The 57,671-nt window shown below is 73.8% G+C and carries 45 protein-coding genes and 4 pseudogenes (1 of these 49 running past the window's edge); 33 read left to right on the top strand and 16 right to left on the bottom strand.

Annotated elements, in window-relative coordinates; translation table 11 throughout:
• A protein-coding gene (locus PV682_RS30955; RefSeq protein ID WP_319735075.1) for an aminotransferase-like domain-containing protein crosses the window boundary here: on the top strand, positions 1-1,180 show its 3' portion. The gene continues 158 nt to the left of window position 1, outside the view; the window shows 1,180 of its 1,338 coding nt (coding positions 159-1,338); its start codon lies off the left edge, out of view; the stop codon is at positions 1,178-1,180.
• A gap of 75 nt (positions 1,181-1,255) precedes the next feature.
• Here PV682_RS30955 and PV682_RS30950 read toward each other — a convergent pair whose 3' ends face one another.
• Positions 1,256-2,320 (bottom strand): hypothetical protein, encoded by a 1,065-nt coding sequence (locus tag PV682_RS30950; RefSeq protein ID WP_319735074.1) that lies wholly within the window; start codon positions 2,318-2,320, stop codon positions 1,256-1,258.
• Positions 2,321-2,513: 193 nt separating this feature from the next.
• On the opposite strand from PV682_RS30950, the gene PV682_RS30945 reads away from it, so the two are divergent.
• Positions 2,514-2,903 (top strand): hypothetical protein, encoded by a 390-nt coding sequence (locus PV682_RS30945; RefSeq protein WP_319735072.1) that lies wholly within the window; start codon positions 2,514-2,516, stop codon positions 2,901-2,903.
• A 224-nt stretch (positions 2,904-3,127) separates the two neighbouring features.
• Here PV682_RS30945 and PV682_RS30940 read toward each other — a convergent pair whose 3' ends face one another.
• Both PV682_RS30940 and PV682_RS30935 read right to left on the bottom strand, forming a co-directional pair.
• Positions 3,128-3,460, bottom strand: a complete 333-nt coding sequence (locus tag PV682_RS30940; protein WP_407705770.1) for an MDR/zinc-dependent alcohol dehydrogenase-like family protein — start codon at positions 3,458-3,460, stop codon at positions 3,128-3,130.
• A 101-nt stretch (positions 3,461-3,561) separates the two neighbouring features.
• The gene (locus PV682_RS30935; protein ID WP_319735070.1) at positions 3,562-4,233 is read right to left on the bottom strand and encodes a response regulator transcription factor; all 672 of its coding nucleotides are present in this window, start codon (positions 4,231-4,233) and stop codon (positions 3,562-3,564) included.
• 262 nt (positions 4,234-4,495) lie between these two features.
• On the opposite strand from PV682_RS30935, the gene PV682_RS30930 reads away from it, so the two are divergent.
• From PV682_RS30930 to PV682_RS30885, 11 genes and pseudogenes are all read left to right on the top strand, one after another.
• Positions 4,496-5,521: an endonuclease/exonuclease/phosphatase family protein gene (locus PV682_RS30930; protein ID WP_407705769.1), complete on the top strand. Its 1,026-nt coding sequence runs from the start codon at positions 4,496-4,498 to the stop codon at positions 5,519-5,521.
• Between the two features lie 294 nt (positions 5,522-5,815).
• A pseudogene (locus tag PV682_RS44400) lies at positions 5,816-6,046 on the top strand (DUF4232 domain-containing protein); the annotation flags it as partial.
• A complete protein-coding gene (locus tag PV682_RS44395; protein WP_407705765.1) occupies positions 6,047-6,190 on the top strand; it encodes a hypothetical protein in 144 nt (47 codons plus the stop codon).
• 113 nt (positions 6,191-6,303) lie between these two features.
• A complete protein-coding gene (locus tag PV682_RS30920; RefSeq protein ID WP_319735069.1) occupies positions 6,304-6,918 on the top strand; it encodes a TIGR03086 family metal-binding protein in 615 nt (204 codons plus the stop codon).
• 407 nt (positions 6,919-7,325) lie between these two features.
• Positions 7,326-7,991, top strand: a complete 666-nt coding sequence (locus PV682_RS30915) for a GTP cyclohydrolase II (protein WP_319735068.1) — start codon at positions 7,326-7,328, stop codon at positions 7,989-7,991.
• The gene (locus PV682_RS30910; protein WP_319735067.1) at positions 7,988-9,673 is read left to right on the top strand and encodes a WD40 repeat domain-containing protein; all 1,686 of its coding nucleotides are present in this window, start codon (positions 7,988-7,990) and stop codon (positions 9,671-9,673) included. Before PV682_RS30915 ends, PV682_RS30910 begins: the two co-directional genes overlap by 4 nt.
• 197 nt (positions 9,674-9,870) lie before the next feature.
• Entirely contained in the window at positions 9,871-10,569 is a 699-nt protein-coding gene (locus PV682_RS30905; protein ID WP_112476180.1) for an SAM-dependent methyltransferase, read from the top strand.
• Positions 10,566-11,810, top strand: a complete 1,245-nt coding sequence (locus PV682_RS30900) for an SGNH/GDSL hydrolase family protein (RefSeq protein ID WP_319735066.1) — start codon at positions 10,566-10,568, stop codon at positions 11,808-11,810. Before PV682_RS30905 ends, PV682_RS30900 begins: the two co-directional genes overlap by 4 nt.
• On the top strand, positions 11,807-12,790 hold the full coding sequence (locus PV682_RS30895) for a formylglycine-generating enzyme family protein (RefSeq protein WP_319735065.1): 984 nt from the start codon (positions 11,807-11,809) through the stop codon (positions 12,788-12,790). The genes PV682_RS30900 and PV682_RS30895 overlap by 4 nt, the downstream gene beginning before the upstream one ends.
• Positions 12,791-12,845: 55 nt before the next feature.
• Positions 12,846-14,198 carry a flavodoxin family protein gene (locus tag PV682_RS30890; RefSeq protein WP_319735064.1) on the top strand — a complete coding sequence of 451 codons (1,353 nt, stop codon included), beginning with the start codon at positions 12,846-12,848 and terminating at the stop codon, positions 14,196-14,198.
• Positions 14,195-14,941 (top strand): class I SAM-dependent methyltransferase, encoded by a 747-nt coding sequence (locus PV682_RS30885; protein ID WP_319735063.1) that lies wholly within the window; start codon positions 14,195-14,197, stop codon positions 14,939-14,941. Before PV682_RS30890 ends, PV682_RS30885 begins: the two co-directional genes overlap by 4 nt.
• Positions 14,942-15,116: 175 nt before the next feature.
• Here PV682_RS30885 and PV682_RS30880 read toward each other — a convergent pair whose 3' ends face one another.
• Positions 15,117-16,568, bottom strand: coding sequence for an MFS transporter (locus PV682_RS30880; RefSeq protein WP_319735062.1), 1,452 nt, complete (start codon positions 16,566-16,568; stop codon positions 15,117-15,119).
• 67 nt (positions 16,569-16,635) lie between these two features.
• Here PV682_RS30880 and PV682_RS30875 point away from each other — a divergent pair, with 67 nt between their 5' ends.
• Both PV682_RS30875 and PV682_RS30870 read left to right on the top strand, forming a co-directional pair.
• Complete coding sequence (locus PV682_RS30875) at positions 16,636-17,292, top strand: TetR/AcrR family transcriptional regulator (RefSeq protein WP_319735061.1); 657 nt, start codon at positions 16,636-16,638, stop codon at positions 17,290-17,292.
• Between the two features lie 103 nt (positions 17,293-17,395).
• On the top strand, positions 17,396-20,443 hold the full coding sequence (locus PV682_RS30870; protein WP_319735060.1) for an AAA family ATPase: 3,048 nt from the start codon (positions 17,396-17,398) through the stop codon (positions 20,441-20,443).
• A gap of 57 nt (positions 20,444-20,500) precedes the next feature.
• Here PV682_RS30870 and PV682_RS30865 read toward each other — a convergent pair whose 3' ends face one another.
• Positions 20,501-21,124: a TetR/AcrR family transcriptional regulator gene (locus PV682_RS30865; RefSeq protein WP_319735059.1), complete on the bottom strand. Its 624-nt coding sequence runs from the start codon at positions 21,122-21,124 to the stop codon at positions 20,501-20,503.
• Positions 21,125-21,245: 121 nt separating this feature from the next.
• Here PV682_RS30865 and PV682_RS30860 point away from each other — a divergent pair, with 121 nt between their 5' ends.
• Both PV682_RS30860 and PV682_RS30855 read left to right on the top strand, forming a co-directional pair.
• Positions 21,246-22,487, top strand: coding sequence for a CynX/NimT family MFS transporter (locus tag PV682_RS30860; RefSeq protein WP_319735058.1), 1,242 nt, complete (start codon positions 21,246-21,248; stop codon positions 22,485-22,487).
• 311 nt (positions 22,488-22,798) lie between these two features.
• On the top strand, positions 22,799-23,173 hold the full coding sequence (locus PV682_RS30855) for a hypothetical protein (protein WP_319735057.1): 375 nt from the start codon (positions 22,799-22,801) through the stop codon (positions 23,171-23,173).
• A gap of 245 nt (positions 23,174-23,418) precedes the next feature.
• Here the strand turns inward: PV682_RS30855 and PV682_RS30850 are convergent, their stop codons facing one another.
• Positions 23,419-24,546, bottom strand: a complete 1,128-nt coding sequence (locus PV682_RS30850) for a PQQ-dependent sugar dehydrogenase (RefSeq protein WP_319735056.1) — start codon at positions 24,544-24,546, stop codon at positions 23,419-23,421.
• 418 nt (positions 24,547-24,964) lie between these two features.
• On the opposite strand from PV682_RS30850, the gene PV682_RS30845 reads away from it, so the two are divergent.
• Both PV682_RS30845 and PV682_RS30840 read left to right on the top strand, forming a co-directional pair.
• Positions 24,965-25,534, top strand: coding sequence for a DUF4232 domain-containing protein (locus PV682_RS30845; protein WP_319735055.1), 570 nt, complete (start codon positions 24,965-24,967; stop codon positions 25,532-25,534).
• Between the two features lie 220 nt (positions 25,535-25,754).
• Positions 25,755-26,887, top strand: a pseudogene (locus tag PV682_RS30840) (DUF418 domain-containing protein).
• 194 nt (positions 26,888-27,081) lie between these two features.
• Here the strand turns inward: PV682_RS30840 and PV682_RS30835 are convergent.
• The gene (locus tag PV682_RS30835) at positions 27,082-28,419 is read right to left on the bottom strand and encodes a DEAD/DEAH box helicase (protein WP_407705764.1); all 1,338 of its coding nucleotides are present in this window, start codon (positions 28,417-28,419) and stop codon (positions 27,082-27,084) included.
• Positions 28,420-28,626: 207 nt separating this feature from the next.
• Positions 28,627-30,474 carry a CASTOR/POLLUX-related putative ion channel gene (locus PV682_RS30830; protein WP_319735054.1) on the bottom strand — a complete coding sequence of 616 codons (1,848 nt, stop codon included), beginning with the start codon at positions 30,472-30,474 and terminating at the stop codon, positions 28,627-28,629.
• Positions 30,475-30,813: 339 nt separating this feature from the next.
• On the opposite strand from PV682_RS30830, the gene PV682_RS30825 reads away from it, so the two are divergent.
• Positions 30,814-32,283: an FAD-binding oxidoreductase gene (locus tag PV682_RS30825; RefSeq protein ID WP_319735053.1), complete on the top strand. Its 1,470-nt coding sequence runs from the start codon at positions 30,814-30,816 to the stop codon at positions 32,281-32,283.
• Positions 32,284-32,301: 18 nt separating this feature from the next.
• Here the strand turns inward: PV682_RS30825 and PV682_RS30820 are convergent, their stop codons facing one another.
• The 3 genes from PV682_RS30820 to PV682_RS30810 all read right to left on the bottom strand — a co-directional run bounded on the left by PV682_RS30820 (position 32,302) and on the right by PV682_RS30810 (position 39,022).
• Complete coding sequence (locus tag PV682_RS30820) at positions 32,302-36,009, bottom strand: nSTAND1 domain-containing NTPase (protein ID WP_319735052.1); 3,708 nt, start codon at positions 36,007-36,009, stop codon at positions 32,302-32,304.
• Positions 36,010-36,246: 237 nt separating this feature from the next.
• The gene (locus tag PV682_RS30815; protein ID WP_319735051.1) at positions 36,247-37,515 is read right to left on the bottom strand and encodes a glycoside hydrolase; all 1,269 of its coding nucleotides are present in this window, start codon (positions 37,513-37,515) and stop codon (positions 36,247-36,249) included.
• A 259-nt stretch (positions 37,516-37,774) separates the two neighbouring features.
• Complete coding sequence (locus PV682_RS30810; protein WP_319735050.1) at positions 37,775-39,022, bottom strand: DUF418 domain-containing protein; 1,248 nt, start codon at positions 39,020-39,022, stop codon at positions 37,775-37,777.
• A gap of 205 nt (positions 39,023-39,227) precedes the next feature.
• On the opposite strand from PV682_RS30810, the gene PV682_RS30805 reads away from it, so the two are divergent.
• Together PV682_RS30805 and PV682_RS30800 are read left to right on the top strand one after the other, a co-directional pair.
• Positions 39,228-41,459, top strand: a complete 2,232-nt coding sequence (locus PV682_RS30805) for a helix-turn-helix transcriptional regulator (RefSeq protein ID WP_319735049.1) — start codon at positions 39,228-39,230, stop codon at positions 41,457-41,459.
• Positions 41,460-41,586: 127 nt separating this feature from the next.
• Positions 41,587-43,941, top strand: coding sequence for a SpoIIE family protein phosphatase (locus PV682_RS30800; RefSeq protein ID WP_319735132.1), 2,355 nt, complete (start codon positions 41,587-41,589; stop codon positions 43,939-43,941).
• Here the strand turns inward: PV682_RS30800 and PV682_RS30795 are convergent, their stop codons facing one another.
• Positions 43,942-44,217 (bottom strand): hypothetical protein, encoded by a 276-nt coding sequence (locus PV682_RS30795; RefSeq protein WP_055722065.1) that lies wholly within the window; start codon positions 44,215-44,217, stop codon positions 43,942-43,944.
• The gene (locus PV682_RS30790; RefSeq protein WP_319735048.1) at positions 44,214-45,032 is read right to left on the bottom strand and encodes a phytanoyl-CoA dioxygenase family protein; all 819 of its coding nucleotides are present in this window, start codon (positions 45,030-45,032) and stop codon (positions 44,214-44,216) included. Before PV682_RS30790 ends, PV682_RS30795 begins: the two co-directional genes overlap by 4 nt.
• Positions 45,033-45,114: 82 nt before the next feature.
• On the opposite strand from PV682_RS30790, the gene PV682_RS30785 reads away from it, so the two are divergent.
• From PV682_RS30785 to PV682_RS30775, 3 genes are read left to right on the top strand one after another with little or no spacing between them, the layout of a single operon-like run.
• A complete protein-coding gene (locus PV682_RS30785; protein WP_407705768.1) occupies positions 45,115-45,888 on the top strand; it encodes an AraC family transcriptional regulator in 774 nt (257 codons plus the stop codon).
• A 14-nt stretch (positions 45,889-45,902) separates the two neighbouring features.
• Entirely contained in the window at positions 45,903-46,142 is a 240-nt protein-coding gene (locus PV682_RS30780; RefSeq protein ID WP_010359597.1) for a hypothetical protein, read from the top strand.
• Complete coding sequence (locus tag PV682_RS30775; RefSeq protein WP_319735046.1) at positions 46,142-46,525, top strand: toxin Doc; 384 nt, start codon at positions 46,142-46,144, stop codon at positions 46,523-46,525. Before PV682_RS30780 ends, PV682_RS30775 begins: the two co-directional genes overlap by 1 nt.
• A gap of 52 nt (positions 46,526-46,577) precedes the next feature.
• Here PV682_RS30775 and PV682_RS30770 read toward each other — a convergent pair.
• Positions 46,578-47,609: pseudogene (locus tag PV682_RS30770) on the bottom strand (endo-1,4-beta-xylanase); the annotation flags it as partial.
• Between the two features lie 381 nt (positions 47,610-47,990).
• On the opposite strand from PV682_RS30770, the gene PV682_RS30765 reads away from it, so the two are divergent.
• Both PV682_RS30765 and PV682_RS30760 read left to right on the top strand, forming a co-directional pair.
• Positions 47,991-49,619, top strand: a complete 1,629-nt coding sequence (locus PV682_RS30765) for a glycoside hydrolase family 27 protein (protein ID WP_319735044.1) — start codon at positions 47,991-47,993, stop codon at positions 49,617-49,619.
• Between the two features lie 52 nt (positions 49,620-49,671).
• Positions 49,672-50,574 (top strand): alpha/beta hydrolase family esterase, encoded by a 903-nt coding sequence (locus tag PV682_RS30760; RefSeq protein ID WP_319735043.1) that lies wholly within the window; start codon positions 49,672-49,674, stop codon positions 50,572-50,574.
• A gap of 108 nt (positions 50,575-50,682) precedes the next feature.
• Here PV682_RS30760 and PV682_RS30755 read toward each other — a convergent pair whose 3' ends face one another.
• On the bottom strand, positions 50,683-51,606 hold the full coding sequence (locus PV682_RS30755) for a helix-turn-helix domain-containing protein (RefSeq protein WP_319735042.1): 924 nt from the start codon (positions 51,604-51,606) through the stop codon (positions 50,683-50,685).
• Positions 51,607-51,772: 166 nt separating this feature from the next.
• On the opposite strand from PV682_RS30755, the gene PV682_RS30750 reads away from it, so the two are divergent.
• The 4 genes and pseudogenes from PV682_RS30750 (at position 51,773) to PV682_RS30735 (ending at position 55,402) form a co-directional block, all read left to right on the top strand.
• On the top strand, positions 51,773-52,534 hold the full coding sequence (locus PV682_RS30750; protein WP_319735041.1) for a nuclear transport factor 2 family protein: 762 nt from the start codon (positions 51,773-51,775) through the stop codon (positions 52,532-52,534).
• 188 nt (positions 52,535-52,722) lie between these two features.
• Positions 52,723-53,294 (top strand): annotated as a pseudogene (locus PV682_RS30745) (discoidin domain-containing protein); the annotation flags it as partial.
• A gap of 209 nt (positions 53,295-53,503) precedes the next feature.
• Positions 53,504-54,886: a flavin monoamine oxidase family protein gene (locus PV682_RS30740; protein ID WP_319735040.1), complete on the top strand. Its 1,383-nt coding sequence runs from the start codon at positions 53,504-53,506 to the stop codon at positions 54,884-54,886.
• A gap of 33 nt (positions 54,887-54,919) precedes the next feature.
• Positions 54,920-55,402, top strand: a complete 483-nt coding sequence (locus PV682_RS30735; protein ID WP_319735039.1) for an SRPBCC family protein — start codon at positions 54,920-54,922, stop codon at positions 55,400-55,402.
• Between the two features lie 24 nt (positions 55,403-55,426).
• Here the strand turns inward: PV682_RS30735 and PV682_RS30730 are convergent, their stop codons facing one another.
• Positions 55,427-55,849 (bottom strand): VOC family protein, encoded by a 423-nt coding sequence (locus PV682_RS30730; protein WP_319735038.1) that lies wholly within the window; start codon positions 55,847-55,849, stop codon positions 55,427-55,429.
• Between the two features lie 96 nt (positions 55,850-55,945).
• Between PV682_RS30730 and PV682_RS30725 the strand changes: the two genes are divergently transcribed.
• Together PV682_RS30725 and PV682_RS30720 are read left to right on the top strand one after the other, a co-directional pair.
• Positions 55,946-56,908 (top strand): helix-turn-helix transcriptional regulator, encoded by a 963-nt coding sequence (locus PV682_RS30725; RefSeq protein WP_319735037.1) that lies wholly within the window; start codon positions 55,946-55,948, stop codon positions 56,906-56,908.
• An 82-nt stretch (positions 56,909-56,990) separates the two neighbouring features.
• Complete coding sequence (locus PV682_RS30720) at positions 56,991-57,578, top strand: TetR/AcrR family transcriptional regulator (RefSeq protein ID WP_319735036.1); 588 nt, start codon at positions 56,991-56,993, stop codon at positions 57,576-57,578.
• Positions 57,579-57,671 lie beyond the last annotated feature (93 nt).

Raw genomic sequence — 57,671 nt, 5'->3', positions numbered from 1 at the left:
GGCGATGGGCCTGGTCAGCCGGGAGCAGGGCCGGGGGACGTTCGTACGGGACATCGCGGTGCCCGAGGGCCACGGGATCGACCAGCAGGTCATCGCGACGGACGCGGTCGACCTGAACTTCAACTACCCGTCCCTGCCCGAGCAGGCCGGACTCCTGCGGCAGGCCCTGCGGGAGACGGCCACTTCCGGGGAGCTGGACGCGCTGCTGCGCTACCAGCCGCACCGGGGGCGCGCCCAGGACCGGGCGTCGATCGCCCGGCACCTCGGGCACCGGGGGCTCGCCGTCGGCCCGGACCGGGTCCTCGTCGTCAGCGGGGCCCAGCACGGCCTGGCCGTCACCGTCATGGCGGCGCTCGCGCCGGGGGACGTCGTCGCGGTCGACGCGCTGACCTACCCGGGGTTCAAGGTCCTCGCGCAGGCGTTCCGCCTCGACCTGGAGCCCCTCCCCGCCACCGCCCACGGCCCCGACCTGGACGCCTTCGAGAAGCTGTGCGCGACCCGCCCCGTACGGGCGCTCTACACGATGCCGACCCTGCACAACCCGCTGGGCTGGGTCGTGCCGGCGCCCGCCCGCGCCCGGCTGATCGAGATCGCCCGCCGGTACGGGACGCTGATCGTCGAGGACGCCACGTACGCCTACCTCGTCGAGGACCCGCCGCCCCCGCTGGCCGCGAGCGCGCCCGACCTCGCCGTGTACGTCTCCGGGTTGTCCAAGAGCGTGGCCACCGGCCTGCGGGTCGGGTTCGTCGCCGCCCCGCCCCACCTGGTGGCGGCGCTGGAACGCGCGATCCGGGCGACCACCTGGAACACCCCTGCGCTGTCGACGGCGATCGCGTGCCGGTGGCTGGACGACGGGACGGTGGGCCGTCTGGAGGCGCGCAAGCGGCAGGACGCCCGGGCCCGGCAGGTCATCGCCGCACAGGAGTTGGCGGGGCTGCCGCTGACCGGCCACCCCTCCTCGTACTTCACGTGGCTGAGGCTCCCCGACGACGCCCGCGCCGACCGCCTCACGGCCACCCTCGCGCGCCTGCACATCTCGGTCAGCACGGCGGAGCCCTTCACCACCACGACGCACACACCGCAGGCGCTGCGTCTCGCACTCGGCTCGACCGACCCGGACAGTCTCCGCTCGACCCTGCGGACAGTACGGCGGGTCATCGCCGAGGACGCGGCCGTCTGACGACCGGACAACCGGTCGACGCCGCCCGCGCCCTGGTCGAGTCCGACGCCGCACACGGGCACACCGAGCCGATGATCACCCTCGCGTGAACGCCGGATACCCCGGCAACGCCTCCACCTCCCACCGTCCGGCGACCTCCCGCGACAACGCCCGCATCACCTGCGTGAACGCCGGAAACTCCGCCGGCTCGCCGGCCGACTCCCAGCGGTGCCGCAGCACTTGACGCCGGGTGGGCACCGGAACCCGCGTCCGGTGCAGCGGCCCGTCCACCGCCGTGCGCGGCAGCAGCCTCACCGTCGCGTCGACCGTCCACACCACCACGGCCCGCCGCATCCCGGCCTCCCACACCGCGTCGTCGGCCAACTCCGGGTACACACCGACGACTTCGTCCCGGAACGCCCCCTCGACCGCCTCCGCCGTACCCGGCGGCAGCCTGAACACGCACCAGCAACTGGAGAACGGCATACGGCAGTACGCAGCCGTGAGAAAGACGGACTGGAAACAAGCCGCCTCGAAATCGATCAGCCGCAGCCCGTCCGGCGTGAGCAACGCGTTGTCGGGACAGGTGTCCCCGGGCGTGAACGCCGGATACCCCACCGCCCCTGCCCGCGCCACCTCCTCCACGAGCCCCGGCGGAACACCGATCCCGGCGCCCTCGAGCACCCCCGGCAGAGCCTGCGCATTACGGGCAACCCACGGCTCGTCCTCCCACGACGCCACCCCCGCCCCGTACCGCGCCCACAGCCGGGCGAGCTCACCACGCCGCCCCACCGACGCGGCAGCCAGCCGCCCGAGCCCGCGCGCCCAGTCCACCAACCCGTCCCGCGCGACGCCGGGTTCACTCCCGAGCAGCACATCCGCCAGCGTGGGCGCACCCCCGAAATCCTCCGTCACCAACAACGGAACCCCGGCGTCCACCCCCAACACCCGAGGCCCGCCGATCCCCAACGACAACCCGGCAACCTCGGCAACAAACCCCCGCCGCCCCTCCACCCCCTCACCGAACGCCTTGACGACCACACTCCCGCCGTCCCCCGTCACACACCGCAGCACGGTACTGCGCGAACTCCCACCCAGATCCACCGCCCCACCCAGCCGGCTCCCGACCGCCTCAGCGGCGGCCCGCACAATCGAATCCATCGCGGCATTCTGCCACCGGCAGGACTGCGCCGCCCGGGTGTATGGTCGTCGCCGCCACAGCAGGACCGACGTACCGAAGCGAAGGGGGTGTTGTCGATGGCCGCCGTTCTCACGCCCATCGCCCTCAGCACCCTGCTCACCGTCTGAGACGCCGCATCGGCGCACCGGTGGGCACTTCTCCCAGGAGACCGTCGTGCCCTGTCACGCGAACACCCGTTCCACCGTGCGGTCGTTGATGCGGCTGCGCCCCTATGTACGGCCGTACCGTCGGCGCCTGCGCGCGGGGACGGCGCTCGCCTCGCTCGCCGCACTGCTCGCGCTGGCGATGCCGCAGATCCTCAGGTGGATCGTCGACGGGCCGCTGGCCCGGCGCTCTGCGGGGCGACCTATGGTGCTCGACCGGGACATCACGCGGGTGCCGGTGAGGGGTGTCCGGGGCGCCGTCGTCCGGTACACCCTCGTCGCCGGGCGCGTGGTCCACGACGCGGGGTCCGGGGCGGGGCGTACGTGGGCCGAGGCGGTCCGGCGGATGGGCGCGCTCGGGGCGGGGCAGGGGGCAGGGGGTTGCTGCCAGGGGAACTGACCGGCGCCTATGCCCCGGCAGGAGACGGCGGGACCAGGACGAGCTTGCCGAGGTGTGGGAGACGACCGGCCGTATCTCGCCGCGTTCGACGTAGCCGACGAGCGTGAGGCCCCTGAGGTACACGTCGCGCAGGTCGATCTCTGCGGTGGGCCCGCCGATGGCGTAGCGCAGGACGGAGAGCAGGCGCGGCACCCTCGGGCCACCGACCAGGTCGAGGACCACGTCTACGCAGGCCCGGCCGAGTTCCGCGACGGAGTCCGGTCGGCGCCCTGGGCGCGGACGCCGGCGGCCTTCGCGGCGGACGTCACCGCGACGACGCTCGCGCCCCGACGCCCGGCGAGCTGCACGGCCGCGAGCTCCTCGTCGCTCCAGTCGCCGCGCGCGGCGTACGTCTCCCGGGCGGGGGCGGCCACGTCCTGCGCGAATCCCCCGTCGCACTCGCTGCCCAGCGTCCAGCGCTCGAAGGGGCGGTGATCGACGGGCGTGCGCAGCGTGGTTCGCACGAGGACGCGCTCACCGATCCGGCCGGACGTCACGACCTCGCCGACGGCGGCGATCCGGCCGCAGACGTCGGCTTCCTGGGTGCGCGGGAAGGTGAGGGGCGTGCTCGACCAGGTGGCGTCGTCTGCGCGGCGCTGCGCTGCCCCGCCCGGGCGTCCTAGCCGCGCCCCCCTCCCTCGATCCGGTACCCGACCCCCGGCACGGTCACGATCAGCCAGGGTTCTCCGAGCCGCTTGCGCAGGGCCGAGACCGTGATGCGGACGGCATTGGTGAACGGGTCCGCGTTCTCGTCCCACGCGCGTTCCAGGAGTTCCTCGGCGCTGACGACGCCGCCCTCGGCGGCGACGAGGACGTCCAGCACGGCGAACTGTTTCCTGGTGAGCGCGACGTACCGGCCGTCCCGGTACACCTCCCGGCGGAACGGGTCCAGCCGCAGGCCCGCGATCTCCCGTACCGGGGGTCTGTGGTGTGCGCGCCGGCGGTCCAGCGCCCGCAGCCGCATGACCAGTTCCCTCAGGTCGAAGGGTTTCGTCAGGTAGTCGTCCGCGCCGAGTTCGAACCCGGACGCCTTGTCGTCGAGGCGGTCGGCCGCGGTCAGCATGAGGATCGGCGTGCCGCTGCCGGAGGCGACGATGTGCGCGGCGACCTCGTCGCCGGACGGGCCGGGGATGTCGCGGTCGAGCACGGCGATGTCGTACGCGTTGACGCCGAGGAGTTCCAGCGCGGTGTGGCCGTCGCCGGCGATGTCGGCCGCGATCGCCTCCAGCCGCAGGCCGTCACGGATGGCTTCCGCCAGGTAGGGCTCGTCCTCGACGATCAAGACACGCATGGGTCCAGGCTAGGGGGCCGGGCCTATCGCCGGCGTATCGGAAACCGGATACGCGGCGGCAACCGGGCGCTGTCTTCACTGGCGGTATGAAACGAAGTTCAGCATCGGGGCGGGCCGGCGCCCTGCCCGCCGTATCCGCCGTGGCCGTGCACCGCACCGGACCGTGTCCCGTCGGGCCGCGCACATGACCAGGGTGTCCCCGGACGTACGCAGGCCCGGCCAAGGCCCCGGGGGATCAGCGGTGAGCAGTGTGGATACGGCGGTGAGGGAGCCGAGCGCTCCGGAGGGAAGCCGGCGTCCGCGCCTGCGTGCCCTGCGCGGAACCGGTCCGTGGAAGCGTGGCCGGGTGCCGGCCGCGCTGGCCCTCGTCCTCGGCCTCGTCATGGCGGCGCACGGGTGGATCACCGATGCCGGTGGTCTCGGCTCTCTGGTGGAGACGTTCCTGCCCTGGTCCGGCCTGTTCGTCCCGGTGCTGCTCGGCGTCGCGCTGTGGCGCCGGTCCGCCTCCGCGGTGGTCGCGGTGCTGCTGCCCGCCGTGGTGTGGGCCGGCCTCTTCGGCGGCCTCCTCCTCGACAAGTCGCGCCCCGGCGGCGACCTCACCCTCGTCAGCCACAACGTCGGTGCCGACAACCCCGACCCCGCCGGGACCGCCCGCGCGCTCGCGGCTTCCGCTGCGGACGTGCTGGCGCTGGAGGAGATCACCGATCAGGCCAGGGGCACGTACGAGAGGGTGCTGGCGGCGGACTACCCCTACCACTCCGTCCAGGGGACGGTGGGGGTGTGGAGCAAGCTGCGGCTGTCGGACACACGGCTGGTCGACACGGCTCAGGACGCCGGGCCGCTGGGTGCCGCGAAGTCGGCCGAGGCGAAGTTCGTCGCCAACCGGGCCCTGCGGACGACGGTGGCCACGGCCCGCGGACCGCTCGCGGTGTACGTCGCCCACCTGGGCTCCGTACGGGTCACCCCCCGCGCGGGCTTCTGGACGGACTCCCGCAACCGCAACGCCCAGGCCCTCGCCGAGGCCCTCGCCGCCGAACCCAACCAGCGGGTGATCCTCCTCGGCGACCTCAACGGCACCTCCGACGACCGCGCGCTCGACGGCCTCACCTCCCGGCTGCGCTCGGCGCAGGAGGCGGCCGGGGACGGGTTCGGCTTCACCTGGCCGGCCGCGTTCCCCGTCGCCCGGATCGACCAGATCCTGACCCGGGGCGTGGAGGCGAGGAGTTCATGGGTGCTGCCGGAGACCGGCAGCGACCATCTCCCGGTGGCGGCCCGGATCGACTGGTAGCCCCCCGGCCGCCCCTCCCAAGGACGGGGGATGTCACCGGCGTCGGTGACATCCCCCCTCAAGGCCGCCCGTCTCAGCGCACTGTCACGGTGAACACCGGCGACGCCGTGGTGCCGTTCACCATGCGCAGGTCGTTCTTGCTCTTCAGGCCGAGCTTGACGCGCAGCGTGTACGAACCGCTGCGGGCGACCGGTGTGGACGCGGGCAGGGTGACCCACTTGCCGTGCTGCTTCTGCTGGATGGGCCGCGCCCCGCGCCGCCGCCGCCCCGTCGGCCTGCCGGCCCGCGAACCACCTGGCGACGATCGCCCAGGACCAGTCCAGCGCCGGCCACATCCACTTCCGCGTCACCCTGACCGCTGCGCGCGGCTACGCGCCCTGCACCCTCGCGGGCTCCCCCACGGACGTCCGCTTCTCCTTCCACGGCACGCCCCTCGCGATCACCGCGGGCCGCTACGGCGACCAGACCGGCGCCGTCACCTTCGGCCCCGGCCGCCCCGTCCACTTCGACATCCAGGTCCCGAACATGGGCGCCACGGTCGCGGCGGACGAGGCGTCGTTCACCCTCCGGACGCCGGGCGGCGGCACCATCCCGGGTACGTCCTTCGCGGACGGCACGTTCAGGGTCGCGACCGGCACACTCATCGGGCCGGTGCTGTCCGGCGCCTGAGCCCGCGGCGGCGATCGCCACGTTGAAGTCGTACGTCCCCGACCCTGGTACTGGCGGTCCTGCCGTCGCGGGAAGCCCTGGTCCCCCTGCCGTCACGGGCCGACAGTGGACGCATGACACCGACGAACGACGGCACGGTCTCCAGCGGCTGGGACGTGCTGGACGCCTCGCACGCGGCACTGCGTACGGCGGTCCTCGCCGTCCCCGGCGACGGCTGGCATCTGCCGACGCCCTGCGAGGGCTGGACTGTCACGCAGGTCTTCCAGCACGCCGTGGGCGACCAGATCGGCTACGCCGCCGCGCTGACCGGCGGACCCGGCCCCGGCTTCGACCCGTTCGCCCCCTCGGGCGACCTGGCCGGAGCGGACCCGGCGGCGGTTCTGGAGGACGCCCTGTCCCGCGCGGCGAACGCGTGGGCGGGAGCCGACCGGGACGCCGCCGAACTGCCCGTACCGCTGCCGCCGTTCACGCTGTCCCCCTGGTCGGGCTCGGCGGCGTGCGGGCTGGACGCGGCGGTGCACGCCTGGGACATCGCCGTGGCCACGGGCCGGCCCTCACCGCTCACCCCCGAACTGGCCCGCCCCCTCCTCACGGTCGCCCGGGAGATCGTCGAACCGCTGCGCCCGCGCGGCGCGTACGTCACCGCCCTGGCCCCCGCACCGGGCGACGACGAGGTGGCCGTCCTCCTGCGCTACCTCGGCCGCGACCCCCACTGGAGCGCCGCATAGAAGCAGCCTCACGCGGATGCGGGGTTTATATGGGCGGCAACCGCTCTCCTCTATCCCTCTCGCGCCGTCCCGGATACCGGGGCGGCGCGATCGTCTTCCCTCTGTTCGGAATGCGTCTGGAATGCGTTAACGAAACCGCTCCCGGAAAGCCGGAACTCGCGACAGTCGGGTAAACCAGGGCAAAAGCGGGGGTCTAACTAGGGAAATCCGTAGTGTCGGCGCACGGTCGGGGCCAGGCGATCCGCGATGTCAGCCGGACTGCGGGCGTGCGGGCATATTCACGCCGATTACTTCCGTCTCGGTGCCGCACACAAAACGTTTCGGAGGGTGTCTCGGTCCATCCGTACTGTGCGCGGTCTTGGCCGTGTGCTTGCATGACCAAGCCGTTATCAACGGAGGGACGATCCATGTTGAGTACGTCCAGCGGCCAGACGCCGCAATCGAGTTCCCGTCCGCCGGAAGCCGAAACGACGATCCGGACCCGGGTCGAGGTTCCGGTCCGACGGTCGGACGGATCCTGGCGGACCGCGCAGATGATCAGTTTCACCGGGCTCGCGGACGGCCGGGAACACATCGCCGTGATGTTCCCGTCGGAGAGTGCCGCGCCTCTCGTACGCGTGCATTCGGAATGCCTCACGGGCGACGTGTTCGGTTCCGCGCGCTGCGACTGCGGACCGCAGCTCTCGGAAGGTGTGGACCAGTTCGCGGAGCAGGGCGGAATCCTGCTGTATCTGCGTCAGGAAGGCCGCGGCATCGGGCTGTACAACAAACTCGACGCCTACCGCCTCCAGGACCAGGGCCTGGACACGTTCGCGGCGAACCGGGAGCTGAACTTCTCGGACGACATGCGGGACTACCGGGTGGCCGCGCAGATGCTGGACGCCCTCGGGGTGTCGAGGATCCGGCTGCGCACCAACAACCCGGACAAGGTGAAGCAGTTGGAGGGCTATGGCATCACGGTGGAGGAGGTCATCCCCACCGGTATCCACCTCAACGAGAACAACGAGCGCTATCTGCGGGTCAAGGCCGAGTGGAGCGGGCACACCATCGAGTTCGCGGGAGATTCCAAATGATCCAGCACCGTGGTCCCATCAGCGGAATCGCCGCGTGGGGGGACGAGTACGTGGCCACGGCCGGGTACGACAACCAGGTCATCTGCTGGGACCAGCGCACGGGCCGCGCGGTGTCCCGCTCGTTCCACGACCACCTGGCCAACCAGTGCCAGTTCGCGCCGGACGGACGGCACCTGCTGACCTCGTCCAGCGACTACACGGCGCGCCTGTGGACCGTGCCGGATCTCCGGCTGGTCGCGGTCCTCGGGGACCAGGAGGACGACGTCGAGATGTCGGTCTTCCACCCGTCGAAGGAGCTGGTGGCGACCGCGTCGCGGGACCACCGGGTGCGGGTGTACGACTTCGGGGGCCGGCTCCTGCACCGTTTCGAGGGGCACACCGCGGACGTCATCTCGGTCGAATGGGCGCGCGGCGCCGACGAGTTGATCTCTTCCAGCGACGACGGCACGATCAAGCGCTGGTCCCTGGAGACCGGCGGGATGACCGACGACCTGGACATGGACGGGGTGGAGACGGACACCATCGCCATCTCCTCCTCGGGGACGATCTTCGCGGGCAACGACGAGGGGCAGATCATCGTCGTCGCGGACGGCGAGACGGTCACGGTGCCCGCGCACGACGCGGGGATCAAGCGCCTCGTCCTCGATGACACGCGTCATCTGCTGGTGAGCCTGTCGTACGACCGCACGATGCGGCTGTGGGACGTGGCGTCCGGCTCCCCCGAGGCCCTGGACACGGCCGACCTGCCGCCGGACGTGTGGCCCCGCTCCTGCGCCTTCGCAGGCGGCACCCGCCTGGTGTTCGCCACGTTCGGGGCGACGTACCGCGGCTACGACTACCAGGCGCGGGCCTGGGACACGGCGGTGGTCGCGGCGACCGGGGGCGTCAACGCGGTCCTGCCGGAGCTCGGCGGCTCGACGCTGACCGTCGGCGACGCGGGCATCGTGCGCCGCGACGGCGAGCCGGTCGCGGAGACCGGGAGTCTGTGCAACTTCCTCACCCCGCTGGGTCCGCTGGTCCTGTCGGGCGGTCAGCTCGGCAAGGTCTTCGACGCGCTGACGGGCCGTGAGCTGTACCAGCACCGCTCCCCGCTGAACTGCGGCGTCGCCTTCGAGCGCGACGGCGAGCAGTACGCGGTGATCGGCGCCTACACCGGCGAGGGCCTGCTGCTGAAGCTGACCGGCGACAGCGCCGAGCACGTGCGGGACCTTGAGCTGAACGTCAACGCGGTCAAGGACGTCGCGGTCTCCGGCGACTTCCTGTTCTCGGTGGCCGCCGACGCCTCCGCGACCTGGTACCGGCTGAGCACCCTGGAGAAGGTCGCCACCGTCGAGGACGCCCACGACAAGATCGCCAACGGCTGCACGGGCCTCGCCGACGGCTGGTTCGCCAGCATCAGCCGCGACCTGAAGCTGCGGATCTGGAGCCCCGAGCGGACCGCCGAGGTCGTCGACACCCCGCACACCCACTCCGTGAAGTGCGTCGCCGCCGACACCGACGGCCGTCTCATCGCGACCGGCAGCTACGACGGCCACATCGCCGTCTACGACCGGGCCGACGGCCGCTGGACCGTCGTCGACCGCCCGACCACCTCGGGCATCTCCTCCCTCGCCTACGACGCGGGCCGCAAGCTCTTCGTCGCGGGTTCGTACGACGGTCAGGTCTACACGGTCGCCGGCTGACCCTCCCGCGGGACCGGGGCCGTGCCACGCTTCCCGCCGCCTCGCCCCTTCCGCGCCACCCCTTGAGCGACGCGCCCCACAGCGACGCGCCACACCTGTGCGCACGGCCCCCTCCCGCACCCCGACCCCCACCCGTGCCCCCTTTCACGACCTTTCACGACCCTTCATGGCCTTTTCACGACAGGACGTCATCACCCATGCCCAGCCACCAGATCGCCGCCCGCTACACCCTGACCCCCGCGTCCGCCCCACCCCTCGACGAGTCGGCGTACGCGGACGTGCTGCGCACCGACTTCCAGGACCACTACGCGCGCGGCCGTGACGTGTGGACGGCCGAACGGGCCATGCGGGAGGCCCCCCGCCTGCTGCTGGCCGCGCTCGGCGACCGCACCGAAGGCCCGCACGTCCTCGACGTGGGCACCGGGCACGGCCGGGACGCCGCGATCCTCGCCGACGCGGGCTGCCGCGTCACCGGCATCGACCTCGTCGAGTCCCCCGAGTGGACCCAGCTCAGCGCCCGCACCGAGGGCCGTGCCCGCTTCGACGCCTGCTCGCTGGACGACCTCGCGGGAACGGCCGTGTACGACGCCGTCCTCGACAACGGCTGCCTGCACCACCAGCACCCCGACGGTTACAGCCGCTACCTGGACCGGGTGCGTGAACTCCTGGTGCCCGGCGGCCTGTTCACGGTCTCCGTGTTCGAGTCGGCCGACGGCCCGGGCCGGCTGTTCGCCAACGACGCGCGGCGCCTGTACCGCGAGTTCACCGAGGAGGAGCTGACCGGCCTGGTCCTCGCGCACGGCTTCACCCCCGTCGAGGTCCTGTCGGTGCCCCGGGGCACGGCGAACCTGCACTACCTGGTCGGCATATACCGCACGCCCTTCGAGGACCGGTGAGCCACGTCCGCACCGCCGGGACCCTGCTGACCGCCCTCCTGCTGGCCACCGCCACCCCGGCCGCCGCCACCCCGCACGAGGACGGCTGGACCGGCACCTGGGGCACCGCGCCCGCGCCCGCAGCCCCGGACGGCATCTCCCGCACCGGGTTCGCCGACCGCACCGTACGGATGACCGCCCGCACCTCGGTCGGCGGCAGCGAGGTGCGCCTGCGGCTGTCCAACGCGTACGGCACGAGCCCGCTGGTGCTGGGCCGGGTCACGGTGGGGCTCGCCACCGCGTCCGGCGGCTCCGAGGCCGTGCCCGGCAGCCTGCGCGCGGTGACCTTCGGCGGCGCCCCGGGCACCCGCGTGGCGGCCGGGGCGCAGACGGTCAGCGACCCGCTGCCGTACGCCGTCCCGGCGGGCGCCGATCTGCTGGTGAGCGTGTACCTGCCCGAGCCGACCGGCCCGGCGACCTGGCACTGGCTCGCCCAGCAGACCGCGCACGTCTCGCAGCCCGGCGACCACACGGGCGCCTCGGCGGCGTCGGCGTTCACCCGCGCGGAGACCTCCTGGTTCTTCCTGACCGGCGTCGACGTGCGCGGCCCGGGTGCGCGCGGCACGGTCGTCGCGCTCGGCGACTCGCAGACCGACGGCTCCGGCTCGACCCTGAACGGCAACGGACGCTGGACGGACGCCTTCGCCCGCCGCGTCGCCCCGCAGGGCATCGGCGTCCTCAACAAGGGCATCGGCGGCAACCGCGTCCTGCGCGACGGCACCGAGACGGAGCGCCCGCAGCGCGGGACCAGCGCGCTCGGGCGGCTCGACCGGGACGTCCTGGACCAGTCCGGGGTGTGCGCGGCCGTGCTGTACGAGGGCATCAACGACCTCCAGCTCGCCCCGTTCGCGAGCGCCGAGGACGTGCTCACCGGGCTGCGCACCCTCGCCGGGCGGCTGCGCGCGCAGGGCGTGACCGTCGTCGTGGGGACCCTCACGCCGTTCAAGGACTCGCCGCTGTGGACCGCCGACGCCGAGGCGCGGCGCGGCGCCGTCAACGCCGTGCTGCGGACCGCGCCCGAGTTCGACGCGGTGGCCGACTTCGACGCCGCCGTGCGCGACCCGGCCGCCCCCGAGCGGGTGCGCGCGGATCTCGACTCCGGTGACCACATCCATCTCAACGACGCCGGCTACCGCCTGCTGGCCGATGCCGTACCCGTCTCCGCGCTGACCTCATGCGCTCTCCAGGGGAGGAACCGATGACCGACACGCAGGTGCTGGCCAACCCCAACACCCTCTCCGACCGGGCGGCCATGGGCCTGCCCGACGTCCACGTCGCGCGCAGCGCCGGCTGGCCGCTGCGCGAGCACCGCGACCTGTTCGCCGTCCCCGCCGAGACGCTCGTCGCCGTCGCCGAGGACCCCGGGCAGTCGTTCGCGCGCCGGTACGCGGCGGGGACCGTCCTCGGGCTGATCGGCGACCCGCGCATCCGCCCCGACGACCCGCCGATGGCGGACGTGCCCGCCGCCCGGGTCCGGCTGGGCCTGGACCGGGGCGACGCCGGGCGGGTCACCGCGCGGTGGCGGCACGCCGGGGTGATCGAGGAGTGGATCGTCAAGGAGTGCCCCGCGTACGAGGTCGACCTGCCGGCGTTCCGGATCGCGCTGCACCCGGTCACCAACGCCGAGTACCGGCGCTTCCTGGAGGACACCGGCACCACCTGGCTGCCGACGTCGTGGCGGTTCGGCGTCCACCCCGACGGGCTGGGCAACCACCCCGTGTGGACGGTGTCGCCCGAGTCGGCCGACGCGTACGCCGCGTGGCTCTCGGCCCGCACCGGGCGCGCCTTCCGGCTGCCGACCGAGGCGGAGTGGGAGTACGCCGCCGCGGGCCCCGAGGGGCGGGAGTTCCCGTGGGGCGAGGAGTTCCGGCCCGACGCCGCGAACACGGTCGAGTCGGGGCCGCTGACCACGACGCCGATCGGCATCTACCCCGGGGGGCGTTCGCCGTTCGGGGTGTACGACATGGCGGGCAACGTCGAGGAGTACACCGCCGACATGTACGGCCCCTACCCGGGCGGCAGCGCCGTCGACGACGACCTCGCCGTCACCCGGGGCGCCTACCGCATCGCCCGCGGCGGCAGCTTCACCCGCTTCGGCGACCTCGCCCGCACCCGGCGCCGGCACGGCTGGTACGAGCGCGACATCTACGCCATGGGTTTCCGCCTCGCGGAGACGCCGTGAGCGGCGGCACCCGCGAAGCCGCGACGCGCCGCGCGGCCGGTACCGGGGAGTCGCCGTGAGCCCGAGGATCGCCGTGATCTACCACAGCCGGCGCGGGACCGTACGGACCCTGGCGGAGCTGGCCGCGCAGGGTGCGCGGGATGCGGGGGCCGAGGTACGGCTGCTGCGTGTCCCGGAGGAGACCGAGGACCACGGCGAGTGGCCGGAGGAGATCGCCGAACCGGAGGACGTGCTGCGGGCGGAGGGCCTGGTCCTCGCCGCCCCGACCTACTACGGCATGGTGTCCTCCCCCTTCAAACGGTTCCTGGAGTCCACGTCCCCCCTGTGGGGCCAGGGCCTGCTCGCCGACCGCGTCGCGACCTGCCTCACGGCCTCCACCCAGCGCCACGGGGGCCGGGAGGCGACCCTCACGTCCCTGCACCACACCCTGTGCCACTGGGGCTGCTGGGTCGCCGGCTCCGACCCGGCCGACCCGATCACCCGGGCGGCCGGCGGAACGGCGTACGGCCTGGCCGCCGACAACACCCAGGGCCGCCCCGCCCCCGCCGAACGCGCGGCGGCGCGAGCACTGGGGCACCGCCTGGCCGGCCTCACCGCCCGGGCGCACCCCCAGCGAACCACCGGACGCCCCGTCACAGCAGGCGCACGCACCGCGGCGACGCCGGCCCCGCCCCACCGGTCCGTACTGCCCGCACCGACGGGCTCCCAGACGACCGGCGGCTCCGCACCGGCCCCGGCACACCGGCCCCTCCCGCCCGCACCACCGGCCCCGCTGCCGGTGCGCCGGCCTGTCCGGCTCGCCGTCGTCTATCACGGGGAGGACGCCGAAACCCGGATCCTCGCCCAGGAGGCGGCAGCCGCCGCGCGGGTTCTGGGGGCCGAGGTGCGGTTGCGGCGGGTCGCGCTGGGCGGTGGGGTGCGGGACGCGGCCTGGCTGGGGCCGAGCGCCGCGCCCGCCACGGCCGAGGACGTCGCGTGGGCGGACGCGGCGCTGTTCGGGGCGCCCGTGCGGCTCGGCGCGCTGGCCGCGCCGCTGCTGGAGTTCGTCCAGACACTGGACGGCGAGCCGGGCCCCCTGTGGGGCAAACCGGCGGGCGGCTTCGCGATCACCCCCGCACGGCACGCGGGCGCCGAGACGGCCCTCCTCGACCTCGGCCACATGCTCCTGCACGCGGGCGCCCTGCTCGTACCCCCCGGCTACACCGACCCGGCGGTCGAGGCCGCGGGCGGCAACCCGTACGGCACCTCCTGTTCCCGCGCCCCGGACGGCCTGCCCACCCCGCGGGCCAGAGCCGCCGCCGCGCACCAGGGCCGCCGTATCGCCTTCGCGGGCGACCTCCTGCGCCGCACCCCGCAGCCGTCCACCCCGACCTCCGTCCCCTCGACCTCCATAGGGAGTCCGGCATGAGTGTGAGTGTTCAGCAGTACGACGACATCGGTGAGACCTATGAGGGGTTCAAGTCGCTGCCGATGGCCCGGTGGGCGGAGTGCCCGAGTTTCCTGGCGATGCTGGGGGACGTGCGGGGGAAGTCGGTGCTCGATCTGGCCTGCGGGACGGGGTTCTACAGCCGGCAGATCAAGCGGCTGGGGGCGGCCGAGGTGCTGGGCGCGGACGTGTCGCCGGCGATGGTGGAGGCGGCGCGGGTGATCGAGGAGCGGGTCCCGCTCGGGGTGCGGTACGCGGTCGCGGACGTGACGCGGCTGCCGGTGCCGGAGCGGCCGTTCGACGTGGCGAGCGCCGTGTATCTGCTCAACTACGCCGAGGACGCGGCCGAGATGGAGGAGATGTGCCGGTCGGTGCGGCGGAGTCTGGCGCCCGGCGGCCGGTTCTTCGTGCTGACGCAGGCGCCCGGCTACCGCTTCGACGGTCCGTCGATGGCGAAGTACGGGTTCACCTACGAGCCCGTGGCCCGCTCGCCGATCGGTCCCCGGGTGCGGATCGTGGCGCAACTGGCGCCGCCGGTCGAGTTCGTGACGTCGTATCCGCGCCGTGAGGTGTTCGAGCAGAGCCTGCGGCGGGCGGGGTTCGCTGACGTGACGTGGGTGCCGCTGCATGTGTCGGAGGAAGGTGTGCGGGAGCGGGGCGCGGAGTTCTGGGCGGACTTCCTGGCGAACCCGCCGCTGGTGATGCTGCACTGCACGGCCGTCTGATCGCATGGCGAGAGCCTCGCCCGGTTGCCAGAGCCGGGCGAGGCTCTCTTCGTGCCGCCGGGGTGACCGGGCGGACGGCGGGCGCGCGACGGGGGAACGGACACGCACGCCGTACGCCGGTGCGGTACCCGGCGGCACGTCCCGGCCGGGCTGCGACCCGGCCGGGATTCTCATCTCACCCGGCGCCGGCCGGCGCCCGCAGGCGGCGGGCGAGGACGAGGCCGATCAGGGCGAGGGCGGCGGTGAGCCCGAACAGCGAGCCCAGGGCGACCCGGGTTCCGGCGTCATAGTGCTCGCTGATGGCGAGCGCCGCGCCGCCGAGACCGGCGATGACACCGGTGGCGAGGGTCTGCGCGAGCTGGAGCGCCCCGCTGAGTTCGCCCTGGCGTTCGGCCGGGGTCTGTTCCATCGTGTCGGTGGTGGAGGCGTTGAACGCCACACCCATGCCGATGCCGCCGATGGCCCAGCCGAGGACGGCGATCCAGCCCGGTACGGCGTCGGTGAGGATCGCCAGGGTGATCACGCCGACGCCGGCCAGCAGGACGGCGAAGCCGAGGACGACGCTGGTGGTGCGCCCGCCCGGGGTGGCGTCCCGTTTGGCCTGCCAGGCCGAGCCGAGCACCCAGGTGATGGCGCCCGCCGACAGGCCGAGCCCCGCCTCCCAGGCGCTCTGCCCGCGCAGTTCCTGGAGGCCGAGCGGGAGGTAGGCCTCGCTGCCGAAGTACACCCCGCACAGCAGGCCGCGGATGACGACGCCTGCGCCGAGTCCGGGGCGCGCGGTGAGCGTGCCCTCGGGGGTGACCCGGCGCAGGGCGGGCAGGGCGATCGCGCAGCCCGCGACGGCGAGGACGGCGAGCAGCACCAGGTTCTCCAGCAGGAGGGCCTGGAGCAGGATGCCGGTGCCGACGGTCAGGAGCACGGAGTTGGCCAGCGGGCCCTTCCACCAGGGGTCGGCGGGGGCCGCCGTCCGCTCGGCCCGCGGGCGTTCCAGGCGGCGCAGCGCGGGCAGGCTGAGGAACGCGGCGACCGCCACGATCGGCAGCATGAGCAGGAACACCGCGCGCCAGGTGGTGGCGTCGGCGAGGGTGCCCGCCAGGACCGGGCCGACCAGTGAGGGGATCGTCCACGCCGAGGAGAGCAGGGCGAACATGCGCGCCCGCAGGTGCTCGGGGTAGGCGAGGCCGATCACGGTGTAGGCCATGGCCATGACGGCGCCGACGCCGAGGCCCTGGAGGAAGCGTCCGGCCAGGAACAGGGGCCAGGAGCCCGCCGCTCCGGCCAGGGCGCAGCCCAGCGCGAAGACGGCCATGCCGGTGGCCGCTGGGGCCCAGGGGCCGCGCAGGTCGGCGGTCTTCCCGGCGAGGACGGTGCCGATGATGTTGGCGAGCATCAGGGCGGACAGGCCCCAGCCGTAGGCGCCGAGTCCGTCGAGGTCGCGGGCGATGTCGGGCAGGACGGTGGCGACGCCGAGGGACTCGAAGGCGACCATGCCCACGGACAGGATCACGCCGAGGCTCAGGGCCCGGTAGGGGCCGGAGAAGACGCTCTCCGTGCGTTTGGCCGTGCCGTCGGGCTCGGGCGAGGGTCCGCCCAGTCCTTCTGGTAACTCGTCGACATGCTGGGACATGACGTCACCTCGTGTGAGAGAATTACTTTCCGATGCGGAACGGAATCATAAAGGTAGGGGATCCCGGGTGAACACACCACAGGGCGCGGACAGTTCCGGCTCACTCACCGCACAGCGTTCGCGGGGCCGTCCGCGCGACGAGCGCATCGACACCGCCGTGCGCAAGGCGGTGACGCAGATCCTCAACGAGGTCGGCTACGGCCGGCTGACGCTGGAGGCGGTCGCCGCGCGGGCCGGGACGACGAAGCCGACGCTGCGCAGGCGCTGGCGTTCCCGGCAGCACCTGGTGGTCAGCGCGCTGGTGCAGACGATGGGCTCCTCCCCCACCCCCGACACCGGCTGCACCCACTGCGACCTGATCGTCGGCATCCGCACCCTGAGCCACGCCTTCACGACCACCATCGGGCGCCGCGCGCTGCCCGCGCTGATCGCGGACCTCGCCGACGACCCGGAGCTGGAGTCGGAGTTCCTCGGCGAGCTGTTCCACCCGCGCCGGGCGGCCACCGCCGCCGCGCTGCGCCGGGGCATCCGGCGCGGTGACATCCGCGCCGACGCCGACATCGACCTGCTGCTGGACATGCTGGCCTCCACCGCCTACTACCGGGTGCTCTTCGGCCACCTGCCGCTGACCCCGACCCTCGCGGAGGACGTCGTGGAGGTCGTCCTCAGGGGCGTGGCGACCCCGCAGTGGCACAGCAGCCACGGGAGCGTGCACACCCCCTGAGGCCGGGGACCTCGGGAACGACGGCTCGCACCGACCAGGCGAGGCCGCGGGGCGCGGGGGGCCACCGCATGTACGGAGACAACGGGACCAGAGAGGGATTCGCGTGCTCAGCCGTGACTGTGAGATGTCCGATGTGCAAAAGACCCTGGCCTCCGCCGCGTCCGGCGCGGGGGCCAGCCTCCTGATCGAAGGGGGGATCGGGGCCGGCAAGTCGTACCTGATGCGGGCGGCCGTCAGAACCGCCCGGGCCCACGGGTTCGAGGCGATACCCGTGCGGGCCCGTTTCTCGGGCACCTCTCTGGTCCACGACGTGCTGCACCGCCTGGAGACCTGCGCGGCGCCGGACGCCCGCCTCGACGAAGACCGGTTCGAGCGGTTCGCCGGCTCCCTCGGCCGCAACCAGCCGCTCCTGCTCGCGGTGGACGACCTGCACTGGGCCGACGGGCACGCGCTGTACTGGCTCGACCGGCTCACCGCGCGTCTGGAGGGGCTGCCGGTGGCCCTGCTCGCCACGCTCACCCCGGGCCTGGCCACCCCCCAGGAGGAACCCGCGAAGGACGGTACGGGCACCCTCCCCCGGGTCGTGTCCGACTTCCACCAGCGCACCGTGCTGTCGGGCCTCGACCCGGACGCCGTGGGCTATCTGCTGACGTCCGCCTTCGGCCGCCCCGTCGCCGAGTCCGTCGTGCACGCCTGCCACCGCGCCACCGGCGGCAACCCGCTCCTGGTCCACGCGCTGCTGCGCGAGCTGCGCCGCGCCGGTACGGACCGGGAGCCGACCGTCGAGCAGATCGCCGCGCTCGGCTCGGTGGACGTCGCCGAGACCGTCGTCGCCCGCTTCGAGGAGCGCTCCCCCGGTATCGGCCGGGCCCTGGACGCCATCGCGGTCACCGGCCGCACCGCCACCCCGAACCTGGTCGCCGCCCTCGTCGGCATCTCCGCCGCCGAAGCCGCCGACGTGCTCCACGTCCTCGCCCGCTGCGGCGTCCTGCACGGCAACAGCGAGGGCGGCGTCTTCGCCCAGCCGCTCGTGCGGACGTCCCTGCTCGCCGCGCTGCCGCCGAGCGAACAGGTCCGGCTGCACGCCGACGCCGCCCGCGCCCTGCACTCCCTGGGCGCACCCGCGCACGAGGTCGTGCACCATCTGCGCCGGGCTCCCCGCATCGGTGAACGGTGGGCGCACACGCTGCTGTTCGACTCCGCGCGGGCGGCTCTCGCCCGGCACGACGTCGTCGAGGCGCGCGCCCTCCAGAAACGGTGCGCGCTGGAGGACGGGCCGGGTGATCCGGCCGAGCTCCTGCGCCGGCTGGGGCGCGCCGAACTCGTCGCGGACTCCCCCGCCGTCGCCGTCGGGCGGCTGCGCGCCCTGGCCTCGCCGCAGGCGGACGACGACTCCGCCGTGGTCACGCTCGTCGACCTCGCGATGGCGACGACGCTCACCGGGGACTTCGACGCCGCCCGGCGCACGCTGGCGGCCGGGCTCGACGGGTGGGGCCGCCCCGATCCCGCGCGGGAGCCGGTCGCGGGGGCGTATGCGGTGCTGGGCGTGCTCACCCTCCTCAGCGGATCGGGCGGATCGGACGGTTCGGGCGGGGCTGCGGCATCCGCGGGACTCGGCGGGGCCGGCTGGCTCGCCGGGTCCCTGGGGCTCGGCGGAGCCGGCGGGGCCGCAGAAACCGCGGGGCCCGTGGGCCTCGGCGGGGCCGCTGAAACCGTGGGGTCCGTGGGGGCCGTAGGTCTCGGCGGAGCAGCAGGGTCCGTAGGACCCGGGGGGCCCAGCGGCGCCGCAGGCTCTGTAGCACTCGGCGGATCCGGCGCGGCCGTGGCAACCGCCAAGCCCGGGCAATCCGGCGGGTCCGGTGGTCCCGGCGTCGGTGATCGTCCCGTGTCCGCGCCGCTCACCGCGCAGGCCCCCGTCCGTACCCCCTGGGTGCGTCTCGCGCAGGCGGCGTTCGCGGCGCTCTCCGCGCTCCAGTACGGCGGGCGGCGTGCGGAGGCCGTGCGGCATGCCCGTGCCGGGCTCGCCGAGCCGTTCGGCCCCGACGAGCTGCCCACGCTCCCCCTGCGGCTGCTGCTCACGCAGGTGCTGTGCGGTGCCGGGGAGCACGACGAGGCGCTCGCCGTGTGCCGGACGCTGGCCGCGACCGCCCGCGAGGAGGCCGCGCACACCATGGCCGCGCTCGCCGAGACCGCGCTCGCCGCGTGCTGCCACCGGGCGGGGCGGCTGCGCGAGGCGGTCCGCGCGGCCCGCGCCGCGCTCACCGACGGCCCGCCCGGACCCTGGCTCGGCAGTGCGCTGGCCCGCTGCCGGCTCGGCGGCATCCTCGTGCACACGGGCGACCTCGCGGGGGCGCGCCGGCTGCTCCTCGACGAGCAGGCCCTCGCCGGACTGCCCGAGACGGCCCTGCCGTCCCTGCTGCTGCACCGGGGTGAGCTGCACGCGGCGCTCGGCCACCCGCAGGCCGCTCTCGCCGACCTGGAGGAGTGCGGCCGTGCCCTCCAGGGCGCCTACCAGCACGAGCACTTCCCGTGGCGGAGCGCCGCCGCGGCCCTGCACGCCCAGGCCGGCGACGCCACCGCCGCCGAGCGCCTGGCCCTGGCGGAACTGGAGGCCGCCCGCGCCTGGGGCTCCCCGCACTCCGTCGCCGCCGCGCTGCGCACCCTCGCCCAGGTCACCCGCAGCGGGCAGCCCCTCGCCCTGCTGTACGAGGCGGCCGAGCTGCTCCAGGGTTCCGGGGCGCGGCTGGAGCTGGCCCACGTCCTGCGCGGTCTCGGCCACGAATTACGTCGCATGCACAAGGCCCGTGACGCCCGCGAGCAGTTGCGCGCGGCGCTGGCGCTCGCCGAGGAGTGCGGGGACCGGGGTCTGATGGAGGCGCTGCGGGAGGACCTCACGTCGGCGGGGGCGCGGCTGCGGCGGGGTACGGAGACGGGGCTAGACGCGCTCACGCCGGCCGAGTACCGGACGGCTCTGCTGGCCGCCGAGGGGCTGACGAACCGGGAGATCGCGGACCGGTCGTACGTCACGCGCCGGACCGTCGAGCTGCATCTGAGCCGGGTCTACCGGAAGCTGTCGGTCTCCGGGCGCAGTGATCTGCCCGGTGTCTTCGGGGCCTCGCCCCGGCTGCTGGCGCTCAAAGCGGCGTCGTGACCGCGCGGACGGGGGCGCCTCGCGGTGTCGCGGGGCGCCCGGTGTCCCGTACGGCGCTCAGCGCGCCGTGTCCTGCCGGTCCTGGCAGGTCTGCCGGGTCAGGAAGGCCAGCACCAGGTCGACGCTCTGTCCGGTCACGTCCGGGGTGACCGGGCCGTGGCCGAACAGGGCCCGGTAGTAGAGGGGTGCGGCGAGGGCGTCCAGGACGAACTCCATGTCGAAGTCGGCGCGGATGTCGCCGCGTTCGGCGGCGGTGCGCAGCCTGCGGGCGGTGGAGGCGCGGCGGGGCTGGAAGACCGAGTCGAGGAACTCCCGCCGCAGTTCGGGGTGGCCGGCGAGGTCGGCGACCAGGGCGGGCAGGACGCGGCTGAGGCTCGTCGAGGTGAACGCGTCGCCGAGGGTCCCGACGCCGGTGAGGAGGTCGGCGCGCAGGTCGCCGGTGTCGGGGGTCGGCTCCTGGCCCAGCGCCGAGGCGACGGCCTCCGCGACGAGGTGCTGCTTGGAGGGCCAGCGCCGGTAGATCGCGGGCCGGTAGACGCCCACCCGGGCGGCGACCTGGCTGATGGTGATCGCCGCGTACCCGGTCTCCTCCAGCAGGGCGAGGGTGGCGCTCAGCACGGCCCGGTCGATCTGCGGGTCCTTCTTGCGGCCGGCCGTGCGGGGGGTGGGGCTGGGGGACACGGGACTCGCCTTCCGGTGAGGTGCGGGGGGCGGCCGGGTCCGGACGCCCTGTCAAAATGATTCAGTACGACTTGTATCGTAATCCCGTTGACGACGCCCACGCGCAGATCGGACCGGTGACATGTCTCTCGAATCCCCCTCCACCAGCCGCACGACGGACCGCGCCGAGGCGCCCGGGCCTCCGTCGCTGGGCAAACCATTACTCCTGGTCGCCCTGATCCTGCTCGCGCTCAACCTGCGCTCCCCCATCACCTCGATCGCCCCGCTGCTCAACCCCCTCCAGGCGGACCTGCACCTCAGCGAGACGGCGGTGGGGGTCCTGACCTCGCTGCCGGTGCTGTGTCTTGGCCTGTTCGCGTTCGTCGCCCCGGGGCTCGGCCGGCGCTGGTCCCTGCGGACCCTGCTGGTGCTGTCCCTGGTCGTGCTCACCGTGGGCGCGCTCGTGCGCGGCGGTACGTCGCCGGTCGCGCTGTTCGCCGGGACCGTGCTGGTCGCGGCGCCGATCGGGATCGCCAACGTCCTCATACCCGGGCTGATCAAGCGGCGGTTCCCGGACTCGGTGCCGCGGGTCTCCGCCTTCTACTCCAGCGCCCTCACCTTCGGCGCGGCGGGCGGTCCGGCGGTGGCGGTGCCGCTCGCCGACGCGACCGGGTCGTCCTGGCGGACGCCGCTGCTGATCCTCGTCGTCCCGCTGTCGGTCCTGACGGCCGTGGTGGTGCTGCTGGCCCTGCGCAAGGAGCCGCCCGCCGCGCCTCCGGCTGGTGGGGGCGGGCGGCCCTCGGGGCTGTGGCGCAGCGCGCTGGCCTGGCAGGTGACCGTGTTCTTCGGGGTCCAGGCGCTCCTGTCGTACACCGTCTTCGGCTGGCTCCCGAGCATCTGGCAGGACCACGGCCTGAGCGCGACGTCGGCCGGTCTCGCCCTGTCCCTGTGCAACGCCGTCGGTGTCGTGGGCGCCTGGATCCTGGCCGCCGCGGGCAAGCGCCTCCCCGACCAGCGCCCGGCCGGCGTGACGGTCGCCTGCCTCACCGCGGCCGGCCTGCTGGGCGTCGTCCTCGGCCCGAAGGCCCTCCTGTGGCCCTCGGTGGCGGTCCTCGGCCTCGGCCTGGGCGCCGGTTTCGCCCTGGCGCTGAGCCTGTTCGCCCTGCGCTCCCCCGACCCGGCCACGACGGCCGCGCTCTCCGCGATGGGCCAGGGCATCGGCTACCTGATCGGCGTCCTGGGCCCCCTGGGCGCGGGCGCCCTGCACGACGCCACGGACACCTGGACCTGGCCCCTCGGCGTCCTTCTGCTGGCCTGCGCCGTCCAGATCACGGTGGCCTTCTCGGCGGGCCGGGCCCGTACGGTCGACGCCGTGACGCGCTGAGGCCCACGGCCCGGGCCGGCTCCCGCCGGGACATCCGGCGGCCGGTCCAGGCCCGCGCCCGCTGAACAAGGCCACGATTCGCGATGTCGCCGGGCTGGCGCGGGTCTCACAGTCCTCGGTCCCGGACGCGACGCGGGAGCGGATCCGGCAGGCCGAGCAGACGCTGGGGTCCGCGCCGAACGACGCGGCGCACATGCCGCGTGCGGGGACGAGCCAGGTCGTCGGGTACGTGGCGTTCGAGCCGGCGAGCGCGACCACGCCGCAGATCGCGGCGGCCATCGAGCAGCGAGTGTCTGCCGAGGGCATGTGCCTTGGGAGCGCTGGGACTCGACCTTCCCGACGGCTCCGTCGACCCGGGGCAGATGACCTCGTTCGACCACTACGCGCTGGGCGGTGTCGCCGACTGGCCGCAACTCGCCGCGCTGGAGCCCGGCTACCGAGTCGCCCACATCTCCCCCACGCTGCTCGACGACCTCGACGACGCGTCGGCCTGGCGCGAGACACCGTACGGACCCGCCCGCGCGGGTGCGCTTCCACGCGGAGATCCCGCCGGACACGCGGGGCGTGGTGGAGCTGCCGTCCGGTGCGCGGTGCGAGGTCGGCAGCGGGGTCCGCACCGGGGTCGAGGAGCATCCGTCCCGTACCGGTCCGCCCCCGCCCGCACCTGGGCAGCAGCCTCGCCGTGATCGTCGACGACCCGCGTGCCCACCGGGCCGTCCTCGACACGATCCGCGAGATCGACGCCTCCCGCGCCGACACGTTCCGCCGTACGACCCGCTGGAGGACGGGGCGGGTGCTTCGGGAACCCCTGGACAAGGCACTGGCGGTGAGGGCCCCGGCGCGCGGTCGGGCGACACGGTCCTCGGCGGTGTGGTCGCAGAGCCGGTCGCGTGGGCGGCACGTCAACTGCCGTCCACGCGACCGGAGTTCGTCACGCCGGGTCGATGCGGGAGATCGTGCCGGCGAGGTTCAGGACGTAGAGTTCGCCGTCGGCCGCCTGGGCGAAGGCGGTGACGCTGCCACCGTCGACGCCGAGGTCGTTCACGGCGGTGACCCGGCCGTCGCGGATCTCCAGGCTGCGCAGGGTGCCGTCGCAGAAGTCGCTGAAGACGTACTGGCCCTGGAGGCCGGTGACGGCCTTGCCGCGGTAGACGTATCCGCCGGTGACCGAGCAGCCGCCGCCCGTGCGGCCGTACTCGTGGATCGGCCGGACGTGGTTGGCCGGTTCGACGCCGCCCCGGAAGGGGTGGTTGCCCTCCATCTGGGACCAGCCGTAGTTCTCGCCGCCCTTGCTGCTCGCGGGGGCCCAGTCGATCTCCTCCCAGGCGTTCTGGCCGACGTCCCCGATCAGCACGTCGTGGGTGGCCTTGTCGAAGGAGAAGCGCCAGGGGTTGCGCAGGCCGTACGACCAGATCTCGCCCTTGGCGCCCGGGGTGTTGACGAACGGGTTGTCGCGCGGGATCGCGTACGGCTTCGCGCCCTTCGGGTCGATCCGCAGCAGTTTGCCGAGCAGGGTGCCCAGTTTCTGCCCGTTGCCCTGCGGGTCGCCGGCCGAGCCGCCGTCGCCGAGGGCGATGTACAGGTAGCCGTCGGGGCCGAACGCGATGTCGCCGCCGTTGTGGTTCGCGAAGGGCTGGGTCTGGGTGATGACGGTCCGCCGGGTGTCCGCCTGCGGCCTGCCGTCCCGCATGGCGAACTCGTCGACGGTGCTGGTGCCCTGGCGGTTCGTGTACGAGATGTAGAAGTGCGTGAAGTCGTTGTCGAACGCGATGCCCAGCAGGCCGCGTTCGCCGTCGGTCGTGGTGTCGCCGGAGATGTCGAGGACGGGCGCGCCGAGTCCGCCGCCCGGCGTCAACACCCGTATCTTTCCGGCCCGTTCGGCGATCCAGACCGTGCCCCCGGGGCCCGCTGTTCCAGCGGTGGGGCTCTGGGCGGTGGCGACGGCCGTCAGGGCGACCTCCGCCGCCTCCTGTTCGCCGGCGGACGCCGTGGTCAGGGCGAGAGAGGCGACGAGGGCCAACGTGCCGACGATCGCCGAGCTTCTGGTGTGAACTTTCACCGTGATCCTCCTGGAGGCGGCGAACGGGGGGAGTTCACCCGGGGCAGGGTCGGGCGGGTGTCGTCCACGCCGGTACGCAACCTGGGTGGGGGGTATGCGTTACTGGCCACGGGTGAGGCTATCGGGACTCAAGGGGCTTATATAAAGCGGGAGTTCGGCCAACCGGTCGTCTTGTTCACGCCTCCGCCGAACGTCGCGTCCACCGGGCGCCGGACCAGGGGGCGTGGTGGAACCTGTGGCGTGTTGCAGGTGCTGCTGTCTGCCCTGGCGGCCGTCCGTACGGGTGCAGCCTGTCGTCACCGTTCTGTCACAAGCCGTCGTCGTACGGAACCCTGCCGCTCTCCATCCTGTCTGCACTCATGTACCGCGGGGGCGACGACCGAAACCCGCGGACGAGACGACTCAGGGGGACAACAGCATGCGGCACGGCAACGGCATTCGTAGGGCGGCTCTGGCGACAACGGCGGTCACGGCCGTCGCGGCGGCGGTGACCGGCGTCCTGCCCGGCACCGCCATGGCGGCGAGCACCACCACCTCCGCTCCGCCGCCCGCCTGTGCGGCCTCCGCCCTCCAGGTCAGCGCGTGGCAGGCCGCGAACCGGCCCGTCGGGACCGGGACCGGGGCGGCGGTCGTGGAGTTCACCAACGTCTCCGGAAGGGCGTGCGTCCTGAAGGGCCATCCGACGGTCGCGGGCGCCGGCAACGGCTCCCCCTCCCAGAACACCCCGCTCAAGGTCACCCCCACCGGCACGGCGGCCACCGTGACGGTCCGGCCGCACGGCAAGGCGTGGCTGAAGCTGACCTTCGTCCAGGTCCAGGGGGAGGGCGACGGCTACTGCGTGTCGGGCAAGACCCCGTCGGCGTTTCCGACGATGGTCATCGGGCTGCCGCGCTCCGGGAAGCACCAGGTCGCCCTGGACGACGGGGTGTGGGCCGAGTGCGACAACAAGGTGACCGCCACGCCGGTCTCGGCGGTCAAGCCTTCCTGACCCTACCGCCGCAAGTACCCGGGACAACGAAGCCCGCCAACCGACGTTGGCGGGCTTCTCCCTGATCAGGACGCGATGGGCCACTCCCCGGACGGCACAGGGGGCTTGCCGTCCATATCCCTCCTACGGCACCACGCCGGCCGACAACCGCCGGTCGGCGGGGGAGTTGCCGAAGCCTGTCGGATGTCCCGCCTCCTGGCGGCACCGAAGGATTCGTCGCATGACAGAGGTAAAGCCACCGCAGGAACTGTCGGCCCCGCAGAGGAACGCGGCTCCACCGCCGCAGGCATCGCCCGCGTTCGCCGGGCAAGTCTCGGGCGCCCCCACGATGGGACGCCTGGTCGGTCTTGATCTGGCCCGTGCGCTGGCGGTGTTCGGCATGTACATCGTGCACATCGCCCCGATGGAGTCCGCCTCGGGCAGCGTCGGCAACTGGGTGTACTTCCTGGCCGAGGGACGCGCCTCAGCCCTGTTCGCCACCCTCGCCGGGTCGCCTACTACGGCGTCTACTTCCTCCTCGCACTGCTCCTGGTACGACTGAGCGCCAAGACACTGGCGATCATCGCGGCCGGGATCGCGCTGGTGATGCCGCAGCTGGCGTTCGTTCTGAAGATGTGGCTGAGCGACTCCGTCCAGCAGACCATCAACGCCTACGACCCGCTGGAACGGCTCAGCACCGTGGGAGTGCTCGATCTGCTGCTGACGGGCCTCTACCCGGCCATCACGTGGATGGCGTTCGTGATCACCGGCATGGCTCTGGCCCGCCTCGACCTGTCCGCCCCCGCCGTCCGGCGGCGCCTGGCCGTCCTCGGTGCCGGTCTCGCCACAGCCGCTTACGGCCTGGCCACACTGCTGACCGGCGCGAGCGCGGTAGGGAACGTCGGCGGAGGCCGGGGACCCTCCAGTGGCTCCGGCCTGGGATCCATGGGCGGCGGCTCCGCGGTCTCCGGCTCCATGGGCAGCGCACCCGGCGGGCCCGAGCTGTCGGCCGCGGACCTGCTGGGCGCCGTGTCCCACACCGGCACCACCCTCGACACCATCGGCTGCGCGGGCATCGCGATCCTCGTGATCGTGGCCACGACGGCGGCGATGGACCGCCTGCCGCTACTGCGCCGCCTGGCGAAGCCGGTCATCGCCGTGGGCACCATGTCCCTGACCGCCTACGTCGGCCACTTCCTCGCACAGTCCGCGTGGCCCGCCTCCGGCGCCGGCACCACGACGTCCTGGGTGCCCGTGCTCACGTACATCCTGACAGCGATCGTGTTCGCCACGATCTGGTCCCGCTTCTTCCGCCGCGGCCCTCTGGAGTATCTGCTCAACGCCGCCACCGAACCCGCCAAGTACATCCGCTGATGTCCGGTCGGGGTGGCTCGGCTTCCTGCCCCACCCCGGCCTGCACGGCCCACTCGGGGATAGCCCTTGCGGGCCGGGGCATGGTCCCCGGGGCAGAGTTGGGCGCGGGTCAACACGCCACAGCCGTCACCATGTCATGGCTGCATCAGGAACAGGTACGATCCGCCCGCCCCCACCGGCATTGCCGGGGGTGTTCAGCCGCCGCGGCGTACCCGGGCCGCCTCGCGGGCCTCCGCGAGTTTGCGGGCCTCGCTCGTCTTCCGGGACGGCCTCGCGGTCTTGGTGTCCTTGCTGGTGCCGATGCCGCGGAAGGGCGCGTTGGTGTTCTTGGGGCGCGGTCCGCCGTCCAGGGGCTTCCCGGAGGGGGTCTTGGCGCCGGTGATCCGGGTCAGTTGTGCCTCGCCGGAACGGACTTTGGTGACGGTCGGGGTGACCCCGGCGTCCGCCATGACCTGGGCCGCCTCGCGGCGCTGCCCCGACAGGGCGAGGGTGACGACGGTGCCGGAGCGGCCGGCGCGGGCGGTGCGTCCCGCGCGGTGGAGGTAGTCCTTGGGGTCGGTGGCGGGGTCGACGTTGACGACGAGGCCGAGGTCGTCGACGTGCAGTCCGCGCGCGGCGACGTTCGTCGCGACCAGTGCGGTGACCTCGCCGTTCTTGAACTGGGCGAGGGTGCGGGTGCGCTGCGGCTGGGCCTTGCCGCTGTGCAGCGCGGCGGCGGCGACGCCGTGGGCGCGCAGGTGCTTGGTGAGCAGGTCGACGCCGTGCTTGGTGTCGAGGAACAGCAGGACACGGCCGTCGCGGGCGGCGATCTCGGTGGTCACGGCGTACCGGTCGGGGCCGTGCACGACGAGGACGTGGTGCCCGATGGCCGGGACGGCGCTGGTGGAGGGGTCCACGGAGTGTTCGGCGGGGTCGCGGAGGTGGTCGCGCACGAGCTGGTCGACGTCGTGGTCGAGGGTGGCCGAGAACAGCATGCGCTGACCGTCGGGGCGTACCTGGTCGAGGAGTTCGGTGACCTGGGGCAGGAACCCGAGGTCGCACATCTGGTCGGCCTCGTCGAGCACGGTGATCCGTACCCGCCCGAGCCGGCATCCCTTGCGGTCGACGAGGTCGTGCAGCCGCCCGGGGGTGGCGACGACGATCTCGGCGCCGTCCCGCAGTTCGGCGCTCTGCCGTCCCATGGACACCCCGCCGACCACGGTCGCGATCCGTACCCCCACCGCCTGCGCGTACGGCGCGAGCGCCTCGCCGACCTGCTGCGCCAGCTCCCTGGTGGGGACCAGCACGAGCCCGAGCGGCTCCTTGGCCTGCGCGCGCCGTCCTGCCGTACGGGCCAGCATGGCCAGCCCGAAGGCGAGCGTCTTCCCGGACCCGGTACGGCCCCGCCCGAGCACATCGCGTCCGGCGAGCGCGTCCGGCAGCGCCGCCGCCTGGATGGGGAAGGGTTTCGTCACACCGCGTTCGCCGAGCACCCGCAGGATCTCGCCGGGCAGTCCTAGGCCGACGAAGCTCGCAGCCGGTGCGTCACTCACAGAAAGCCTTCCTCCGAAGGGACCGAACCGGGGAAGGCGCGGCGGGAACACAGCAAACGTCGGACGGTAGCACGACGTGACGGGCCTCCGCTCGGCTTGGAGGCCCCGTACAGGGCCGGTGGCCGGCTGCCGCGGTCGCCGCCGGCGATTGCCGGGGCCCGCAGCGCGGCTTCGGCTTCCTCGGCCGACCCGCCCCGGCCCCGTCCCTCAGGGCGTGACCCCGGCTCCCGGCGAGTCGTTCTCCCCGCGCATCCCGGGCAGGACGCAGCGCCCGGGTCCGTCGGGCCGTCCCGGGGTCAGGACGAGGACCTCGTCCTCGCCGCTCCACACCCGCCGCTCGGACTTCCCGGGGCACAGCCGGACGCTCTCGTAGGGCCGGAGGGCGGACGGATCGTGCGCCCGGTACCCGATCACGCACTCCCCCCGCCGAAGCCCCGCCGCCACGACGGTCGCGAAGGACGTCTCCCGTCCGGCCACGCCGTAGTGCCCGGCCGGGCGCAGGGCCAGGGCTCCGCCCCGTGCGGCGAAGATCTCCTCGAAGACGGCGGCCAGTTCGGGGTTGTGGACGATCTGCGCCATGAGGAGGGCGGTGAGTTCTCCCCTCAGGACGACGTCGCAGGCGCGCCCGAGCGGGGCGATGCGCCGGCTGCGGTGGTCGCGCATCTCGGCCACCACGGGCGGCACGTGGCGCGTCTCCAGGGAGCGCAGGATCAGCAGGGTCAGCAGCGTCCGGTCGTCGGACTGTTCGTCGGCGCCGAGGGCGATGACGCGGTCGTAGCCGCCGAGGTCGAGGCCGTCGTACGTCTCGGGCGCGGCGGGGTCGGCGCTGCGGTGGGCGACGTCCGGCGGCGCGCAGTCGGCGACGACGTCGACGTGTGTGCCGGGCAGGAGGTCCAGCAGGAGCGGGGCCCGGCGGTTCCAGCCGAGGAGCAGCAGCCGTAGGGGTGGGTCGGGCCGGGGTGGGGCGACGGCCGTGGAGTCGAGGTCGGGGCGGCGGTCGTCGAGGGGTACGGGGCCGTCGTCGTGGGCGACGGTCACCAGCCGGTCCCCCGGTGCGAGCACGGTCTGCGGCGCGGGCGTGAGCAGCAGCCCGCCGTCCGCCCGCAGCAGCCCCACGGCGCAGGCCGTCTCCAGGCGCAGGGCCACGTCCTCGAAGGTCGGCCCCGCCGCCCGTGGTACGTCGTCGATGTGGAACTCGGCCCCGGCGAAGTCCAGGAGGTCGCGCAGTACCGACGGCATGCCGGGGTGTGCGGTGGACTGGAGGAGCAGGCGTGCGGTGGTGAGGTCGGTCTCCAGCACGGTCCCGCGCGGCCCGGCGGCGAGCCGCGCGGCCGGCAGGTGCCGTCCGTCGTGCACGGCGGCCACGACGCGCGGCCCGTGGTCGGCGGGGAGCAGGGTGCGCAGGGCCAGCAGGGTCCGTACGACGGTGAGGTCGCCGTCGGTGTCCTCGGCGGGCAGCACGGTCACCGTCCGGGCGGTGCCCGGGGTGACGAGGGCGAGGGCGTCGGGGTCGGTCGGTGATCCGCACCGGCATTCGAGGCGGACGCCGGGCGTCGCTCCCACGGTGCCGGTGAGGGCCCTCTCCATGGCGGCCGGGTCCCGGTCCGCGAGGACGGTGACGACGTGCCGGACGCCGGCGGGGCGGGCGGCGATCAACTCGGTGACCAGGGGGAAGATCTGGTCGGACCAGCCGAGGACCACGGTGTGGCCCTGTTCCAGGACCCGGGAGCGGCCTCGTCGCAGTTCCGTGAGCCGGTCGCCGAGGCCGGTGGTGACGACGCCGATGACCGTCGACACGACGAGCAGGGCGATCAGCCCGAGGAGCACGGACAGCAGCATCCGCAGCGGCGCCCCGGTCGCGGCGCCGAGCCGCAGGGTCTCCGCGCTGGTGCGGCCCACCTGGAGGAGCCGGCCGGACAGGGAGTGCGGGGCGTCGGGGTCGGTCCACACGAGCAGGGCGCTGGCGGGGACGACGACCGCGAGGCAGCTCAGGGCGAGCCAGCCGAGCAGGGTGGCGGTGCTGCGGGCGAGGGTCCTGTCGAACAGGTAACGCATCCGGTGGGGAAACGGAGTCCGTTCCTGTCGCCGCTCCACGCCCGCTCCCTGATCGCTGTGCCTGTGTGCCGAAGTCGCATCTCCGGGAGTCGAAGCGTGCCCAACTCCCTGCCCCCGACACGCCGTTCCACCGGCACCTTCACTCTTTCGGGCAGCTTTGGTGAGAGGTGGGCGCCGCATGGCCCCCCTTGGCCGACGCCCCTCCCCGTTCGCGTGAATCGCCGCCGCTTTGCGGTGTCCCGGCGGGTGACCGCCCCGGCGTGCCCTCATCGTGAGCCCGGACCGACCGGTGTTCCCGCCGGGCGGCCGGACCGACCGGGAGAGGAACCGTTCGTGGAGATGGACCGACGACGCGTACTGGCCACCGTGGCCGCGGGAAGCCTGATCGGGCTGGGCGGCACGGCGGCGCGGGCCCGGCCCCGGATCGAGCCCGCCGCGTGGCGCGAGCTGCGGCGCGGTCTCGGTCCGGGCGCGGCTCTGCACCGGCCGGGCGACGCCGGGTACGCGGCCCGGGCGACCCCCGACAACCAGCGGTACGCGTCGGTGCGCCCCGCCGGTGTCCTGGCCTGCGCGACCGAGGCGGACGTGGTCGCGGCGATCCGCTGGTGCGCCAAGCACGGCGTCCCGTTCGCGCCCCGCTCCGGCGGCCACAACTACGCGGGGTACTCGACGACGCCGGGCCTGGTGATCGGCCTGCGCGCGCTGAAGGAGGTCGTCCCGCAGGGGCGGCGGCTGCGGCTGGGCGGGGGCGCGACGAACTCGGACGTGTACGCGGCCCGCGCGGCCGGCCTGTACTTCCCCGGCGGGCGCTGCCCGGGCGTGGGGGTGGCGGGGCTGACGCTGGGCGGCGGGCTCGGGTTCAACGACCGCAAGTGGGGCCTGACATGCGACCGGCTCGTGGAGACGCGGGTCGTTCTGGCGGACGGGACGACGGTGCGGGCGGCCCCCGACGAGAACGCCGACCTGTTCTGGGCCTGCCGGGGCGGGGCGGGCGGCAACTTCGGCGTCAACACCGGTTTCGTCTTCGACGCCGTACCCGTGGACCGGCTGCGGGCCACGGTGTTCGACCTGACGTTCCCGCTGGACGCGGGGGTGGAGGTGATGGAGGAGCTGCGGTACGTCCTCGACGCGGACCGCGGTGACGACCTCGACGTACGGGTCGGGTTCAAGCACGCCGGTGACGGCACGACCTCGCTGTGGCTGCTCGGTCAGCGGCTCGGCGACGAGGAGGCGCTGCGGCGACTGCTCAAGCCGCTGCTGCGGCTGCGGCCGGCGCGGGTGTTCGTCGAGGAGCGCGGGTTCTGGTCGGCGCAGGACTACCTGATGGAGCCCGTCGGCGCGCACGACGCCTACGCGTCCAAGTCCCTCGTCCCCGACCGCTGGCCCGCGCCCGACACGGTCGCCGCCGTCGCCGACTGGACGCGCGCCTGGCGCCCCGGCCCCGCCCGCGCCACCGGCTACGTCACCCTGTTCGCGATGGGCGGCTCCAGCGCCGTCCCCCGCCCCGACGAGACGGCCTACCCGCACCGCGGCGCCACCTTCGTCGTCGACATCGGCACCCACTGGAAGCCCGGCACCCCGCCCGCCGCCGTCAGCGCCCTCCTCGCCCAGACCCGCACCGCCCACCGCATGCTCCGCCACCGCCTGTCCACCGACGCGGCCTACGTCAACTTCCCCGACCCGGACCTGCGCGACTGGCGGCGCGCCTACTACGGCCCCAACTACGACCGCCTGACCGCCGTCAAACGCCGCTACGACCCGTCGGCGCTGTTCCGGTACGAACAGGCGATCGGCCGCCCCGGCGCCTGACCGGCGCGGCACCGGCCGTCAGGGGGCGTCGGTCCCGCCGTCGCGTTCCGGGCCGGTGGCCCGTCGGAATTCCTCGCCGCACACCGTGCCGTCGGCCTCTCCCGGGAGGTGGATCGTCCGTTCCTGGGGGGTGAGGTCGCGGCCGATGGCCTGGCAGATCTTTTCGATGGTGTCGGCGGGGTCGTGGAGGCCGACGTTCCACAGGCGGATGCGGCGGTCGTCGGACGCGGTGGCGAGGACCGTTCCGACGGGGGCGAACTCGAGGGCGGTGACGGGGGCGGGGTGGGCCGGGAGTTCGGTGCGGAGCTGGCCCACGGCGGTGTCCCAGAGGCGGACGACGCGGTCGGTGCCGACGGTGGCGAGGGCGTCGCCGTCGGGGCTGATCGCGAGGGCGGACAGGCCCGCGGTGCGGGGGAAGTGGCGCAGCGCGCGCCCCGACCCGGCGTCCCAGAGGAGGACTTCGCCGTCCGCGTTGCCGGTGGCGAGGGCGCGGCCGTCGGGGGTGAAGGCGACGAGGGTACGGCCGCTCTGGCCCGTGCCCAGCGCGTGGGTGAGGTCCCCGTTCGTCAGGTTCCAGAGTTGTGCGCTGCGGCCGTAGCCGACGGCGAGGCGGCGGCCGTCGGCGCTGACGGCGAGGGTCGGGGAGCCGGTCTTGGGGTCGGCGGTGTCGATGCGCCGCAGGTGTGCGCCGGTGCGCGCGTCCCACACCTCGACGGTCGAGGCGGTGGCCGCGACGACGAGGTGCCCGTCGGGGCTGAACACCGCGGGGGCGACGACTCCGGCGACGCCGGTCAGGTCGTGGGTGACGCGCAGGGTCGCGGCGTCGCGCAGCCGCAGCCCGTCCCCGTCGACGACGGCGAGGGTGCGGCCGTCCGGGCCGAGGGCGACGGAGTACGTCCCGACCGGCGCGGCCCGCCCGTGCAGCGTCGCGGTGACGGTGGAGGTGTGGGCGTCCCACACCCTCACCAGGGGCGGGCCGCTCGGGCCGCGCGCCGTGTCCCCGTCGTTCCTGGCGTTCTCCTCGCCGCCGGCGACGCTGTCCCCGCCGTCCGCCGCGACCGTGGCGATCCGGCGCCCGTCGGGTCCGAAGGCCAGGGCCCGGATCCGCGGCCCGGGCCGCTCCAGCACCTGCCAGGGCGGGTCGGCCGCCGCCGCCCACACCCGGGTGACGCCGCCGTCGTCGCCGCTGGCGAAGGTCCGGCCGCCGGGCCCGAAGGCGACCGAGGTGACGGGGTCGGTGTGTCCGGCGTACGAGGCGATGAGGTGCCCGGTGTCCGTGTCCCACAGGCGTACGTCGGTGTCCTCGGCGGTGACCAGGGCGTGCCCGTCGGGGCTGAACGCCATGGCGCCCGCGACGTCGCCGAGCGTCCCGGCGAGGTCCTGCGCCGTGCGCGTGGCGGTGTCCCACAGCCGTACCGTCCCGTCGCCGCCGCTCACGGCGAGCCGCTGCCCGTCGGGACTGAACAGCAGCCGCAGCGCCATCGGCGGCCGGTGCGGGGCGAGAGTGGCGACGGTGCGGCCGGTGGTGAGGTCCACGATGTGTACGGGGGCGTCGCGGCCCTGGTCACCGACGGCGAGCAGCCGGTCGTCCGGGCTGACGACCGCCGCCGGGTCGTCCACCCGGCCCGGGAGGGCGGCCAGCGGGCGGCCGGTGACGGCGTCGGCGACCCGGCCGTCCCGGCCGACGGCGAGCATCCCGCCCTGGGGGCGCAGGACGAGGGTCGCGTCGCTGTCCTCGGCGGTGACGGTCTGCCGTACGGCGCCGTCGGCGGTGTCGACGAGCCGGGCCCGGGTCTCGCCGTCGAACACGGCGACGATGCCGCCGTACTCGCTGAACTCGGTCCGTGTCCCCTCCGCCGTGTCGCCGGGGTAGCGGGCGATGGCTTTGCCGGCGTTCCAGTCGGTCGTCGCGCCGTACCGGTCGGCGACGACGACGGTGGTGTCGGCGTAGGTCACCGAGGACACCGGGCGTTCGTCGGCCAGCCGGTACTGGAGGGGGTTCGCGGCTGCGGCGTGCAGGGCGGCGACGGCCTCAGCCGTGTCCGCGACGCGGTAGGCGTGGGCGGCGAGCAGATCCGCGAGGTCCGCGTCGGTGTCCCGCGCCGCGGCGGCTTTGGCGGCGAGCTGACGCGACAGCGCCCGGCGCTGCTCCTCCTGCCTGCTCTGCCGCTGCCCGTAGGCGAACCCGGCGGCGGCGAGCGTGAGCACCAGCAGCACCGACAGCGCCCCGACCAGGCCGCGCAGTCGCCGGGTGGCCCGTCTGCGCGCGGCAACCTCCTGTTCCCGGGCGGCGCCGGACGCGTCGAGGAACTCCCGCTCCAGGGGGGTCAGCGCGTCGCCGGTGCCCAGGCTGTCCTGGGCCGTCGACAGCCGCGCCCCGCGGTACAGGCTGCCCGGGTCCCGGTCGAGCTGGGCCCAGGTCTGCGCGGCCTCGGTGAGCCTGCGGTGCACCCGCAGGTGCTCGCGTTCGGCGTCCACCCAGGCCCACAGCCGGGGCCAGGCGGTGATCAGGGCCTCGTGCGCGAGGTCGACGGTGTCCTCGTCCAGCGTGATCAGCCGGGCCCGCGCCAGCAGGTCGACGACGTCGTCCGAGCCGGCGGGCAGTTCCGTACGGGCGGCGGGCCGGCGCGTGTCCCGGGCCCCCGCGCCGGGGGTGACCAGCCGCAGCAGCACCTGCCGCGCCCGCCGCGCCTGGGCCAGTGTCAGTTCCCGGTAGGCCCGTTCGGCACTCTGCGCGAGCGCGCCGCGCAGTCCGCCCGCCGCGTCGTAGGCGGCCTCGTCCAGGGTCCGGCCCCGGCGTCTGCGCCAGGTCTCCAGCAGGGCGTGGGACAGCAGGGGCAGCGCCCCCGGCCGCCCGTCGACGTCGGCGACGATCCGGGAGGTCAGCGCCCGCTCGACGAGCAGCCCGGCAGCGGCGGCGGGCCGCACGACGGCCTCCCTCAGCTCCCCGGCGCTCATGGGCCCGACGAGCAGGCCCCCGTCGCGCAGCACCCCCGAGAGCAGGGGGTGGGCGGCGAGCCGGTCGTGGAAGTCCGCCCGTACGGCGAGGACGATCCGCACCCGGGGCCCGCATCCCACGAGCGCCCGCACGAACCGCTCCCGCTCGCCGGGGTCGGTGCACAGCGTGAACAGTTCCTCGAACTGGTCGATGACGACGAGGGTCTCCCCGTCCCCGTCGGCCGGCGTGAACCGCGCCGCGTGCGCCCGGTGGGGCCGCTCCCCCGGGCTGATCAGCCGTACGGCCCGCAGCCCGCCCGCCGCGCGCAGGGCGGGGACGACGCCGGCCCGCAGCAGCGAGGACTTCCCCGCCCCGGACGCCCCCACCAGCACGGTGACCCGCACCCGCCGCACCCGTTCCACGACCTGCGCGACCAGCGCGTCCCGCCCGAAGAACAGGGCGTGGTGCTCGGGGTCGAAGCGCGCGAGCCCCCGGTAGGGCGGCTCCCCCTCGTCGTCCCGCACGACGGCCGCGCCCGCCTGACGCCACCGCCGCTCCCAGGCGGCGGCGTCGCCCCCGCAGGCCCGCACGTACGCGAGCAGCACGGGCAGGGACGGCAGCCGCTCCCCCGACGCCGCGTCGGCCAGGGTCGTGGAGGAGTACGAGGAGAGCGCGGCCATCTCGCGGTAGGTGGGCCCGCCGGCCTTGTGCCGCAGCAGCCGCAGGTCGTGCGCGAACGCCTGGATGGGCCCGTCCGCCGGCTCCAGCCGCTTCTCCCGCCGCCCCAACTCCCGCCCCCTCCCCGCGAGTCAGAACAACCTAAGGGGTTTGTCCGGGGTGATGGGAGGGGCCTGCCGGACAACCTCCCCGCCCTCAGACTCGGCCCCGAGGGCATCCGCTCCGCCCGGCCGCGCCCCAGGGGGAAGGGCGCGGCCCGGGGAACAGGGGACCCCGGGGCTCGCCCCGGACGCCGGCGGGTGGAGCGGATGCCCGAAGGGCCTCTGGCACAGCGCAGGGCCTCTGGTTCAGCGCAGGACGAACGTCGTGGCGCTGCGCGCGGGCAGCGTCGCCGTGAAGGTGCCGTTCGCCACGCTCGCCGTCCCCTGGGAGGCGACGTTGCGGCCGGCGTCCGTCAGCCACGACGCGACCGTCGACGGGGCGCTGTTCACCAGCGTGAACTGCTGGCTCACGGCGCCTGCCGCCTTGTTGACGGCGACGACGACCGTGGAGCCGCCGCCCCGGTACGCCGACACGTAGACGTTCGCCGCGGGGCCGGCCGTCGCGTCGACCCGGACGTATCCGGGGCGCACGAACCGCGCGAAGTGGGCCATCGCGGCGCCGCGTTTGCTGATCTGGCCGTCCTCGCGCATCGGGCCGTAGCCGCGCCGGATGTACCACCAGATGTACGCCTGGAACTCGGCGTCGACCATCGCGTGGTGGATGTGCTCGGCCACGTCGAGGGCCTGGGGCCAGAGGTCGGCGGAGTCGGAGCTGTTGGGGTGGTAGACCTCGGTCATCCAGAGTTCCTTGCCCGCGCCCTTCTGTTTGAAGAGGGGGTAGGGGAAGTTCGCGAGGGAGGTGCCGTAGAGGTGGGCGCCGACGATGTCCGTGTTGGCGAGGGCCACCGGGTCGTTGAGGATCGGGTCGGACATGTTCTTCAGGTACTGGAAGGACTCCGGGGCGATGACCCGGGTGCTGATCGCGCCGGCGTTGTCCCGCAGGAAGTGGACCATCTCGGCGGGGGTCCACCAGGTCCAGTCGTGGGCGTAGTCGGGTTCGTTCTGCACGGAGATGCCGTACAGGTTCACGCCGCCTGCGCGGTAGTGGGCGGTGAAGTCGTCGAGGTGGCGGGCGTAGGCGGCGTACATGTCGTACCGGAGGCGCCGGGCGTCGGTCTGGGTGCCGCGGACGAATCGCTCGACCATGGACGCGGGCGGGTTCCACGGGGAGGCGATGACGGAGGCGCCGAGGGCGGTGGCGCGCTGGGCGGTCGCGAGGTCGCGGCTCCAGGCCGCGCGGTCCTCGGGGACGGGGACCCGCAGCAGGGAGAGGCCGAGCCGGCCGTCGCCGGTACCGAAGGCGGTGTCGCGCTGGGCCGCGGTGAGGTCGCCGATCCAGGCGGTGTGGGTCATGCCGCCGAAGCCGCGGATGGTCTGCCGGGTGGCGGAGGGGTTGATGACGGCGGTGGCGGTGATCGTGCGGGCTGTGGCGCCGGAGGTGCCCGCGGCGGTGAGCACGGGCAGGGCGCCCAGGGTCGTCAGGACGGTTCTGCGGGTGGGTGCTCGGTGTGCCATGTCCCCTCCTCGTGGAGATGTGCCCGTCCCGTGCGGGGGCACGGGTCTTCCGGGAGCGCTCCCACCGCCAGGGGCTGCCCTTGCTGTGGGAGGTGGTGCCACACGGCTGGAGAGACACCGGCGTTGTTCGGCATGCTGAACGGTGTCCACGTGGCGGATCTGTCGCAAGGTAACGACGCCGCCCGGCAGGGTCAAGGCTCTCCGCACGGGCAAACAGAAGGCTCCCCCTTCGCGCTGAAGGGGGAGCCTTCCGCCGGGCTCAGCGGAGGGAACTGGCCCGTCGGGTGGCGAGGTTGAGCAGATGCTCCAGGGGGCCTCGCCTGGCGAAGCGGGACCACACCCCGGCGAACAGGGTGGCTCCGGCGATGAACGAGAGCAGCAGCGCGGTGGAGGCGGACTGCGGCGGGGTGGCCGACTCGCCGGGCAGGGCGAGGATGACCAGGATGTGACCGACGTACAGGGTCAGGGACATGGTGCCGACGGCGATGACGGGGGCCGCCAGCCGGCGCAGTCGGTGCAGGCGCTCCATGGCCAGCGTCGCGCACAGGATCACGGTGATCGCGATGCCGAGGCTGCCGATGAGGTCGAGGGTGGAGCCGCTGTGCGGTTCGGCCGCGATCAGCCCCCAGGCGCTGTCCCACAGGCCGCTGCCGACGGGCATGTCGAAGGACGCCGATCCCTTCGCGAGGCCGTCGGGTTTCGGCATGCCACCGGTGAGGTGCTGGGCGCCGCCGGTCACGCGCAGCAGCAGCCACGCGACGCCGTACCCGAAGGCGATCATCGCGGCGCCGGTCGCGGCGAGGCGGCGCCGTACCGCCGGGGAGGCCAGGTCGAGCCGGCCGAGGGTCATGCCGGTGACGACGAAGGTCATCCAGGTGATCGCCGGGTAGAGGCCGGTGAGCACGAGGTCCAGGACGCCGACGCCGCTGATGCGGGCGAGGGGGTCGTAGGCGTCGATGGTGCGCACGGCGGACTCGGTGAGCAGGGCGCGCAGGACGAAGGCGAGCTGGGGGGTGACGACCGCAAGGGTGACGGCGATCGTGGCGAGGGTCCTGGCCCGCAGTTTCAGCAGGGGGATGGCCAGCAGGAAGTACAGGGCGTAGAAGTTCAGGATGCCGGCGCCGCCGAAGTCGGTCATGGCCAGGGCGCTGCCGACGACGAGCAGGATCGCGGCGCGGATCAGGATCCGGGCTCTGGCCTGGCGTCCGGCCAGGCCGGTCTTGGGCTCGCGGCGGCCGGCGATGAGCATCAGGGAGAAGCCCGCGAGGGTGGCGAACAGGGCGGAGGCCCGGCCGCTGGCCAGTTCCAGGAACCAGTCGCCGACGCCGCCGTCGGGGTCGGGGAAGGGGCCGACGTGCACGGCGAACATCCCGAACACGGCGAGGGCGCGGGCGAGGTCGACACCGACGAGCCGCGCGGTCGACGTCGCGGGGGGCGTCGTCGTGGCGGGCCCGGGTGTGCGTGGGGGGTGTAAGGGCGCCTTGTCGGCGCTGTCGATCTCGGTCACCTGCTCAACTTCCCGTGCCCGCCTGCCGGTCGGCCATCCGCCGGTCGGGGGGAGGGGGCCCGCCGACCGGCGGGGACGCTCTCCGCACGTCGGGAAAAGCCACGTTTTGACCGAATGTTTTCCCTCCCGTCATCTGTGATCGCTCTCGGTCGCGCAGAGTGGCCCCGGGCTGTGCGGCGGACACGGCGACCCCCGGAGGGTGAAGATGACGACGGTGCTCGCGCCGGGAACCCCCTCGGCGGCCACGGCCTTCGTAGGCCGGGAACAGGCGCTGGCGGACGTCCGCCGGACCGTACGCGGTGCGCGGCTGCTGACGGTGACCGGCGCCGGCGGCATCGGCAAGACCCGGCTGGCCCTCGCGGCAGCCGCCGGCCTCGGCGGGTGCGCGCCGGACGGTGTGTGGCTGGTTCCGCTCGCCCCCGTCCGGCAGGCCGCGGCGGTGGCGACCGCGACCGCCGTCGCCCTGGGCCTGCCGGACCTGGGGGTGCGGCCGGCGCTGGAGCAGCTCACCGGGTATCTGGCCGAACGGCGCGCGCTGCTGGTCCTCGACAACTGCGAGCACCTGGTCGACGCCTGCGCCGAGCTGGTCAGCGCGCTCCTGCCCGCCTGTCCCGGGCTGCGGATCCTGGTGACGAGCCGCCGGACGCTGGACGTCACGGGTGAGTGCGTGTACCCGCTCGCGCCGCTGTCCCCGGCGGAGGCGGCCGAGCTGCTGCGGGTGCGCGCCGGGGAGATCGGCGCGGCCCACCGGGTCGGGGAGGCGGACCGGGCGCAGGTCGCCCGGCTGTGCGCCGGTCTGGACGGGCTGCCGCTGGCGATCGAGCTGGCCGCGTCGCGGCTGCTGACGCTGGGCGTGGCGGAGGTCGCGGCGGGGCTGGAGGACCGCTTCGCCCTGCTGTCCCCCGGCCGGCCGGCGCTGCGCGCGGCGATCGACTGGAGCCACGACCTGTGCACGCCGGCCGAGCGGGCGCTGTGGAGCCGGCTGTCGGTCTTCGCGGGCGGTTTCACGCTGGAGGCGGTGGAGGAGGTCTGCGGCGGAGAGGGCGTCTCCCGCTGGGAAGTGGTGGACCTGCTCGACCGGCTCGTGTCGCAGTCCGTGGTGCTGGTCGAGCAGGGGGACAGCGGGCCGCGCTACCGGATGCTGGAGGCGCTGCGCGCGTACGGGCAGGAGCGGCTCGCCGGGCTCGGGGAGCGGGGGCGGACGGCCCGGCGCCACCGCGACTTCTTCCTCGCCCTCGCCCGGCGCACCGCCGCCGGCTGGTTCGGTCCCGGCCAGGAGCGGGCGCTGGCGCGGCTGCGGGCGGAGCACGGGAACGTGCTGGCGGCCCTGGAGCGGCCCGCGCACGCCGATGCCGGTGACGGTCAGGCGCGTCTGGAGCTGGCGGCGGCGCTGGGCTTCCACTGGTGCTGCAACGGCTTCGTCGGCGAGGGGCGCCGCCGCCTCGACCAGGCGCTCGCCGACGCCCCCGAGCCCACGCCGGCGCGGGCCGCCGCGCTGTGGACCGCGGCCTGGGTGGCCCAGATGCAGGGCGACCTCGACACCGCCGGACACCGTCTCGACGAGGCGGACACGCTGGGCGAGCTGCTCGGCGACCCGCTGCTGCGGGCGTACGTGCGCGGTGAGCGCGGCACGCTGGCGCTGTACCGGGGCCGGCCGCGGGACGCCGTGGCGCTCTTCGAGGGCGCGGTGGCCGTCCAGTCGGAGCGGGAAGGGGAGGCGTCGGCGCTGCGCTGGCTGTTCCAGCTCGCGCTGGCGCAGATGTATCTCGGCGACCCCGCGTCGGTGCGGACCGCGCGGCGCGCTGTGGCCACGGCCGACGCGCACGGCGAGCGGCTGACCCGCGCCTACGCGCTGTGGGTCCTCGGGTACGACGCCTGGCTGCGGGGCAGCGCCGAGGAGAGCACCGCCGTGCTGCGCACCGCGCTGGAGATCCACCGGGACTTCCACGACCACGCGGGGGTCGCGATGGCCCTGGAGGTGCTGGCCTGGGGGTCGGCCGCGCTCGGCGAGCACCGGCGCGCGGCCCTGCTGCTGGGCACGCTGGGGCCGCTGGCCAGGGAGCTGGGGTCCACCTGCGCCGGGCACTTCGCCGAGCCCCGGGCGCGCTGCGAGGAGGCGGTCGTCGCGGCGCTCGGCCCGGACGGGTACGCGGAGGCGCTCGCGGAGGGCGCCCGGTACGACACGCCCCGGCGGGCGGTCGGCCTCGCGCTCGGCGCCGCCTGCGCGGCCCCGGCGCTGACCCGCAAGGAGCGTGAGGTCGCGGCCCATGTGGCGCGGGGCCTGGACAGCCGTCAGATCTCCGTCGCCCTGGGCCGCTCCCCCCGGACGGTCGAGGGCCACCTCCAGAGTGTGCTTGCCAAGCTCGGCTTCACCTGTCCGGCCCAGGTCGCGGCCTGGTGGGCGGCGAACGAACCGGCGGTCCGCGAGGAGGCCTGACGAGCGGGCCGGGTGCCGGTCGAAGCGCCCCGGCGCGGTGTCCGATCTACGCTGAGTCCAACCGCTGGACCCGGCCCTGACGGGCACCGTTGTTCGCACGGAGGCGTAGCGCGTGGAGACGACCGGCATGCAGGACGCGCCCACGGCCGTCGCCGTGGTGGATCCGGACGGGATGGTCAGCGGCTGGAGCGAGGGCGGCACGCTGCTGCTGGGATGGACGGCTAAGGACCTCGTGGGCCGCCCCGTGGCCGGGCTGCTGGCCACTGCCCCGCCGCCGGGTTTCCCCGAGCGCCTCGGCACGGCCCCTCTCGCGCTGCGCCACCGGGACGGCTCGACGGTGGACGCCGTGCTGACGGCCCACCCGCTGGCCGGTCCCGACGGGCGGACGCTGGGCCACGCGGTGACCGCGCAGCCCTGGGGGCGCCGCCCGGTGGTCGCGGACCGGGCCTTCGAGCAGTGCCCCTTCGCGCTCGGCATCTACGACCCCGACCTGCGGTTCCTGTGGGTGAACGCCTCCGCGTGCCGGGTGATGGCGCACTCCGAGGAGCAGGTGCGCGGCGAGAAGTACCGGGAGCTGTTCCCCGAGCTGGACGACAAGGCGTACACGGACCGGCTGGCCGAGGTGGCCCGGACGGGTGTGCCCGCGCGGCTGATCACGGTGTTCCAGCCGCTCGGCAGCGACTACGCCAACGCGTGGGCGACCAGCATGTGGCCGGTGCGGGACGGCGACGGCCAGATCCGTGCCGTCGCCAACTGGGGCTTCGACATGAGCGCCGAGTACTGGGCGCGGCAGCGTCTGCTGCTGCTGAACGAGGCGAGCGCCGGCATCGGCCGCACGCTGGACGTCTCCGGTACCGCGCTGGAGCTGGCGAGGGCGCCGGTGCCGGGGTTCGTGGACCTGGTCACCGTGGATCTCTTCGCCGAGGTGCTGCACGGCGAGGAGCCCCCTGCGGCGTTCGCCCCGGGTGAGCGGATCGCGCTGGTGCGGGCCGCCCGGCACAGCGCGCGGGAGGGCACCGGCCCGGCGATGCTGCCGGTGGAGCACGCACCCGGCAGCATCGCGGCGCGCTGCCTGGTCACCGGTGTGTCGGCCGTGCAGCTCGCCGCCGAACCCGGTCAGGGCGGCGAGTGGGCGTTCGGTCCCGGCCTCGCCGCCGACCCGGCGCACTGGCCGCCGGGCAACCCGCTGATCGACCCGTCCCTCGCCGGGGAGGGGCTGACCGGCCGGATCACCGTGCCGCTGCGGGCGCGCGGCGCGCTGCTCGGCGTCGTCGCCTTCTCCCGCCTGGAGCGGCCGGAGGCGTTCACCGCCGACGACCTGATCCTGGCCGAGGAGCTGGCGGCGAAAGCGGCCGTCGCCGTCGACAACGCCCGCCGCTACGCGCGGGAGCGGGCGACCGCGCTGACCCTCCAGCGCACGCTGCTGCCGAGCGGGCTGCCGAGCCAGGAGGCGGTCGAGGCGGCGTACCGCTATCTGCCCAGCGGCAGCGACTCGGAGGTGGGCGGGGACTGGTTCGACGTCATCCCGCTGTCCGGCGCCCGGGTCGCCCTGGTCGTGGGGGACGTCGTCGGCCACGGCCTGCACGCCTCGGCGAGCATGGGCCGGCTACGGACGGCCGTGCGCACCCTCGCCGACGTGGACCTGCCGCCGGACGAGCTGCTGACCCACCTGGACGACCTCGTCCTGCACCTCGGCGACGACCTCCACTCGGCGGGCGAGTCGGGCGCCACCTGTCTGTACACGGTGTACGACCCCGTCTCCCGGCGTTTCACGCTGGCGAGCGCCGGGCATCCGCTGCCGCTGGTGGTCGCGCCGGACGGCAGCGCGGTCCCGGTGTCAGCGCAGCCGGGTCCGCCGCTCGGGGTCGGCGGGCTGCCGTTCGAGTCGGCCGAGCTGGAGCTCCCCGAGGGCAGCCTGCTCGCCCTGTACACCGACGGGCTGGTGGAGAGCCGCGAGCGCGACCTCGACCGGGGGGCGGCCGACCTCGGACGGCTCCTGGACCCGGCGGCCGTCTCCCTGGACGCCCTGTGCGACACGGTCACCGACGCCCTGCTCCCCGCACGCCGCACCGACGACGCCGCGCTGCTGCTCGCCCGTACCCGCGCGCTGGCCCGCCACCACGTCGCCGCCCTGGACGTCGAGCCGGACCCCGCGCAGGTCCCCCTGGTGCGCAAGTTCGCCGTCGAGCGGCTGGAGTCCTGGGGGCTTGAGGAGGCCGCGTTCGTCACCGAACTGGTCGTCAGCGAGCTGGTCACCAACGCGATCCGGTACGGGGCGCCGCCGATCAGGCTGCGGCTGATCCGCGACTCCACGCTGATCTGCGAGGTCTCCGACGCCAGCAGCACCGCTCCGCACCTGCGCCGGGCGCGGGCCTTCGACGAAGGGGGGCGGGGCCTGCTGCTCGTCGCCCAGCTCACCCAGGGCTGGGGCACCCGGCACAGCGCCGACGGCAAGACGATCTGGTGCGCGCAGACCCTGTAGTCAGCCGGTGCCTCCTTCCTCCAGCTTCTCGAAGAAGAACTCGTGCTTGAGGAACGAGACGTCGTACTCGTGCCCGGCCTGCGGCGGCAGGAGCTGGGACGTCTGGAAGAGGCGCCATCCGTCGTGCAGGGCGGCGAGTCCGGTGGGGTAGGGCGGTTCGTCGCTGTCGCCGGTCGTGGGGCGGGTGCGGGCGGTGCCGTCGTAGCGGGACCAGCCGACGACGTCGGAGTCGAGTGCGGAGGTCGCGAGGTAGAGGACGAGGACGTGCTGTCTCATGCGTGGCTCCGAAGGGCGGGGCGGTTGGTGACGCGGGTGACCCAGTACTCGACGTCGAAGGAGTCGTCGCCGGTCAGGGCCCGCCACAGGAGGACCCGGTTGTAGATCTCCAGGCGGGCGGTGGCCTGCTCGTACCAGGGGAGCTGGACGCCGAGTTCGTCGGTGACGGCCGGGTCGTGGAGGTCGGCGGTGTCCCACAGCCGCACCTGCGGCACGGTCGGGTTGAGGCGGAGTTTGTACATGTACCGGCGGTTGGCGGTGTCGTTGCGCCGGCCGCTGTGCCAGATGCCGTGGTGCACGAGGACGACCGTCCCGGCCGGGCAGGTCAGCCGGGTCTGGCCCCGGAGGTTCTGGACGCGGCCGACGTCGGTCTCGTTGATGCGGCGCAGATGGCTGCCGGGGACGCTGAGGGTGCCGCCCATCGCGGGGGTCACCTCGTGGGGGTAGTACATGAGCTGGATGTCGAAGGCGTCCGGCCGTACGTCGATGATCGCGTCGCCGTGGAGGGGCTGTGCCTGTCCCTCGTGCGGTTCGCGTACGTGGACGGCCTGGTGGTCGACGGTCGGACCGGGGCCGACCAGGCTCTCGACGGCGCCCGCGACGGCGGGCAGGGCGATCAGGTCGTGGACGAAGGTGCCCGGCGCGAACGCCTCCGCGAGCGGGGTGCCGTAGGGGACGGGGGGCAGGTTCTCGTCCAGGGCCGCGACGGCGCGTTCGTTGATCCCGGGCGGTACCACCCCGTCGAGCCGCAGGAATCCTCGCGCGACGAACCGCGCCACCTGAACCGACGTCAGGAGGTGCTTGCTGGTTGACATACGACGACCGTACGGGCTCCCGGCGCCCCGGTCGTGGGCGCGAATCGTCGACTGCTGGTAGTTTTCCGGCCTCGTGGACCATGTGACGCTCCGGCTCGACGAGCCGCCCGCTGTCGTCGCCGCCGGGATCGGGGTGCACGGCGTCGCCACCGCGCACGACGTGTTCCGGCTGCCCGGCCTGTGGCAGCTGCACCTCTACCACTACGACGGCACCCTGTCCCTGGGCCGGTCGGAGCACGCCATCCGGCCCGGCCACGTGAGCCTGGTGCCGCCGGACACCGAGGTGCGCTTCCGCTACCGGGGCCGGTCGGAGCACCTGTACGTGCATCTGCGGCTGGCGCGGGGCGGGAGCGCGCGGACGGTGCCGGTGATGCAGGACGCCGGCGCGGAGAGTGCGCGCCTGGCCGATCTGCTGCGGCGTGCCGTGACGGCCGCGGTTCCGGCGCGGGCCGCGGCCGAGGTGTGGGCGGCGCTGTGGCGCGTCGCGGAGCTGCCGGGGGGTGAGGCGGACGGGCGGGCGCATCCCTTCGTCGCCGCCGCGCGGGCGTACGTCGAGGAGCATCTCGCCGGGCCGCTGTCCGTGCCGGACGTGGCGCGGGCCGTGGGGGTCTCGCACACCCATCTGACGCGGGTGTTCCGTGCCGAGACCGGCCGGACGGTCGTCGCCTACATCCGTCACCGGCGTCTCCAGCGCGCCCGCCATCTGCTGCTGTCGTCGACGCTGTCGATCGGCGCCGTCGCGGCGGCGGTCGGGATCGCGGATCTCCAGGCGTTCAACAAGGCGTGCCGCCGTGAGCTCGGGGCGAGTCCGCGTGCGGTGCGGGCGGCTGTGCTGGCGCCGCGTGGTACCGACTAGGTACCATCGGGCGTATGCCCTCACTGAACGTGACTTTCACCGACGAGGAAATGGAAGGCGTCCGCGCGGCTGCCGCGGCGGAAGGCAAGAGTCTCAAGCAGTATCTGCACGACCTCGGGGTGCGGGAGCTGCGCCGCAAGCAGTTCGTGGCCGGTGCCGCGTCGTGGGCGGAGAAGCTGCGCGAGGAGTTCGACCAGGCGTTCCCGGACGAGATCCCGCCCTCGCAGCGCGGTGACGGAACCGCCGCCGCCTGATGAGCGAGACCCTGTACATCGACGTCTCGTGGCTCCTGGACGTCCAGGAGGCCGCGCTCGGCGCCGACGACGTGTCGGTCACCGACTACTCGGCCCTGGTCGCGGCCGTGGCCCGGCACCGGACGCGGATGCCGACGCTGGCGGCGTCCAACCCCGATGCGGCCTGGCGGGCCGCCGCGCTCCTGCACACCATCGCGCGCCTCGAACCTCTCCCCCACCGCAACAGCCTCTTCGCGGCGTTCGTGGCGACCCAGTACCTGGACCAGTCCGGCGAGGGCATCAACCCGCCCTACGGAGCCCTGTCCGAGCTGATCAGGAAGTGCCGCGAGACCCGGCTGACCATATTCGCGGTCGCGGAGACGCTGCGTTCCTGGCGGATCTGACAGGGGGAGCGCTCCCATGGAGCGGGCGCGCTCCCCTGCCACGGGCCGGTCAGGAGGGGGTGCCGCCCATGGTCGTCAGGACGGCGTTGTACGCGGGCTTCTTGCCGCCGCCCGCGTTGAACAGCAGCGGGTTCTCGCGGCTGCGCCACGAGTCGCTGTCCCGGATGCCCCACACGGTGATCCCGTTGCAGCGCGCGACGTTGAGGCAGGCGCGCACGGCGTTGGCGTAGGCGTTCGTCCCGGCCTGCGCGATGTCGAGCTCGGTGAGCTGTACGTCGACGCCGAGGGCGGCGAAGTTCGCGAGGGTGGTCTGGAAGTTCGACGGGGGGCCGCCCGCGCCGAAGTGGGCCTGGAAGCCGACGCAGTCGATCGGTACGCCGCGGTTCTTGAAGTCGCGGACCATGCGGTAGACGCCCTGCGTCTTGGCCGCGTTCCAGTCCTCGATGCTGTAGTCGTTGTAGCAGAGCTTGGCGGCCGGGTCGGCGCTGCGGGCGGTGCGGAACGCGGTCTCGATGAAGCCGTCGCCGAGCCGGTCCTGGAAGACCGAGGAGCGGTGCCGGCCGCTGCCGCCGTCCTCGAACGCCTCGTTGACGACGTCCCAGGAGTGGATGCGGCCCTTGTAGCGGTTCGCGAGCTGGGTGATGTGGTTGTTCATGACGCTGCGGACCGTGTTCGCGTCACCGATCGACTTGACCCAGTTGGGCAGTTGCTGGTGCCAGACCATGGTGTGGCCGCGCAGCTTCTGGCCGTGCGAGGACGCCTGGCTCGCGATCCGGTCGCCAGGCCCGAAGTTGAACGAGCCGCGGGAGGGTTCGACCGTGTCCCACTTCATCTCGTTCTCGGCGGTGACCTGGTTGAACTCCCGGTTCAGGATGCCGGTGTAGGTGCCGTCGCCGAGGCGGCCGGAGGCGACGGCTGTGCCGAAGTAGCGGCCGGACTGGGCGGCTTGGGCGCCTAACGTGGACGCCTTGACGCCGGGTGCGGGAGCGGCGTCGGGGAGCGCCGCCGCGGCGGTGGCGCCGGCCAGCAGGGTGACGGCGGTGAGGCTGCCCAGCAGGGCGTGGTGCGGCGTGCGGGGATTCATGGTTCTCCTCGGACGGTTGCGGGGGGTGGGGTCGCGCGGTGGAGAAGAGCGAATCGACGCGTCGAGCAGAACTGGATGATGGGGGGCCTCAGACATCCCGTCAATATGTCTCGCATGATTCGGACTTGGAACCGAAATGTTTCGAGGTTGGGGATGTTCACACTTTCCGCCTCCGACCTGCGCTTCACGGGGAAGGCGCCCTTTACGGGCCGACCGGCGGTCGCGATGCTGTTGACACGGCCGGAAGTCTCTCTAGAGTCCCTCCCACCAGCGATCCGAAATCGGCACGAAATTTCGAACGTTCCGTGCGGGACGTATACGTGACGCATACCGGTCGACCAGGTCAGTCCTCCGCTGTCTGACGCTCCCGGAAGGAGCCCCGTGCTCAGACGACTGCTCCGTCTCCTCACCGCCGCCGCCCTGGCCCTCCCCCTGTCCGTCGCGGCCACGGCCCCCTCCCCCGCCTCGGCCGCGCCCGGCAGCCCGGCGCTCACCCCGCCGCTGGGCTGGAACAGCTGGAACAGCTTCGGCTGCGGCATCACCGAGGCCCAGGTCCGCCAGGCCGCCGACGCGATGGTGTCCTCCGGTATGCGCGACGCCGGGTACCGGTACGTCGTCGTCGACGACTGCTGGTTCGACCCGCAGCGCGACGCGTCCGGCGCCCTGCGCGCCCACCCGACGAAGTTCCCCTCCGGGATGAAGGCGCTCGGCGACTACATCCACGGCAAGGGCCTCAAGTTCGGCATCTACCAGGTCCCCGGCACCCGCACCTGCGCCCAGACCACGGGCGCCTTCCCCGGGTCCACCGGCAGCAGGGGCCACGAGGCGCAGGACGCGGCCACGTTCGCCTCCTGGGGCGTCGACTACCTGAAGTACGACTGGTGTTCCTCCGAGGGCACCCGTGACGAACAGGTCGCCCGCTTCGGCCTCATGCGCGACGCCCTGCGCGCCACCGGCCGGCCCATCGTCTACAGCATCAACCCCAACAGCTTCCACGCCATCACCGGCTCCACCTACGACTGGGGCCAGGTCGCCGACCTGTGGCGGACCACCGAGGATCTGCTCGACATCTGGCAGAACGGCAACACCAACAGCTACCCGATGGGCGTCGGCAACGTCCTCGACATCAACGCCCCGCTCGCCGCCCAGTCCGGGCCCGGCCACTGGAACGACCCGGACATGCTGGTCGTCGGCCGCCCCGGGCTCACCCTCGCCGAGTCCCGCTCCCACTTCGCCCTGTGGGCGCTGATGGCGGCCCCGCTCATGGCGGGCAACGACATCCGGACGATGTCCGCCGACGTCAGCGCGATCCTGCGCAACCCCCGGCTGCTCGCCGTGAACCAGGACCCGCTCGGCGCGGGCGGACGCCGGGTGCGCGACGACGGCGCCACCGAGGTGTTCGCCAAGCCCCTGGCCGACGGGTCGGTGGCCGTGGGCCTGTTCAACCGGGGCTCCGCGACGGCGACGGTCAGTACGACGCCGGCTCAGGTGGGCCTGTCCGGCGGGCCGTTCACCCTCACCGACCTGTGGACCGGCGCCACCTCGTCCGGCTCCCTGTCGGCGAGCGTCCCCGCGCACGGCGTCGCCGCGTTCCGCGTGAGCGGCGGCACCCCGCTCGCCTCCACCTCGGGACTGCTGCGCCACCCGGCGTCGGGCCGCTGCCTGGGCGTGACCGGGTCCTCCACCGCGGCCGGGGCTGCCGCCGCGATCCGGGGCTGTGAGACGGCCGCCGACCGGCAGTGGACCAGCTGGGCCGGCGGTGAGGTCCGGGTCTTCGGCGACAAGTGCCTGGACGCCTACGACCAGGGCACCGCCGACGGCACCCGGGTCATCACCTGGTCCTGCAACGGCCAGAACAACCAGAAGTGGACCGCCGCGTCCGACGGCACCCTGCGCAACGTCCACGCCGGCAAGTGCCTGGACACCGACCGCGGCGGCACCGCCGAAGGGACCGCGCTGGTCCTGTGGAGCTGCGACGGGCGCGCCGGCCAGCGGTGGACCCGCAGCTGACCCCGATCCCCCACATCCCCCCCCACGTCCCCCCTCAGACGGGAGTTCCCCGATGACCAGGACACGCTCCGCGTTATGGTCCGCCCTCGTGGCGGCGCTGCTCGTGCTGGGGGTGGGCGCCCCGGCCCCGGCCTCCGCCGCCGCGGCGGCCCCCACCGCCGGGTGCGGCAAGGCGCCCGCCCTCGGCAACGGGACGTACACGATCCAGAGCGGCGGCAAGAACCGCACGTTCATCCTCAAGGTCCCCGACGGCTACGACCGCAACCGCCCCTACCGGCTCGTGTTCGGCTTCCACTGGCTGGGCGGGACCTCCACCGACGTCTCCACCGGCCGCACGGTCGAGACCGGCACCTGGGCCTACTACGGGCTCCAGCGGCTCGCGGACAACAGCGCGATCTTCGTCGCGCCCCAGGGCCTCAACAACGGGTGGGCGAACTCCGGCGGCGAGGACGTCGCCTTCACCGACGCCATGCTGCGGCGCATCGAGGACGGCCTGTGCGTGGACACCACGCAGCGCTTCGCCCTCGGCTTCAGCTACGGCGCCGCCATGTCGTACTCCCTCGCCTGCTCGCGCGCCACCGTCTTCCGCGCCGTCGCCGTCCAGAGCGGCGGGCAGCTCAGCGGCTGCTCCGGTGGCACCCAGCCCATCGCCTACCTGGGCGTGCACGGGCTGCGGGACAACGTCCTCGGCATCGCCGGCGGGCGCTCGCTGCGCGACCGGTTCGTCCGCAACAACGGCTGCACCGCGCAGAACCCGCCCGAGCCCGCCCAGGGCAGCCTCAGCCACCGCGTCACCACGTACGCGGGCTGCTCGGCCGGGCATCCCGTCGCCTGGGCCGCGTTCGACGAGGGCCACATCGCCGCCCCGCAGGACGGCGCCCCCGGCGACAGCGGCTCCCGGACCTGGCTGCCCGCCGAGATCTGGCGGTTCTTCACCCAGTTCCGGACCAGCTGACTCACGGCCGGACGCGGTTCGCCGGGGTCGGCTCACCCCGGCACCGGTCGTGAGGCCAGCCGCCCCTGCGCCGTGTCCCAGCCGGCACGGCGCAGGCGGTCGGCCGCTTCACTCCCCCTCCGGGCGCGGCCCGTCGTCCTCGGCGCGTCCCCGGACCGTCCTGCGGAAGTCGAGCGGGGACAGGCCCGCGCGGTGCGCGAAGTACTTGCTGAACTGCGACGGGCTGCTGAACCCGAGCTGGCCGGAGATCTGCCCGGAGGTCCGGTCCCCGTGGGCGAGCAGGCGCTTGGCCTCCAGCATGACCCGGCGGTCGATGAACTCCTTGGCGCTGAGCCCGGCGGCATGGTCGGTCGACCGGGCGAGTGTGCGGGCGGAGTAACCGAGCTGGTGTGCGTAGTCCTCCACGCGCCGGGTCCGGGCGAAGTCGCGTTCGACCGCGGCGCGGAACCGCAGGAACGTCTCGTCCGGCTCCAGGGCGGGGCTGCCGGCGGGGGCGCTGAGGTGGGCCAGGCGCAGCAGCAGGACCGCGAGGAGGTTGCGCAGGGCGAGTACGTGCACGTCCAGGGGCAGTTGCCCGAGTGAGCGGAACTCGCGGCCGAGGTGGTCCAGGGCCAGGTCCACGGCGGCGGCGTCGTCGCCGGCCGGGGTGGTGGCCGGGGCCGCGTGCGGGTCGTCGACGCGGGCGGCCGTCGCGGTGGTCCGGTCGAGCGCGTCCTCCCGGAAGAGGATCAGCGTGCCCTCGGCTCTGCCGGTGTCGCCCCACTGGTGCACCTGCCCGGGGCGCACCCACAGCCAGGACCCCGGCGTCAGGGCGTAGCCGTGGAAGTCGACGGTGTGCCGGAGGCCGCCCGCGGTGACGGCGAGCAGGTGATGGAAGTCCGGGCGCTGCGGCCGGGTCAGCGCGGGTCCGGCGACCCGGCGCCGCAGTTCGGCCAGCGTCATGACCTCGATCCCGGCGGGGGTGCCCGCGGGCGCGGCGAACGGGATCTCGGGGATCTTCCGCGGGGGTCTGTGTCGTTCTCCGGCCACCATCGGTCGCGACTCTACCCGGCCCGCCCGGGTCGGGGCATGTCGGCTTTTGAACATCATCCGTCGCGAACGGCCACGGACGTCCCCCGCTGGCGGGCCTAATTTGTCCATGTCACCGCTCGATAGCGGGTGTCGTCCCCCCTCAGATCCTCACGCAAGGAAGACAGTCATGAGCAGCACCAAGAACACGGTCCTCCAGGCCGCCGCCGAACTCTTCGGCGACAAGGACCCCTCCGCCGTGGACCGCTGGGTGGCCGCGCACTACACGCAGCACAGCGCGCTCGCCGCCGACGGCCCGCAGGCGCTGCGCGGGCTCGTCGCCGGTCTGGGCGAGGACTTCCGCTACGACGCTGCCCGGGTCATCGCCGACGGCGACCTCGTCGTCCTCCACGGCACGTACCACGGCTTCGGTCCGGTCCCGCTGGTCGGTTTCGACATCTTCCGTGTCGACGCGGACGGCAAGCTGGCCGAGCACTGGGACGCGCTGACCCCGCTGGTCGCCGCGACCGTCTCCGGCCGCTCCCAGACGGACGGTCCCGCCGAGGTCACCGAGCCCGGCGCGACCGACGCCAACCGTGCCCTGGTGGCCGAGTTCGCCGAGAAGGTCCTCGTCGGCGCCGACTACTCGGTGCTCGCCGACTACATCTCCACCGACACGTACCACCAGCACAACCCCGACGCCGCCGACGGCCTCGACGGGTTCGGCGCGGCTGCCGCCAAGTGGGCCGAGCAGGGCAAGAACCTCGTCTACCGGAAGGTCCACCGGGTCATCGCCGAGGGCGAGTTCGTCCTGACCCAGTCCGAGGGCGAGTTCGGCGTGCCCGTCGCCTACTACGACCTCTTCCGCGTCACCGACGGCAAGATCGTCGAACACTGGGACGTCATCGCCCCTGTTCCGGCCGAACTCCCCCACCCCAACGGCCTGTTCTGACGGCAGGGACGCCGTGACGGGGGGGGCGATCCATGTAACGTCTCGCAGTCGCCCCATCGCGCCAAACCTGAGCAAAAACCTCAACTCCCCCTGAGGATGCAGCCGGTGCGACCGCCGTCGCGACGCCGCTGCCTCTGACCTGCGGCCCGGGCTCGCAAGCCCGGGCCGCCGACCTGCCCCAGGACAGCCTCGCCCGGCTGGTCGACCTCGAACCGAAGTACACGTCGTTCATCCTCAACTGCTCGCCGAACCGTGAGGGCGTGCTCGACGCCAACATCGTGCGGTGCCTGGCCGAGGCCGGCGCCGCCTGGAGCCCGGACGCCTCCAGGCCCCCGCTGCCCGCGCAGCCCCCGCGCGTCGAGCACCCCGTCACGCCGGTCAGCGCCTTCCACACCGGCGAGGGCCCGCTCCACGCGATCGACGGGCTGAGCGACCGCGGCTTCGAGACCTGCTGGTCCACCTGGAGCCTGCCGCTGCCCCAGTCCGTCACCATCGACCTCGGCGGCGTCTGGAGCGGCGTCTCGTCCCTGGACCCCAAGCAGTGGAACCGCACCGGCTCCACGGACGGCGACATCACCGCGTACACCGTGCACACGAGCACCGACGGGGTCTCCTTCACCCAGGTCGCGAGCGGCGGCCGGCCCGGCGACCGGACCCTCAAGACGGCGCGGTCTACCGGCTGGTCGCGCGGCACAGCGGCAAGGTGGCCGACGTCAGGGGCGGGACCGCGAACGGCACGCAGGTCGTCCAGTGGCCGTGGTCCGGCTCGTCCCGCGCGGAGGGAGGCGCCGCCGGGGGCTCACCGACGGCGGCACGGACGAAGGACTGCATCCTGGGGAGTAGCCCGCCACTGACCTGCATCTTCACAGCAATCACTCGACCCTGTCACTCGACATTACCGCTCGATATTGTCACTTGACCAAGTTGCCTGTACGGTGAGGGCACCGAAGCACGCGACAAGGAGTGGCCATGAGCAGCGGGCAGAACGAGAACACGACGGACGTCGTCGTCATAGGGGCGGGGCTGGCCGGGCTGACCGCCGCGCGGGAGCTGGTGGCGGCCGGCCGGTCCGTCGCCGTGCTGGAGGCGCGGGACCGGGTCGGGGGTCGGCTGCTGAACCACCGTCTCGGGGACGGGCAGGTCACCGAGATCGGCGGGCAGTTCGTCGGCCCCACCCAGGACCGCATCCTGGCCCTGGCCCGCGAGGTCGGCGTGGACACCTACCGCGCCGAGATCCCCGGGGAGAACGTCTACGTGCACGACGGCAGGGCCAAGCGCTACTCCGGCCACACCCCTCCGGACCTGCTTGCCCTCCCCGACATGGGTATCGCCCTGGCCCGGATCGCGCAGGCCGCCGCGAAGGTGCCCCCGCACGCCCCGTGGCAGGCGGCGAAGGCGCGGGAGCTGGACGGCATGACGTACGAGAGCTGGCTGCGCAAGGCGGAGATCACCGGCGCCGGCGTCGACCTGATCAACATCTTCCTGAACTCCGCGTACGGCGGCGAGGCGCGGGACGCGTCGGCGCTGTTCAGCCTCTGGTACGTCGCGACGTTCGGCGACGAGACGCACCCCGGCACGATGGAGCGCGGCACCGGCACCACGGGCGGCGCGCAGGACAGCCGTTTCGTCGGCGGCTCGCAGCTCGTCGCGCAGCGGCTGGCCGTGGAGCTCGACGGCCGGGTCCACCTCTCGGCGCCCGTGCGCCGTATCAGCCAGGACTCCACCGGCGTCACCGTCGTCTCGGACGCCGGGACCTGGCGGGCCGGCCATGTCGTGGTCGCCGTACCGCCGGTGCTCGCCTCGCGGATCGTGTGGGACCCGCTGCTGCCGGCCCAGCAGGACCAGCTCCTCCAGCGGCTCCCGTTCGGGACGCTCATGAAGTGCGTGGCCGTCTACGACAAGCCGTTCTGGCGGGCCGAGGGGCTCTCGGGCATGGGGCTGCTGCGCGGGGGCTCCCCGATCCGGGAGATGTTCGACAACTCCCCGCCGGACGGCGGTCAGGGCGTCCTCATGGGCTTCCTCGGCGGCAAGGAGTGGCGCACGTGGGCCCACCGTCCGGCCAAGGAGCGCCGGGGCGCCGTCCTGCGGTCCTTCGCGCAGGTCGTCGGGGACCGCGCGTTCGACACGGTCGACTACGTCGAGCAGGACTGGACGGCCGAGCAGTGGACCCAGGGCGGCCCCACCTCGGTCGCGGCGCCGGGCGTGCTCACCGGTTTCGGCGAGTGGATGGGCCGGCCGTTCGGGCGGGTGCACTGGGCGGGTGCCGAGTTCTCGCCGTACTGGAACGGGTTCATGGACGGCGCGGTGCGCTCCGGGCAGGACGCCGCGACCGAACTCCTCAAGCAGGGCTGACCGGCGACCGCCGCAGTGAAAGGCACTTCCCCCATGAACTCCTTCATCGTCACCGAACACGCCGTCATCGACGCCCCCGTGCACCGGGTCTGGGAGGTCGTCTCCCGCACCGACCGCTACGCCGAGTGGGTCGCCGGGGTGATCGAGGTGACCCGCCACCACGGCGTCGCCGTCGAGGGCGAGACGTACGCCGAACGCAACCGCACCCTCGGGCCGCTGCGCACCTCGTCCGTCTGGACGGTCCGGGACGTCGTCCCGATGGCCTGCCGGGTCGACACGGGCACCGGGTTCGCGCCCCTGCGGGACATGACCAGCATCTTCGAGTTCCAGCCGATCGGGGACCAGGGCCGGGAGCGGACCGAGATGACGTACCAGGTGGAGTACACCATCGGACTCGGCCCCCTCGGACAGTTCCTCAACCGGATCCAGGAGCCCGGTATGCGCGTCGACATGCGGGCCTCCATGGCCAACCTCGGCCGCCTGCTGCGCTCCGAGGCGACGGCGACCGCCCCCTGACCCCACCGGCCCGGGCGGGTGCGTTCAGCCCTGGTAGGGGGCGGTGACGTCCAGGACCCAGGTGACGCCGAAGCGGTCGGTGAGCATGCCGTACAGCGGGGCCCACGGGGCGGGCTCCAGGGGGCGTACGACGGTCGAGCCGTCGGCGAGCTTCTCCCAGAGGGCGGTGACCTCCGCCGGGTCGTCGCCGCGCACGGAGACGAAGAAGGGGTTGTCGCCCTGGCTCCAGGGGAGGCGGGAGGGGACGTCGTAGGCCATGACGTGGAAGCCGTTGTCCGCGCGGACCTCGCCCCACATCACCCAGTCCGCTTCGCTCTCGTCCTGTACGGCGCCCGCGTCCTTGTAGGTGACGGCGAGGGCGCTTCCGCCGAAGACGGACCGGTAGAAGTCCAGTGCCTGGCGTGCGGTGCCCCGGAAGTTGAGGTGGGTGGTGGTCGTGATGGACATGTGCTGCTCCTTGCCTCGGTCGAGTGGTGAACGCGCCACCACTGTGGCGGAGGTGGAGGACAGGGTGGGTCCTGTACTTCCGTGAGGATGGGGCACATGCGGAAAACGTCGTCGCGGCTGCTCGCGCTGCTCTCCCTGCTTCAGACGCACCGTGACTGGTCGGGAGGGGATCTCGCCGGGCGGCTCGCCGTCACCCCGCGCACCGTGCGCCGTGACATCGACCGGCTGCGGGAACTCGGGTACCGGATCAGCACGGTGAAGGGGCCGGGCGGCGGTTACCGACTGGAGGCCGGCGCCCAGCTGCCGCCCCTGCTGTTCGACGACGGCCAGGCCGTCGCCCTGGCGGTCGCGTTGCGGACGGCGGCGGCCGGTACGGCCGTCGCCGAGGACGCCGCCCGCGCCCTGGCGACGCTGCGCCAGGTCCTGCCGTCGCGTCTGCGTCACCGCATCGACCTGCTGCGCGTCACCGCCGTCCGGCCCTCCGCCGACCCGGTCGACCCTCAGGTCCTGGTGGAGCTGAGCCGCGCGATCCACGCCCGCGAGGAACTGCGTCTCGATCACACGCCCGGTGGCCTGCGGCGCGTCCAGCCCCATCACCTGGTCACCCGGGGGCAGCGCTGGTACCTCGTGGCCTGGGACCTCGACCGCGCGGACTGGCGCACGTTCCGCGTCGACCGGGTCCGGCCCCGCACTCCGACAGGTCCTAGGTTCACGCCGCGCGAGCTCCCCGGCGGAAGCGTCGCCGCCTTCGTCACCAGCCGGTTCCGGGGCAACGACGGCACCGCCACCGCGTGGCCCTGCCGGGGCGAGGTCGTCCTGCACCTCCCGGCCGCCGAGGTCGCGCCCTTCGCCGAGGACGCGATCGTCGAGGAACTCGGTCCCCGGCGCTGCCGGCTCACCGCCGGTTCCTGGTCGTGGACCGGGCTCGCCGCCGCCATCGGCCGCTTCGACGCGGAGACCGAGGTCGTCGGGCCGCCCGAACTGGCCGCCGCGTTCGCGGGCCTCGCCGCCCGCTACGCGCGGGCCGCCGAGTCGCCGGGGGCCAGGCGGGCGAGGTGAGAACGCCCCCGACCCCACTTCCCTTGTCATCCGATCCTATCGGTCGACAGGAGCAAGGGACTTGATCGCCTAGCATGCAGGCATGGCTCACGTGTCCGCGGCGGAACGCCGCCCTCAACTGATCAGAGCGGCCATCGACCTCATGACCCGCGAGGGGGTCGCCGCGGGCAGCACCCGGGCCATCGCCGCCGAACTGGGCGTGGCGCAGCCCACCGTGCACTACCTGTTCGGCACCAAGGAGGAGCTGTACCGGGCGGTCATGGAGCAGCTCACCGAGGACCTGGTCGCCCAGGCCGAGCGGTCCGCGCCGGCCGACGGGACCTTCGCGGAGTCCCTCGCCACGCTCATCGACGTCCTGTGGCAGACCGTCATCGACCAGCCGGGCTCCTACCAGCTGCTGACCGAGCTGACGATGTACGCCCTGCGCACCCCGCACCTGAGCGGCGCCCTGGACAACCACTTCACCGGGATCATCGCGGTCACGGCGCGGCTGATCACCCAGGCCGCCGAACGGACCGGCCACCCGCTCACCCGGCCCGCCGGGACGACCGCGCGGTTCTTCCTCGCCGCCTTCGACGGCCTCACCACCCAGCACCTGTCCGCACCGGACGAGGAAGCCGAACGGGCCTGCCTCCAGGAGCTGCTCAAGGCGGTCCTGGCGATGGCCTGACACGCCCGTGGGGGCGGCGACCCTTGCGGGGCCCTGGGACTCCAGCGGGCAGCGGACGGCCGAGCGGGAGCGGGCCGCCGCGATCGACGGCGC

The organism is Streptomyces niveiscabiei (assembly GCF_033794345.1).
In the GTDB taxonomy this organism is placed as follows: Bacteria; Actinomycetota; Actinomycetes; order Streptomycetales; family Streptomycetaceae; genus Streptomyces; species Streptomyces niveiscabiei.
This window is presented reverse-complemented; position numbering and strand designations above follow the sequence as displayed.

Coding starts and splice junctions, on each gene's coding strand:
- PV682_RS30950 (WP_319735074.1), bottom strand. CDS start 2,320: ATGGATTCGATTGTGCGGGCCGCCGCTGAGGCGGTCGGGAGCCGGCTG.
- PV682_RS30935 (WP_319735070.1), bottom strand. CDS start 4,233: ATGCGTGTCTTGATCGTCGAGGACGAGCCCTACCTGGCGGAAGCCATC.
- PV682_RS44395 (WP_407705765.1), top strand. CDS start 6,047: ATGGGCGCCACGGTCGCGGCGGACGAGGCGTCGTTCACCCTCCGGACG.
- PV682_RS30920 (WP_319735069.1), top strand. CDS start 6,304: ATGACACCGACGAACGACGGCACGGTCTCCAGCGGCTGGGACGTGCTG.
- PV682_RS30915 (WP_319735068.1), top strand. CDS start 7,326: ATGTTGAGTACGTCCAGCGGCCAGACGCCGCAATCGAGTTCCCGTCCG.
- PV682_RS30910 (WP_319735067.1), top strand. CDS start 7,988: ATGATCCAGCACCGTGGTCCCATCAGCGGAATCGCCGCGTGGGGGGAC.
- PV682_RS30905 (WP_112476180.1), top strand. CDS start 9,871: ATGCCCAGCCACCAGATCGCCGCCCGCTACACCCTGACCCCCGCGTCC.
- PV682_RS30895 (WP_319735065.1), top strand. CDS start 11,807: ATGACCGACACGCAGGTGCTGGCCAACCCCAACACCCTCTCCGACCGG.
- PV682_RS30885 (WP_319735063.1), top strand. CDS start 14,195: ATGAGTGTGAGTGTTCAGCAGTACGACGACATCGGTGAGACCTATGAG.
- PV682_RS30880 (WP_319735062.1), bottom strand. CDS start 16,568: ATGTCCCAGCATGTCGACGAGTTACCAGAAGGACTGGGCGGACCCTCG.
- PV682_RS30860 (WP_319735058.1), top strand. CDS start 21,246: ATGTCTCTCGAATCCCCCTCCACCAGCCGCACGACGGACCGCGCCGAG.
- PV682_RS30845 (WP_319735055.1), top strand. CDS start 24,965: ATGCGGCACGGCAACGGCATTCGTAGGGCGGCTCTGGCGACAACGGCG.
- PV682_RS30830 (WP_319735054.1), bottom strand. CDS start 30,474: ATGCGTTACCTGTTCGACAGGACCCTCGCCCGCAGCACCGCCACCCTG.
- PV682_RS30825 (WP_319735053.1), top strand. CDS start 30,814: ATGGACCGACGACGCGTACTGGCCACCGTGGCCGCGGGAAGCCTGATC.
- PV682_RS30815 (WP_319735051.1), bottom strand. CDS start 37,515: ATGGCACACCGAGCACCCACCCGCAGAACCGTCCTGACGACCCTGGGC.
- PV682_RS30805 (WP_319735049.1), top strand. CDS start 39,228: ATGACGACGGTGCTCGCGCCGGGAACCCCCTCGGCGGCCACGGCCTTC.
- PV682_RS30800 (WP_319735132.1), top strand. CDS start 41,587: ATGCAGGACGCGCCCACGGCCGTCGCCGTGGTGGATCCGGACGGGATG.
- PV682_RS30795 (WP_055722065.1), bottom strand. CDS start 44,217: ATGAGACAGCACGTCCTCGTCCTCTACCTCGCGACCTCCGCACTCGAC.
- PV682_RS30790 (WP_319735048.1), bottom strand. CDS start 45,032: ATGTCAACCAGCAAGCACCTCCTGACGTCGGTTCAGGTGGCGCGGTTC.
- PV682_RS30780 (WP_010359597.1), top strand. CDS start 45,903: ATGCCCTCACTGAACGTGACTTTCACCGACGAGGAAATGGAAGGCGTC.
- PV682_RS30775 (WP_319735046.1), top strand. CDS start 46,142: ATGAGCGAGACCCTGTACATCGACGTCTCGTGGCTCCTGGACGTCCAG.
- PV682_RS30760 (WP_319735043.1), top strand. CDS start 49,672: ATGACCAGGACACGCTCCGCGTTATGGTCCGCCCTCGTGGCGGCGCTG.
- PV682_RS30755 (WP_319735042.1), bottom strand. CDS start 51,606: ATGGTGGCCGGAGAACGACACAGACCCCCGCGGAAGATCCCCGAGATC.
- PV682_RS30750 (WP_319735041.1), top strand. CDS start 51,773: ATGAGCAGCACCAAGAACACGGTCCTCCAGGCCGCCGCCGAACTCTTC.
- PV682_RS30740 (WP_319735040.1), top strand. CDS start 53,504: ATGAGCAGCGGGCAGAACGAGAACACGACGGACGTCGTCGTCATAGGG.
- PV682_RS30735 (WP_319735039.1), top strand. CDS start 54,920: ATGAACTCCTTCATCGTCACCGAACACGCCGTCATCGACGCCCCCGTG.
- PV682_RS30730 (WP_319735038.1), bottom strand. CDS start 55,849: ATGTCCATCACGACCACCACCCACCTCAACTTCCGGGGCACCGCACGC.
- PV682_RS30725 (WP_319735037.1), top strand. CDS start 55,946: ATGCGGAAAACGTCGTCGCGGCTGCTCGCGCTGCTCTCCCTGCTTCAG.
- PV682_RS30720 (WP_319735036.1), top strand. CDS start 56,991: ATGGCTCACGTGTCCGCGGCGGAACGCCGCCCTCAACTGATCAGAGCG.